The sequence below is a fragment of the Streptomyces sp. NPDC006339 genome, assembly GCF_040612775.1.
GTDB lineage: Bacteria > Actinomycetota > Actinomycetes > Streptomycetales > Streptomycetaceae > Streptomyces.
Window position 1 is genome coordinate 1 of the sequence record NZ_JBEXQW010000039.1, and the last position, 55481, is coordinate 55481.

Below are 55481 nucleotides of genomic sequence, written 5' to 3' on the forward strand. Positions count from 1 at the left end.
GTCATCGAGACCGTCCGCCGCGCCTGGGGCGTCACCATCCGGGACGGCTTCGGCCAGACCGAGACCGCTCACCGGCGGGGCCCGCGCCTCCGTGCTGATCCGAGCGGCTAGGCGAGGGCGAGGACGCCGACGATCTGGTCGCCGGCGAGCTCACCGGTCTCGCGGAAGCCCAGCCCCCGATAGAAGCCGCCCGGCCCGTGCTCGCCGTCGTGCCAGGACACGTACAGCTCGGTCGTCCCGCGCCGCCGCAGCTCCTCGCGCACGGCGTCGACGGCGAACCGCCCGTAGCCCTTGCCCTGGTGCTCGGCCCCGATGTTCAGCCGCCACAGACCGCTGCGCCGGTCGGCCGGATCCTTCTCCGGGTTCCACGGGATGTCGACGAAGGCCATCAGGAAGCCGACCAGCTCCTCCCCGTCGACGATCAGCCGCGGCCAGGCGGCCTCCCCGTACGCGTACGCCTCGGCGAGCGAACGGACGACGGGGGCGACGTTGTCCCTCTGATGCGGGTGGACGCTCAGGCCGAGGGCGGCGTCGATGTTGGCCGGGGTGACCGGTTCCAGATGCGGTGCCATGGCGCGCACGCTAGACGATCTCCGTCATGACCGCGCGCGCATAAACGCGCGCATCACGGGTCCAGGAGTCGCCGGACCGTCACCCGTCCGGTCCCGGGGCGGCGAAAAGCCCCCTCCCGGTGGCGAAACCGCAGGTGAGGGGGCTTGTTCGGGTGGGTGGGGCTACTTCTTCTTGCCCTGGTTCTTCACGGCCTCGATGGCCGCCGCCGCGGCCTCCGGGTCGAGGTAGGTGCCGCCGGGGTTCAGCGGCTTGAAGTTCTCGTCGAGCTCGTAGGCGAGGGGGATGCCGGTCGGGATGTTGAGGCCCGCGATGTCGGCGTCCGAGATGCCGTCGAGGTGCTTGACCAGGGCGCGCAGGCTGTTGCCGTGGGCGGCGATCAGGACCGTGCGGCCGGCGAGGAGGTCGGGGACGATGCCGTCGTACCAGTAGGGGAGCATCCGCTCGACGACGTCCTTGAGGCACTCGGTCTGCGGGCGCAGCTCCGGCGGGATCGTCGCGTAGCGGGCGTCGTGGGCCTGGGAGAACTCGCTGTCGTCGGCGAGGGCCGGCGGCGGCGTGTCGTACGAGCGGCGCCAGAGCATGAACTGCTCCTCGCCGAACTCGGCCAGGGTCTGCGCCTTGTCCTTGCCCTGCAGCGCGCCGTAGTGGCGCTCGTTCAGGCGCCAGGAGCGGTGGACCGGGATCCAGTGGCGGTCGGCGGCCTCCAGCGCGAGCTGCGCCGTGCGGATGGCGCGCTTCTGGAGGGAGGTGTGGACCACGTCGGGGAGCAGACCGGCGTCCGTCAGCAGCTCACCGCCGCGCGCCGCCTCCTTCTCGCCCTTCGGGGTGAGGTTGACGTCCACCCAGCCGGTGAACAGGTTCTTCTCGTTCCACTCGCTCTCGCCGTGGCGGAGGAGGATCAGCTTGTACGGTGCGTCGGCCATGCGTCCGAGCCTAGACGACGGTCGACGATTGACGCGCACCGTCAATTCGCTGGCGTCCGGCGTATGAGATGCGTAAGTTACGAGCGCCGCATGAGGGACTTACACGCACCAGGGGGCCGGCCACACATGTCCATCGACTCGCTCAGGCGATCCGCACGCGCGACGGTCTCCGGCCTTCCGGGCGGCTTCTGGTGGCTGTGGCTGTCGACGCTGGTCAACCGCACCGGCGCCTTCGTCCTGACGTTCCTGTCCCTCTACCTCACCCAGGAGCTCGGCCACTCCGCCTGGTTCGCCGGGCTCGTCGTCGCCCTCCACGGCCTCGGCGGTGTGGCGGGGTCGCCGCTCGGCGGCATGCTCACCGACCGCTGGGGCCGCCGCCCCACCATGGTCACCATGCACCTGGCGGCCGCCACCTGCGCCCTGCTGCTCGCCGTCGTCACCAGCGCCTGGGGCGTCGCCCTCGTCGTCCTCCTCATGGGCGTCGCCATGCAGGGCGTCCGGCCCTCCATCAACGCCACCATCGCCGACCTCGTCCCCGCCCACGAGGTGCGCCGGGCCTACGCCCTCAACTACTGGGCCCTCAACCTCGGCTTCGCCATCGCCGCCATCGGCGGCGGCGCCGCGATCTTCCTCGGCTACCGCACCCTCTTCGTCGTCGACGCCGCCGCCACCGCGCTGTGCGCCCTGATCGTCTTCCTCCGCCTGCCCGAGACCCGGCCGGCGTCCAAGGTCGACGAGGAGACCGGCAAGGCCGTCGCCGAGGAGAAGGTCAGCGTCCTCACTGTCCTGCGCGACGCGCCCTTCCGCACCCTGGTGACGCTCAACCTGCTCGTCTGCCTGGTCTTCACCGCGCCCTGGATCGGCCTGCCGCTCACCATGACGTCGGAAGGGCTCGCCCCCTCCGCGTACGGCATGGTCATCGCCGTCAACGGTGTCGTGATCGTCGGCTTCCAGCTCCTCGTCAACAAGATCACCGACAAGCGTTCCCCGGTGATGCTGCTGACCGTCTCCTCCCTCCTCTTCGCCGTCGGCACCGGCGCCACCGCGCTGGCCGGCAGCTCCCTCGCCTTCGCCGCGACCGTCGTCGTCTGGACGATCGGCGAGATGGTCCACGTCCCCACCAACGCCGCCGCCACCGCCCGGCTCGCCCCCGAGCACGCCCGCGGCCGCTACTCGGGCGTGATGGGCATGTCCTGGGCGGTGGCCGGTTTCGTCGCCCCCATCCTGGCGGGCTGGGTCGTCGACGGGCCCGGGCCCGACGTCCTGTGGACCGCCTGCGCGGTGATCGGCGCCGTCGCCGCCCTCGGCTACCAGACCCGGCTGCGGTCCGCCCTCGCCCACGCCGAGGAGGACGTCCCGGTGCCGGACGCCCCGCTGCCGGCACCGCCGGCCCCCGACCCGGCCCCCGAACCGGTCCCGGCCCCGGCCCCCGTCGCCAAGACCGGGACCACGGCTCCCGCCACCGACGCCGTCAGCTCCTCCTGAACCGGCGCTGCGCCTCGTAGAGATTCCGGGGACGTACGGCGCCGGGCGCGCCGTACGCCTCCAGGCGGGCGTGGAGCTCGCCCGGGAAGTCCGGCACGTCGGTCTGGTCGAACTCCCGCACCTCGCTGATGCCCACGGTCGCGCTGTACGGGGCGACCGTGTCCAGCTTCACCAGGCCCGCCCGGCCGTTGGTCACCGTCACGTTCCAGTGGGCGAACCGGGCCCCGTAGAGCGGGCCCGCCGAGGCGTCGCCGCCGTGGCGGCCGTTGTTCTCGACCGTGATCTCGGTGCGGACGTTGGCGAAGGGCATGCCCCGATGGGTGTCGAAGGTGCCCATCTCCATCACCCCGCGCGACCAGACGTTGTGGCTGGACAGGCCCTCCACGTTGATGCCGTGGAGCTGTGTGCCGGACGGCGCGGGGACGGTACGGGCCGCGACGCGGAAGTCCTCGACGAGGTTGTCGTGCGCGCCCTCCCGGCAGAAGTACGGGTGGTGGGAGCCGCGCCCCTCGACGCGGGTGCGGCGCAGCGTGCAGGCGGAGGCGGCGACGAGCCCGAAGCCGTTGTCGACGTGGCGGACCACCACGTCCTCGGCCCAGCAGTCGTACGCGCACTGGAAGGTGACGCCGTTGTAGCCGCGGTCGAGCAGGTGCGGGGCCTGCGGGAGCGGAGGTGCCTCCAGGGTGAGGCCGACGACCCCCGAGCCGGTCAGCGGGGTGACCCCCGAGACGAGTCGGGGGTCCCACTCGGGGCGGACGTCGAGGGGCAGCGGGCGTTCGAGGTGGACACGGCGGCCCTCGACCCGGGTGATCCGTACGGGCCACTCGTAGGGGACGTACGAGGTCAGCTTGGTCTTGTCGTCCCAGGTGTACGCCTCGGGGCCGGGGCCGCCGCCCGCCATGTGCTCCAGGAGGGTGTGCCCGGCGTCGTCGGCGAGCCGGAGCAGCACGAGCCGGCCGCGGCGCAGGCCGGCGGGGTCGTCGACGGTGACGGTGCGGTCGCCGCGGCGGGCCGGGCGGACGGTGGTGAGGGTGGTCCACTCGTCGCGCCGGTTGCCGGTCCAGCCCTCGAAGGGCCAGGCCCGCTCCCGTATGGCGGCCAGGAGGGAGGCGTGGCGGGCGCGCGGCGAGAGCCAGATCAGGCCGCCGGCCCAGGACCAGGCCGACTTGTCGCCGCCGTACCGGGACCCGTAGGGGCCGATCAGCTCGGTCAGGCTGCGGCCGGCGACCAGGGTGGTCCGGCCGGAGCCCGCGCCGCGCAGGACGACGCCGCTGTCCCCGATGCGGAGGTAGTCGTCGATGCGGTACGTGCCGGGCGGCAGCAGCACCGTGCCCCCGCCCCGCTCCCCCGCCGCCGCGAGGGCGCGGTTGACGGCGGGGGCGGAGTCCGCCGCGCCGTCGGGGTCGGCCCCGTAGGAGAGGGCGTTCGCGACGACGGGCGGCCGCGGGAGCCGGGCGGCGCCGCCGTGGGCGCCGGCGGAGCCCACGTAGGGGATCTGGGGGTGGGTGTAGGGGGCGTCCAGGTACTCCGCCCAGAGGGAGGGGTACGGCGGGCGGGGCGGGGCCGGGGCCGTGAATCCGGTGGCGGTGGTGGCGGTGGCGGTGGTTGCGGTGGTTGCGGTGGTTGCGGCCGCGGTGACGGCCGCCGCCGCCCCGCCGACGAGCTGCCTTCTGCTGAGTGCCATGAACCTGAGCCCTTCACATACATGAATGGTGTTCAGATGCCAGATGCGCGTCGGGCGTGAGCATGGCACCCCGCGTCCCGTACGGGAAGGGGGTGGGCAGGTCGAACAGGGGCCGGCCGACCGTCAGTCGGTGCTGGGCTTCTGGGTCAGGTTCCTGAACGCGTCGAGGTTCCTCGTCGACTCGCCCCGCGAGACCCGCCACGCGTACTCCCGGCGGATCGCCGTCGCGAAGCCCAGTTCGAGCAGCGTGTTGAAGTCGCCGTCCGCCGCCTCCAGGACGGACCCGAGGAGCCGGTCCAGCTCCTCCGGCGTGACGGCCGCCAGCGGCAGCTTGCCGGCCAGGTAGATGTCGCCGAGCTGGTCGATCGCGTAACTCACCCCGTACAGCTTGAGGTTGCGCTCCAGCAGCCAGCGGTGGACGCCCGCCTCGTTCTCGTCCGGGTGACGGACGACGAAGGCGTTGAGGGAGAGGGAGTGGCGGCCCACGCGCAGGGAGAGCGTCGTGAAGAGCTTGCGCGTGCCCGGCAGCTTCACCACGTAGGAGCCGGGTTCGGGGGACTCCCACTCCAGCTCGGCGTCCTTGAAGGTGTCTTCGACGATCCGCCGTACGTCCTCAGCCATGGTGCGAGCGTACGCGACGGCGGTGCTCGTGCGGCCGGTGGTCGCGCAGCCGGTGGTCGTGCACGGCGGCGGTGTAGACGTCCGCCGTGCCCGACGCCGCCGTGTCCCAGCCGAAGGAGGCCGCGTGCCGGGCGGCGGCGGCGCCCATCCGGTCGGACAGCCGCGGGTCGTCGACGAAGCGCCCGAGGGCGCGGGCGTAGTCCGCCGGGTCGTGGCCCTGGACGAGGAAGCCGGTGACGTCGTCGCGCACGGCCACCGGCAGCCCGCCCACCGCGGCCGCGACGACCGGGGTGCCGGCCGCCTGGGCCTCGATGGCGACCAGGCCGAAGGACTCGCTGTACGAGGGCACGACGAGCACGCTGGCCGCCCGGAACCAGTCGGCGAGCCGGTCCTGGCCGACCGGCGGGTGGAAGCGGACGAGGTCGGAGATGCCCAGCTTCGCCGCCAGCTTCTGCAGCCCCTCCGGCTTGGCGAGGCCGCTGCCGCTGGGGCCGCCGACCACCGGCACCACCATGCGCGAGCGCAGCGAGGGGTCGCGCTCCAGGAGCAGGGCGGCGGCCCGCAGCAGGATGTCCGGGGCCTTGAGCGGCTGGATGCGGCCGGCGAAGGCGGGGATGAAGGCGTCCCGGGGCAGTCCGAGCCGGGCCCGGGCGGCGGCGCGGCCGTCGGCGGGCCGGAAGTGGTCCAGGTTCACGCCCGGGTGGACCACGGCGATCTTGGCGGGATCGGCCTCGTAGAACCGCGCGAGCTCGTCGGCCTCCTCGTCCGTGTTGGCGATGAGCCGGTCGGCCGCCGCGACGATCTGGGTCTCGCCGATCACGCGGGCGGCGGGCTCGGGCGTGTCGCCCTCCGCGAGCGAGGCGTTCTTGACCTTGGCCATGGTGTGCATGGTGTGGACGAGCGGGACGCCCCAGCGCTCGGCGGCGAGCCAGCCGACGTGGCCGGACAGCCAGTAGTGGGAGTGGACCAGGTCGTAGTGGCCGGACCGGTGGCCCGCCCAGGCCCGCATCACGCCGTGCGTGAAGGCGCAGAGCTGGGCCGGCAGCTCCTCCTTGGCCAGCCCCTCGTACGGCCCCGCGTCCACGTGCCGCACGAGCACGCCGGGCGCGAGCTCGACGACCGGGGCGAGGCCGCCGGTGGTGGCCCGGGTGAAGATCTCCACCTCGATGTTGATCGCGGCGAGCCGCTTGGCCAGCTCCACGATGTAGACGTTCATGCCGCCGGCGTCGCCGGTGCCCGGCTGGTGCAGCGGGGAGGTGTGGACGCTGAGCATGGCGACACGGCGCGGGGTGCGCGGCCGGCCGGGAAGCCGGAGCCGCGGCGCCGCCCCCAGAGTGCCGGCGAACCGGGACACGTACTGGCTCACGTCGGCGGTCCTTCCGCTGTCGGGCATGACCCTCTCGGGACCCTGGGGCATGGCAGGGGGAGGGCGTACCGGCGTCCTCCACGCGCGACAACACCGGAATGCACCCTTTCATTTCCACCGCCGGGCGCGTTTTGCCAACTCATTACCGACGAATCCGGCGCGTCGCCCGCCCCCTGCACGGGCCGGGGGCCCCGCCGGCGCGGGCCGGGGCGCCCTTCGGTGCGGGCCGGGGCGCGCTTCGGTGCCCCTTACGCTCGTTCCATGGCCCCCCGCACCACCCCCCGTCCCCTGGGCACCGTCACCCGTGGGACGACCAACCCGAACCGGCTGCGCCGTCAGGACCGCTGGATCGCCGCCGTGCACGGACCGGCGCTGCGCCGGTCCGCCCAGCCGCCGGTCGCCGTCGACCTCGGCTACGGGGCGGCGCCCTGGACCGCCGTGGAACTCCTGGCCCGGCTGCGCGCCGCCGAGCCCCGCACCCTCCTCTACGGCATCGAGATCGAGCCGGCCCGGGTCGCCGCGGCGCGGCCGTACGAGCACGAGGGGCTGGCCTTCCGGCACGGCGGCTTCGAGGTGCCGGTGCCCGGCGAGGTCTCCCTGATCCGGGCGGCGAACGTGCTGCGGCAGTACGACGAGGAGCAGGTCGCCGCCGTGTGGCAGCGGCTGTGCGCGCGGCTCGGGCCCGAGGGGCTGCTGGTGGAGGGGACCTGCGACGAGATCGGGCGGCGGCACGTGTGGGTGGCGCTGGACCGGTCGGGGCCGCGGACGGTGACCTTCGCGACCCGGCTCGGTTCGCTCGACCGGCCCTCGGACCTCGCGGAGCGGCTGCCGAAGGCGCTGATCCACCGGAACGTCCCGGGCGAGCCGGTGCACGCCTTCCTGCGCGATTTCGACCGGGCGTGGGCGGCGGCGGCCCCGTTCGCCTCGCTGGGCGCCCGGCAGCGCTGGATCCGCACCGCGCGGGACCTGGCGGCGGACTGGCCGCTGACGGACGGGCCGCGACGGTGGCGGCAGGGCGAGCTGACGGTGCGGTGGGAGGCGCTGGCTCCGCGCGCCTGAGGGGCGCGACGCCCGGGTGGCGCGCACGCAAGCGGACCCCCTGCCCCCGACCGCCCGGCCTCCCGACTGCCGAACTTCCCCTGAATTTCCGCCGCATGGGGAACGCGAGCGGCGCAACGCTCGTCCCCCGTGGGGGGATGTGACCCGGCAGGACCCGCTTTCCCCTGTCGTTTTGCCGTCCCGCATGGCACTATCACCAAGGTCATAGCCAAGTTACTGACGGTAAATCAGATATGGGTCACTTGAGGGGGAGCCTGTGAACCGACGCCGCCATGCCATCGCCGCCGCGATCGCCGTGGTCTGCGCCCTGACGGTGCTCGTCTCGCCCGCCCTCACCCTCCCGGCCTCCGCCGCCCCGCTCCCCCCGCCTCCGCCGCAGCAGCCGAAGAAGAGCCTCGAAGAGGTCCGCAAGGAGATCGACGGCCTCTACCGCCAGGCCGCGGCGGCCACCGACGCCTACAACCTCGCGGAGGAGAAGGCCGAGGCGCAGTCCGAGGAGATCGTGAAGCTGGCCCGGATGATCGTGGCCGGCCGGGAGCGGATCGAGGACCTCAAGGCGCGGGCCGGCGCCGCGGCCCGCGCGCAGTACCGCAACGGCGGACTGCCCGACGGCGCCCAGTTCGTCCTCACCGACGACCCCCAGCTCTTCCTCGACAACGCGGGCCGGCTCAAGGAGGGCCACAAGGCCACCAAGGACCTGCTCGGCGAGATGAACCGCACCCAGGCCGAGTTGACCACGTACGCGAACGAGGCGAGCGTCAACTGGACGAAGCTGGAGGCGAACCGGGTCCGGCAGGCCCGGGCGAAGAAGGAGATCAACGCCAAGATCGAGGCGGCGAAGAAGCTGGAGTCCGAGCTCGCCGCCGAGGAGCGGGCCCGGCTGCTGCGCATGGAGGAGCAGGAACGCTCCCGGGCGCAGAACGCCTGGCTCGGCACCGGCGTCCTCAAGGGTGGGAGCGCGAACGCGACCGCGGCGGGCAAGCGGGCCGTGGAGTTCGCGACGGCGCAGATCGGCAAGCCGTACGTGTGGGGGGCCGAGGGCCCGGGCTCGTACGACTGCTCGGGACTCACCCAGACCGCGTGGGCCGACGCCGGCCGGCGCATCCCGCGCACCTCGCAGGAGCAGTGGCGGCTGCTGCCGCGCGTGGACGTCGAGGACATGCGGCCCGGCGACCTGATCGTCTACTACAAGGACGCCAGCCACATCGGGATGTACGTCGGCAACGGCATGATGGTCCACGCGCCGCGCCCCGGACGGAACGTCACCCTCGCGGGAGCCGGCTCGATGGAGATCCTGGGCGTGGTCCGGCCGGACTAGGTGCGGCCGGAGTGACGTTCCTCATCCTCCCGACGGCGGTCCGGAGGGCGTCCGGAGGCTCCTCGGACGCCGTCCGCGGGGCGGCTACCTCCCCATCCGTGGCATATGCCATACCGCCGTGGCGGTTCACAGGGTGATCGCCATTCCAAAGCGGTGCGCGGTACCGCTATGGTCGGTCCCCGGCCCTCGGGGGGAGGGAAGGAAGACCAGACCGATGTCCGTACCCGTCCCGCGACAGAGAATCGATCCTGCCGCGCAGTCCAGCACGTCCGGCACACCCGGCACGTCCGGCACCGCGACCGATCTCACTCTGCTCGTGGTCGAGGACGACCCGGCCGGCGCCCTCGCCGTACCCGAGCTGCTCGACGCGGCCGGTACGCGGGTCCGCATCCGGACCGCCCGCAACCTCACCGAGGCCGAGCGGCTCCTCACCGACGACGTGCACTGCGTCCTCGTCGACCTCGCCCTGCCCGCACCGCGCTCGGCCGAGGACGACCCGCTCGCACCGCTCCGGCACATCCTGCGGCTCGCGCCGCGGCACGCCGTCCTCGCGCTCGCCGCGTCCGCCGACGCCGAGCTCGCCGCCGAGGCGGTACGCGTCGGGGCGCAGGACCACCTCTTCCGGGAGGAGCTCGACGGGCGGCTGCTCAGCCGCGCGATCCGGTACGCGGTCGAGCGCAAGCGCGCCGACGCCGTACAGGTGAAGCTCGCCGAGTCCCGGCTGCGCGCGCAGGAGAACGCCCGCCTGGAGCGCGGGCTGCTGCCCACACCGCTCCTGGAGGGCTCCGACCTGCGCTTTGCCGCCCGCTACCGGCCCGGCCGGTCCCGGGCGCTGCTCGGCGGCGACTTCTACGACACCGTCCGCACGCCCGACGGCACGGTCCACGCCATGATCGGCGACGTCTGCGGCCACGGCCCCGACGAGGCCGCGCTCGGCGTGGAGCTGCGGATCGCCTGGCGCGCGCTGACCTTCGCGGGACTGTGCGGGGACGAGCTGCTCTCCACCCTCCAGCAGGTCCTGGAGCACGAGCGGGAGAGCGACGAGATCTTCGCGACCCTGTGCACGGTCGACATCGCGCCCGACGGCCGCCGGGCCGGGCTGTGCCTGGCCGGCCACCCCTCGCCGCTGATCGCCCGGCACGGGCGGGCGGCGCAGTTGCTGCCGTACGAGGACAGCGGGCCGGCCCTCGGCCTGCTGCCGCGCGCCCGCTGGCCGCGCCGACAGGTGGAGCTGGGCGCGACCTGGAGCCTGCTGATGTACACCGACGGCCTGATCGAGGGCCGCTCGGCGGGTCCGGGCTCGCCGCGGCTCGGGCAGGAGGGGATGGTCGAGATGATCAACCGGCAGCTCACGCAGGGACTGCGGGGCGAGGAGCTCCTGGACGCGGCCGTGACGGAGGTCCGCTCGCTGAACGGCGGAGAGCTGACGGACGACGTGGCCGTCCTGGCCCTGGAACGGGACAGGGCCCGGGGATAACCCCCGGGCCCCGCCCACGCGGTCTCGTCCGTCCGTCCGTCACCGGCCGCCGTTGTACGGGCCGTACGGGCCGTCGCTGCTGGAACCGCCGCCGCGCCGTCCGCCGCCACCGCCCGTGACCTCCCGCAGGGCGGGCCGCACGTCCACCATGAAGACGATGGCCGCGATCAGTCCGGCGATCTGCAGGAACAGCATCGGCAGCAGCAGGTTGAGCAGCAGATTGACGCCGAGCAGGATCAGCCAGAACTTCTTCGTCTGCTTGTCGGCGGCGCGGTAGGCGTCCTCGCGCGCCGTGGCGGCGAAGGCGAACGCGGCGATGGCGAAGCCGGTGAAGACCAGGAAGGTCACCAGGGACAGGATCGAGTCGAAGCCGTTCGCCAGCATGCTGAGCACCGCCTAGGTGAGTGAGTGTTGCGCCTCGCGGCCAAGGTACCCGTTACAACGCTCCGGACACCGGGTTTGGTGCCCGGACCCGCCTACTTCTCGGCGCCTTCGGCAGCGGCCGCCTTCTTGGCGGGCGTCTTGCGGGTGGTGGTCCGGCGCGTCGCGGCCTTCGCCTCGGACTCCTCGGCGTCCGTCCCGGTCTCCGCCGTGGCCTCGGTCTTGGGCTCGGTCGCGACCTTCGGCTCCGGGTCGGGCTCGACGGCGATGGCGATCTCGGTGATCTCCTCGGCGGCCTCGCCGCGCCATGCCCTGACGGCCTCCTCGCCGTGCGCGGCGAGCTCCTCGTACTTCTCGCGGGCCTTGACCGCGTACTCGGCGGCGACGCCGACCCCGCGCAGGGCCAGGTCCTGGGCCTGCTCGCCCAGCTTCTTCAGATCCGTGTCGAGGCCGCCCACCAGCTCGGCGAACTTCGCCTGCGCCTTCTCCTGCACCGCCTTCGGGTCCGTCTTCTTGACGGCCTCGATCCGCGCGGGCGCCTCGGCGGCGATCTGCTCGATCAGGCCGGGGACCTTCTTGGCCTGCTGCACGGCGAGGTCGGCGGTGCCGGCGGCGAAGTAGAGGGGGGTACGCAGTTCGTCGATGATGGCCATGGTCGTGGTCCTCCTAAGTATCGGTGGGCTGGGCCTGCTGGGCCTGCTCGGCAGCGTTCTCGGCGGCGTTCTCCTTGCGGAAGGAGTCGTAGATCTGGAGCAGCACCTGCTTCTGCCGCTCGTTGATCGAGGGATCGGCCAGGATGACGGCCCGCGTCTCCAGCTCCTCCCGCTCCTGCTCGTCGAGGATCCCGGCCCGCACGTACAGCGTCTCGGCGGAGATCCGCAGGGCCTTCGCGACCTGCTGCAGCACCTCGGCACTGGGCTTGCGCAGCCCCCGCTCGATCTGACTCAGATACGGATTCGACACCCCCGCGGCCTCGGCGAGCTGCCGCAGGGACAACTGCGCGGTGCGCCGCTGCTCGCGGAGATAGTCGCCGAGATTGCCGACGTTGAGTGAAGCCATGCCTCGACCATGCCAGCCGGTGCTAACTATTGCAAGCAGGCGCTTGCAATAGTTCTGTTACGTGTCCCGGTCACCGGCGAGCAGCGCGCTCGGCGGGCCGCTTCAGGTGAGGTCCTCGCCCGAAGAAGCCGGACAACGCATCACGGACGCCTTCGAAGGGGGCAGCGAGACGAGTGAGATCACTAGGCTCCCTCCCATGGCCAACGATCTCGGATTCACCTCCGAACCCACCGACCACCCGCTCGCTGTCGAACAGCGCGTCGGCATCACCATGGACCGCGTGCGTGAGATCGGCGAGGCCCTCTTGCACGGCGCCAGCGGCGAATCCGGATGACGATCAAGGCAGCCCTGGCCTAGCGTTCCGCGCATGACATCCCCAGGAGGCCACCTCGATGACCAGCCCAGCGTGACCGTCCGCTGCCAGGACAACTCATCCGTGAGCGTGACGTTCTGCGACAGGTTCAGCTTCGACCAGGACTCCGTCCACTACGCCGTCGAAACCCGTGCGCCTGGCCTGACCGCACGTGTCGACGAGGTGGTCGCCTGGGCCTGGGACAGCGACCTCACCACGTTCCTGGACGAGCTCGTGGCCGACTACAGGGGATGGGACGGCGAGCGGAGCTGGCACACCATGGACCGCGACCTCGCCGTCTCGGCCGTCTTCCGCTCCGGCGGCTACGTCGGCCTGACCTGGACCCTCCGCCCCTGGGGGAGCGCGGCGGGCGACTGGAGCACCTCGGTGACCACGTGGCTGGAGGCCGGCGAGCAGATGTCGTCCTTCACATCCGATCTCCGGCACTTCCTCGCCGGGGGTCATGTCCCGCGCTCACCGGGATGAGCCGGAGAGACTCAGCAGACCTGGCGCAGCTCACGGCCCTGTACCGACGGCGCCATGGAAGGGTCTTTCGACGCGGCTCCGGATCTGCGCGGCGGGATACGCGACAGGTGGCGGGCCTGCGACTTCGTCCGTGATTTCGCCCAACGCCTGCGCGCTCCGAGAAGCTGATTCGTGAGCTCCCGAGGTCATTCATGCGCGCCGAACTCCCCGAAGCCGACGAACTTCCCTTCTAGGTGAGCGGCCGGAGGGGAAACATCGCGCTCAGTCTCGGCAGCCTGCGTGCTGCCTCGTCCTCGCATCGCACGTCCCACCGCTCACCGAGCGGCTCGAAGCTTCCCGCTCCGTCGCCCTGCTCAGCGTCCACGGCTTCGTAGAACGCTTCGCCGCACTCGTCGTCGGCACCGGTCAGGGTCCCATACGCTTCCATGGCGACGTAGTCGAGCGACTCCCAATCCGGCCAGTCGTCGTTCCACATCTCCCGCGGACGGCCCACCAGGTCCTGGACCTCCGGGGTGTCGGCCAGGACATCGGGGTTCGCCACCGCTTGGAAGAACGCTTCCCGGCCGAGACTCACCATCCACAGGCCGAAATAGCAGAACCCGTCGTCCGAACACCAGCCGCCGAAGATCCGGTCCGCGGCTGCCCACAGGTCCCACGTGAACGCTTCCTGCGTCACCTCGTCCAAACGCACCTGGAACTGCACGACCTCTGCCGGCGACCTTCGCGACAGTGCGCCACGCAGCCACACGAGCCGTTCGTCCGGCCCCTGTGCCTGCCGCCGGCACTCCTCGATGAGCTCCCAGAAGGAATCGATGTCCACGGCGGCACTGTCCCAGGCACCTCTGACAACACATGGTCCAGTACGGTCGAGCGGTGGAGGATCCGGAGATCATCATCCAACTCACCCCGGACGAGGCGCTGGTCCTGTCGCACTGGCTGGAGCGAGTGCAGATGACGGAACTCAGCCGGCTCGTCGACGATGCGGCGGTCTGGGCACCCCTTCACCGCATCGCCGGAACGCTCGACAAGTCGCTACCCGGGATCTTCGCAGCGAACTACGCCGAACGTCTGGAAGCAGCCCTCCGCAGGCTTCGTCCGGTCCCGGACGCCGACCCGAATGAGCACAACGGTTCGGACGCATGAAACGTCGGCAAGACGTCCTTCCACATGCTGACCGCGTTCCCGGCCAGGTTCTCCACGTCGCCTTCCCGAACGGCTGGGACGACATCGGGAACCTTCCTGGTCACGGCCTCGCCGTGATTCACCTTCCCTCAGACGAGACAAGCGCGTACACGTACATGTCCCTCCGCTCGCCGCCCACCTCCTGCCAGCTTCGCAGCAGGCCCTCGCGGCGGAAGCCGGCGCGTTCGGCGGTGTGGAGGGAGGGTGTGTTCCAGGGTTCGATGTGGAGTTCGAGGCGGGGGACGCGGAGCTCGTCCAGGGCCCAGGCGGTGACGGCGGTCAGTGCGGAGGCGGCGGCGCCGTGGCCGCGGGCCGAGGCGGCCAGCCAGTAGCCGAGGGAGGCGCGGCCCTGCGGGAGGTCGCGGACCCAGAGGCCGATGGTGCCGAGGGGGCGGCCGGCGGCGGAGACGATGACGAAGGGGTAGCCCGCGCCGGTGGTCGCCCGGGACCACTGGCGCTCCACGAAGGCGACGCCCTCGGCCTCGGAGTACGGCGAGGGGACCGTCGTGATCAGGGGGATGTACGGGTCCTCCGCGGCCTCGGCGACGAGCGGAAGGTCCGTCAGCCGCCAGGGCCGCAGGGCCAGTCCCCCGGGCGCGGGGAGTTCGGGTACGTCAAGCCGCATCCGTCCATCCTGCCCCGCTGACGGTCACCCGCACGTGCGGGGCCAGCGCGCGCAGGAAGTCCGGGGCGTCGAAGAGGGCTCCCGCCGAGCGGACACCACCGCCCGGGGCGCGGGTGCGGCCGGTGAGGAGGCGGGCGACGGCCTCCACCGCCAGGGGAGCCGTCACGGCGTAGATGTCCCGGCCGGTCGCCACCGCGCGGCGCTCCTCGGCACCGGCGCGGACCCGCACGTCCACGAGGAAGGTCTGGTCGGACCGGCCGCTCGCGTCGGCCGGGACCGGCGGCGGGGTGTCGGCGGCCGCCAGGTCGCCGGCCGCCTCCGTCGTCATGTACGTGCGCACCTCGGGGACGGCGAGATGGCTCGGCACGGTCACCACGTCCGCCATCGTGAACTCGCCGATCACCGCCCTGGGCCCCATCGGCGCCGGGAACGCCCACTCCAGCGTCGGCGGGGCGTCGTCCCGGTAGCTCAGGCGGCCGCCCGTGTGGACCGGACGCCGGCCGCCGCGCCGCTCGCGCGAGACCGCCCCCGCCGCGCGGGTCCCCGCCGTCGGGTGCCAGTTGTCCAGGCCGTACGCGACATGGACCTCGTCGGCCTCGGTCCAGTCGCCCATCGCCGCGGTGGCGAGCAGGTCGCCGAGGCCCCCGTAGAAGGCCATCGCCGGGAGCACCGGCACACCCGCGGCGCGGGCCCGCTCCCCGTAGTGCGCGAACGTGTCGGCGTTGGCCTCGATCTCGGCCGCCACGTCCACGTACGGGATCCCCGCCCGCAGGGCCGCCTCGATCAGGGGCCCGGCCGTCGTCGCGAACGGGCCCGCGCAGTTGATCACGGCCGCCGCACCCGCAAGGGCCCGGTCGAGGGCCGCCGGGTCGTCGACCGCCGCCGAGCGCACCTCCAGGCCGTCGGCCGTCTCCTTCAGCTTCCGCTCGTCACGGCCCGAGAGCACCGGGACGAAGCCGCGCTCCCGCAGCTCCGCCACCACGAAACGGCCCGTGTGTCCGTAGGCGCCGTACACCACCACTGTCTGCTCGATCGTCATGCCGTCATCCTCGCGACCGGCGGCCTCGCACCGTGAGTGTCGGAAACGACGTACCCCGTACAGTTTCCGACATGGTCTCCCGGGACGCCCCCACCGCCACGCCCTCCCTCGCCCTCGCCGTCACCGACGGCATGCTCCACTTCGAACTGGCCGTCGCCTCCGAGGTGTTCGGCGGCAGCGAGTACGACCTGACCGTCTGCGGGCCCGGCCCGGTCCGCGCCGGGCGCTTCCTGCTCGCACCCGACCAGGGGCTCGACCGGCTGCCGTACGCCCGTACCGTCGTCGTCCCCGGCTGGGCCGACGTCGACGTCGCCCCGCCCGCCGAACTCGTCGACGCCGTGCGCGCCGCGCACGAGGCCGGCGCCCGCGTCGCCTCGCTGTGCACCGGCGCGTTCGTGCTCGCCGCCGCCGGCCTGCTCGACGGCCGCCGGGCCACCACGCACTGGGCGCACACCCACGTCCTGGCCGCCCGCCACCCCCGGGTGACGGTGGACCCGGACGTGCTCTACGTGGACGAGGGCAGCGTGCTCACCTCCGCCGGCAAGGCCGCCGCCCTCGACCTGTGCCTGCACCTCGTCCGCCTCGACCACGGCTCGGCCGTCGCCAACACGGTGGCCCGCCGGCTCGTCGTGCCGCCGCACCGGGACGGCGGCCAGGCCCAGTTCGTCACCACCCCGGTCCCCGCGCCCGGCAACCACCCGCTCGACGTGCTGTTCCCCTGGGTCATGGAACGGCTCGACCGGCCGCTGACCGTGGAGGACCTGGCCCGCCGGGCCGGGATGAGCTCCCGTCAACTGGCCCGCCACTTCCACGCCGTCACCGGCACCACCCCGCTGCGCTGGCTGCTCGCCCAGCGCGTCCGCCGCGCCCAGGAGCTCCTGGAGGCCACCGACGACGGCGTCGAACGCATCGCGGCGGCCACCGGGATGGGGACCGCCACGACGCTGCGCCGGCACTTCGCCCGTACGGTCGGGGTGCCGCCGGACACGTACCGCCGCACCTTCCGCGTACGGGCGTCCGGCCGGCGTGGGGATCAGGCGCCGACGTAGTCCGCGAGGTGCTCGCCGGTGAGGGTGGAGCGGGCGGCGACCAGGTCGGCCGGGGTGCCCTCGAAGACGATCCGGCCGCCGTCGTGACCGGCGCCCGGGCCCAGGTCGATGATCCAGTCGGCGTGCGCCATGACCGCCTGGTGGTGCTCGACGACGATCACCGACTTGCCGGAGTCCACAAGCCGGTCGAGCAGCCCGAGCAGTTGCTCCACGTCCGCCAGGTGCAGACCGGCGGTCGGCTCGTCGAGCACGTAGATCCCGCCCTTCTCGCCCATGTGCGTGGCCAGCTTCAGCCGCTGCCGCTCGCCGCCGGACAGCGTGGTGAGCGGCTGCCCGAGGGTGAGGTAGCCGAGGCCGACGTCGGCGAGCCGCTCCAGAACGCGGTGGGCGGCGGGCGTGCGGGCCTCCCCCTCGCCGAAGAAACGCTCCGCCTCGCTCACCGGCATGGCGAGCACCTCGGCGATGTTCCGGCCGCCGAAGCGGTATTCGAGCACCGCGGCCTGGAACCGCTTGCCCTCGCACTCCTCGCAGACCGTGGCGACGCCCGCCATCATCGCCAGGTCGGTGTAGACGACCCCGGCGCCGTTGCAGGTGGGGCAGGCGCCCTCCGAATTGGCGCTGAACAGGGCCGGCTTGACCCCGTTGGCCTTGGCGAACGCCTTGCGGATCGGCTCCAGGAGGCCCGTGTACGTCGCCGGGTTGCTGCGCCGCGAACCGCGGATGGGGCCCTGGTCGACCGAGACGACGCCCGCGCCCGCCGGGATCGAGCCGTGCACCAGCGAGCTCTTGCCGGAGCCGGCGACACCGGTGACGACGGTGAGGACGCCGAGCGGGACGTCCACGTCGACGTTCCGCAGGTTGTTCGCCGTCGCCCCGCGGATCTCCAGGACACCGCTCGGCTCGCGCACCGACTTCTTCAGGGAGGCGCGGTCGCCGAAGTGCCGGCCGGTGACGGTGCCGCTCTTGCGCAGCCCGGCGACGGTGCCCTCGAAGCAGACGCTGCCGCCGGCCGTACCGGCGCCCGGGCCGAGGTCGACGACATGGTCGGCGATCGCGATCGTCTCCGGCTTGTGCTCCACCACGAGCACCGTGTTGCCCTTGTCGCGCAGCCGTAGCAGCAGGTCGTTCATCCGCTGGATGTCGTGCGGGTGCAGTCCGGTGGTCGGCTCGTCGAAGACGTACGTGACGTCCGTGAGCGAGGAGCCGAGGTGGCGGATCATCTTGACGCGCTGCGCCTCGCCGCCGGACAGCGTGCCGGACGGCCGGTCGAGCGCGAGATAGCCGAGTCCGATCTCGACGAAGGAGTCCAGGGTCTGCTGGAGCGTGGCGAGCAGCGGCGCGACCGACGGGTCCTCGATGCCCCGGACCCACTCGGCCAGGTCGCTGATCTGCATCGCGCAGGCGTCGGCGATGCTCACCTTGCCGATCTTCGAGGAGCGGGCCCCCTCGTTGAGCCGGGTGCCCTCGCAGTCGGGGCAGGTGGCGAAGGTGACCGCGCGCTCCACGAAGGCGCGGATGTGCGGCTGGAGGGAGTCGATGTCCTTCGACAGCATCGACTTCTGGAGCTTGGGGATCAGACCCTCGTAGGTGAGGTTGATGCCCTCGACCTTGATCTTGGTGGGCTCCCGGTGGAGCAGGTCGTTCAGCTCGCGCTTGGTGTAGCGGCGGATCGGCTTGTCCATGTCGAAGAAGCCGCTGCCGGCGAAGATCCGGCCGTACCAGCCGTCCATGGTGTAGCCGGGGATGGTGAGCGCCCCCTCGGCGAGCGACTTGGAGTCGTCGTACAGCGCGCTCAGGTCGATGTCGGAGACCGAGCCGCGGCCCTCGCAGCGCGGGCACATGCCGCCGGTGATGCTGAAGCTGCGCCGCTCCTTCACGGTCCGGCCGCTCTTCTCGACGGTGACCGCGCCGGCGCCGCTGATGGAGGCGACGTTGAAGGAGAATGCCTTGGGGCCGCCGATGTGCGGCGTGCCGAGCCGGCTGAAGAGGATCCGCAGCATGGCGTTGGCGTCGGTGGCGGTGCCGACGGTGGAGCGCGGGTCGCCGCCCATCCGCTGCTGGTCGACGGTGATCGCGGTCGTCAGACCGTCGAGGACGTCGACGTCGGGGCGGGCGAGGGTGGGCATGAAGCCCTGGACGAAGGCGCTGTACGTCTCGTTGATCAGCCGCTGCGACTCGGCGGCGATCGTGTCGAAGACCAGGGAGCTCTTGCCCGAACCGGACACGCCGGTGAAGACGGTCAGCCGGCGCTTGGGGAGCTCGATGCTGACGTCCTTGAGGTTGTTCTCGCGGGCGCCGTGCACGCGGATCATGTCGTGGCTGTCGGCGGCGTGCGTCCTGCTCATGATTCTCCCTGCTCGTGTCCTGGGAGCCAGGCTAGGCGGGGGCGGGCGGCCGTGCTTCTCGATTCCTGACGGACCCGTGCGCGTCCTGACGGGCCCGTGCGCGTCCTGACGGGCCCGTGCGCGGCGCGCCCGTGCGGGAGCGTGGCAGGGTGGGGGCGTGACAGGGTGGGGGCGTGACGCCGACGCTCGACGACCTGGCCCGGCTGCGACGGGCCCGCGACATAATGGACCGCGACTACGCGGAGCCGCTGGACGTCCCGGCCCTGGCCCGGGCCGCGCTGATGTCCCCGGGGCACTTCTCGCGCAGCTTCCGGGCCGCGTACGGGGAGACCCCGTACGGCTACCTCATGACCCGGCGCATCGAGCGGGCGAAGGTGCTGCTGCGGCGCGGCGACCTGAGCGTGACGGAGGTCTGCTTCGCGGTGGGCTGTACGTCGCTGGGGTCGTTCAGCACGCGGTTCACGGAGCTGGTCGGCGAGAGCCCGAGCGCGTACCGGGCGCGGAACCACGAGGCGGGAGCGGCGATCCCGGGGTGCGTGGCGATGTATCTGACCCGCCCGACGCGGGCGTCGCGGGCGGCGGGGCAGGGTGCCGACGGACCGGTCAGGAACGGAGAAGCGGAAAACCCGGCTGCCTCGTAGCGTCGACGGCATGAACACCAACGCCATCCAGGCCAACACCGACGCCAACGCCACCAACTCCACCAACGCCACCAACTCCACCACGATCAACCTCGCCCAGTGCTTCATCGCCGTCGACGACCACGACAAGGCGCTCGCCTTCTACCGCGACGCGCTGGGCCTGGAGGTCCGCAACGACGTCTCCTTCGAGGGGATGCGCTGGGTGACCGTCGGCTCGCCCACGCAGCCGGACGTCGAGATCGTCCTGGAGCCGCCGCTCGCCGACCCCAACGCCCCCGCCGCCGACCGGCAGGCCGCCGCCGAGCTGCTCGCCAAGGGCATGCTGCGCGGCGTGATCTTCCGTACGGACGACGTGGACGCCACCTTCGAACGGGTCCGGGCGGCGGGCGGCGAGGTGCTGCAGGAGCCCATGGACCAGCCCTACGGCGTGCGCGACTGCGCGTTCCGCGACCCGGCGGGCAACATGCTGCGGTTCAACCAGCCGCGCAAGGGCTGACCGTTCGGGCGGCCGAGCCCCCTACTCGGCCGCCCGGTCCCCCACCCAGGCGGCGACCGCCGCGTAGTCCGCCGCCGTGAGCCCGGTCGCCGGGTCGACGCGGTGGAGGAGGGCGGGGGCGGGGTGGTGGGCGCGGGCCCAGGCGCGGTCGGCGCCGGTGATCTCGTCGTCGAGCCAGACGTACGGACGCCCGGCGGCCCGGCCGGCGAGGGCCCGCGTCTTCCAGTGCAGTCGTGCCGCAGCAGCGTCGCCGGCGTCCTCGTCCTCCTCGTCCTCCTCGTCCTCCTCGTCCGGCCATTCCACGACCGGAAGCGGCGGGAGGCCGAGCCGGGGCGCCAGCACCTCGTTCGCCTCCCGGCCCCAGGTCGTGGCCCACACGAGCTCGCAGCCGAGGCCCGCGAGGCGCCGGCCGTGCGCCGGGTCCACGCGGTGCAGGAGCGGGTGGGCGCCCGGGGACGGCTCGGGGGCGTACGCGCGGTGGGGCGCCGAACCGCCGAAGGGGATCAGGGGCCCGTCGACGTCCAGGAAGAGCAGGGGTCGCATGGGGCCAGGATCCCGCACCGGCGGGGGCGGACGCGGGGGCCCAGCCGGGCCCGCCGGCCCCGGGCCGGACCTGGCGGGCCCGGGCCCAGCGGGGGCGGCCCCTGGCCGGGGCCGACGGGCCCCCGGCCCAGCGGATGCGGGCCCGAGGCGTAGCAAGGGCCGATCGTCCGCAACGGACCTTTTCTCGTTACCCTGGCCGCATGACCGCCATGGCACCCGCCCGCACCGAACCCGACCTCTCCTACCTCCTCGACCACACCAGCCACGTGCTGCGCACGCAGATGGCCGCCCGGCTCGCCGAGATCGGGCTGACCGCGCGTATGCACTGCGTGCTCGTCCACGCCTTGGAGGAGGAGCGGACGCAGGCGCAGCTCGCGGAGATCGGGGACATGGACAAGACCACGATGGTGGTGACCGTGGACGCGCTGGAGAAGGCGGGGCTCGCCGAGCGGCGGCCGTCGAGCACGGACCGGCGGGCGCGGATCATCGCCGTGACCGAGGAGGGCGCGAAGGTCGCCGCGCGCAGCCAGAAGATCGTCGACGAGGTGCACCAGAGCGCGCTCGGTTCGCTGCCGGACGAGGAGCGCGAGGTGCTGTTGCGGGCCCTGAACCGCCTGGTCACCGGCCATCTGGAGACGCCGGTCGAGGGGCCGCGCCCGGCCCGGAGGGCCCGCCAGGCCACGTAATCCCACCGCCCGCGCCCCACACTCAGACCGAGATAGATGGTCTGCAACAAAACTATCTGCTAGCGTCCTTCCTGTCGCCCACCGACAGGAGAAACCGCTGTGCGCACCTCCCGCTGGACCGCCCTCGCCGTCCTCGCCAGTTCCCTGCTCATGACGATCCTCGACGGCAGCATCGTCACCGTGGCCATGCCCGCCATCCAGGCGGACCTCGGCTTCACCCCGGCCGGACTGAGCTGGGTCGTCAACGCCTACCTCATCGCCTTCGGGGCCCTGCTCCTCCTCTCCGGCCGCCTCGGCGACCTCCTCGGCCGCAAGCGGATGTTCCTCGCCGGCACCGGCGTCTTCACCGCCGCCTCGGTGCTCGCCGGTTTCGCCGCCTCGCCCGGAGTCCTGATCGCCGCCCGCTTCCTCCAGGGCGTCGGCAGCGCGATGGCCTCCGCCGTCGGCCTCGGCATCCTCGTCACCCTCTTCACCGAACCCCGCGAACGCGCCAAGGCCATCGCCGTGTTCAGCTTCACCGGCGCCGTCGGCGCCTCCCTCGGCCAGGTCCTCGGCGGTCTCCTCACCGACGCCCTCACCTGGCACTGGATCTTCTTCATCAACCTGCCGATCGGCGCCGCCGCCCTGCTCGTCGCCCTGCCCGCCCTTCCCGCCGACCGCCCGGCCGCAGCCCAAGGCGGCGCGGACGTCCTCGGCGCCCTGCTCGTCACGAGCGGCCTGACGACCGGCATCTACGCCGTCGTCAAGATCGAGGAGTACGGGGCCTCCTCGGCCCACACCCTGGGCCTCGGCGCCCTCGCGCTCGCCCTGCTCGCCGGCTTCCTCGTCCGCCAGGCCACCGCCGCGCACCCCCTGATGCCGCTGCGCGTACTGCGCTCCCGGGCGGTCGCCGGCGCCAACCTCGTCCAGATGCTGATGGTCGCCGCGCTGTTCTCCTTCCAGATCCTCGTCGCCCTCTACCTCCAGAAGGTCCGGGGCTACGGCGCCGCCGAGACCGGCCTCGCGATGCTGCCCGCCGCGGCCGTCATCGGCGCGGTCTCCCTCGGCCTGTCCACCCGCCTCATCGCCCGCTTCGGCGAGCGGAACGTCCTGCTCACCGGACTCGTCCTGCTCGTGGGCGTGCTCGGGCTGCTCACCCGCCTCCCGGTCCACGCCTCCTACGCCGTCGACCTGCTGCCGGTGATGCTGCTGGCCGCCGGCTTCGGGCTCGCGCTGCCCGCCCTGACCGCGCTCGGCATGTCCGGCGCGAAGGAGGAGGACGCGGGCCTGGCCTCCGGCCTGTTCAACACCACCCAGCAGATCGGCATGGCCGTCGGCATCGCGGTCCTGTCCACCCTGGCCGCCGCCCGCACCGAGTCCCTCACCGCCGCCGGCCGGCCCGTCGCCGAGGCCCTCACCCGCGGCTACCACCTCGCCTTCGCCGTCGGCGCCGGCCTCCTCGTCGCCGCCTTCGCCGTCGCCTTCACCCTGCTCCGTACGCCGAAGCCGGCCCGCCGGGAACGGCCGGAGGCCGCGGAGGTCACCATGGCGGCATGAGAGCCGACCGTCTCGTCGCCGCCCTGCTCTTCCTCCAGACCAGGGACGTCGTCACCGCCGCCGAACTCGCCGCCGAACTGGAGGTGTCGGAGCGCACCGCCCGCCGTGACCTCGAAGCGCTGGCCGCCGCCGGAATCCCCGTCTACTCGCAGGCGGGGAAGGGCGGCGGCTGGCGTCTCGTCGGCGGCGCCCGGACCGACCTCAGCGGCCTCACCGCCCCCGAGATCCGCGCCCTGTTCCTCCTCGCGGGAAGCCTCACCGGCACCGGCACCGGCACCGGCACCGGCACCGCCGCCAACACCGGGACCGGCGCCGATCCGGACGACGGCCTCGGCACCCGCACCGCCCTGCGCAAACTCGTCCGCGCCCTGCCCGCCCCTCTGCGCCCCGGCGCCGAGGCCGCCGCCCGGGCCGGGGTCACCGACACCACCGACTGGTCCGGCGCACCCGGGGCCGAACCCGCCTTCCTCGCCGCCCTCCGCCGCGCCGTCGTCGACGGCACCCAGGTCCGCATCGGCTACGCCCGCCCCGGCCGCGCCCCGGCGGAACGGCTCGTCCACCCGCTCGGCATCGCCGCCAAGGCCGGCCTGCCCTACCTCGTGGCGGACACCGAGGACGGCCTGCGCACCTTCCGCATCGGCCGGGTCACCTCCGTCACCGAGACCGGCGAACCCGTCGTACGGCCCCCGGACTTCGACCTCGCCACCACCTGGCGCGCCCTCGCCGCCCGCATGGAGGGCCGGATGGTCGCGGCGACCGTACGGGGCCGGGCCGCACCCGGCACCGAGGGCCTCCTGGACGGCCTGTTCGGCGGGCGGATCCGGTACGGGGCGCGGGAGCCGGACAGCGGATGGAGCGCCGTCGAGATCGACGGGCCCTCCCCCGAGGCCGTCGCCGCCCGGATCGCCGGTCTCGGCGCCCGGATCGAGCTCCTCGACCCGCCCGAGGCCCGCGCCGCCCTGGCCCGCGTCGGCGCCGAACTCACCCGGATATACGGCCCCCGGGCGCCGGACTCGCATCCGACGGCGGGACGGGACGCGGAACAGGAAGCGGGCCGGGAGGCGCCGCGGGAGGCTGGTCCGACGGCGGGGCGGTCAGCGGTCCCGGCAGCGGCCGGCGGTGCACCAGGTCCAGGCGCGACACCGCCCGCGTGAGCACCACGTACAGCCGGTGGAGCCCGCGCGGCTCGGCCGCGACGATCTCGGCGGGCTCGGCGACGACGACGTGGTCGTACTCCAGGCCCTTGGCGAGCGACGCCGGGACGACCGAGACCCGCTCCCCGAACCCGTACGCCGCCAGCCCGGCGACCGTCGCGTCCGCCGCGATCACGCCCACCGAACCCTCCTCCTTCAGCGCCGCCCGGACCGCCTCGGCCACCCCTTCGGCCACGTCCGCCACCCGCCGTACGGTCACCTCGCCGCCCGCGCGCAGCGAGCGGCCGGCCCAGGCCGCCGCTCCGAGCTCCGGCAGCAGCCGGTTGGCGAGGTCGACGACCGCGGCCGGCACCCGGTAACCCGTGGTCAGCGGCACGATCTCGGCGTCCGGCCGGCCCAGATGGGCCAGTTGCTCCCGCCAGTCGCGGGCCGCCCACGGGGTCGTCCCCTGCGCCAGGTCACCGAGCACGGTCAGGGAACCGAATCCGGCGCGCCGGGCGATGGCCCGGCACTGCATGGGCGAGAGGTCCTGGGCCTCGTCGACGACCACATGGGCGTATCCCTCGGGGCGCTCGATCAGCCCGGCCAGCTCGTCGAGCAGCACGAGGTCGGCGGCGCTCCAGCGGGCGCTGCGGTACGAGCGCGGGGGCTTCGCCCAGCGGATCGAGGCCCGCTCCTCCTCCGTCAGCAGCCCCTCGGCCGAAGCGGCCGGACCGCCCGGCCCGGCCGGCTCGGTCGACCCGCCCGGCCCAGTCGCCTCGCTCGGACCGCTCGGCTCGGCCGGACCGCCCGGCTCGGTCGGGTCGGCCAGGAAGGCGGCGAGCACCTCCTCCGGGGTGACCTTCGGCCAGCAGGCGTCCACGAACTCCTTGACCGGCCGGGCCCGTTCCACCGCGCGCACCCAGGCGTTGCCCAGCGGGCCGGCCCGCCGCTCGGCCCGCTCCCGCAGCGCCCGCACGACCCGGGCGCGCACCCGTTCGCGGCCGACCGCGTAGGGCGGGGCCTCCTCCCGTACGGACGCGACGATCGCGGCGAGCTCGTGCGCGGGCACGCGCCAGCGGTAGGAGCCGTCCGGCACGGTCAGGTCCGCGGCGGGTGCCGGGTCGACCCGCGCGTACAGCACCCGGCGCAGCACCTCGGCCATCCGGGCGTCGTGCTTGACCCGGGCCGCCGCCTCGCCGTCCACCGCCCGCACCTCGTGGACGGCGAGCTCGTCCTCGACCGTGGACTGGCGCACTCCGGTCTCGCCGAGCGCGGGCAGCACCTCGGAGATGTAGGAGAGGAAGGTGCGGTTGGGGCCGAGGACCAGGAGTCCGGAGCGCTGGAAGCGCTGCGGGTGGGTGTAGAGGAGGTACGCGGCGCGGTGCAGGCCCACGGCGGTCTTGCCGGTGCCCGGCGCGCCCTGCACGCAGATCGACTGGGCGGGCCCGGAGCGCACGAGGTCGTCCTGCTCGGGCTGGAGGGTCGCGGCGATGTCCCGCATGGGTCCGACGCGGGGACGCTCGATCTCGCCCGCGAGGATCGCGCTCGCCGGCCCCCCACCGGCGCCGGCGCCGATGCCCGCAGGACCGTCTGCCGGGCGCCCGTCCCCCAGGCGCGCGCCCTCCCCTCGCTCGTCCCCCGGGCGCTCGTCCCCCAGATGCTCGTCCTCCAGGGCGGTCAGGTCCTCCGAGGCGCCGAGGCTGCCCGGCGCCCAGCCGAAGCGGCGGCGCCGGACCACGCCCTGCGGGTCCTGCGGTCCGGCCTGGTAGTAGGCGCGGGAGACGGGCGCCCGCCAGTCCACGACGAGCGGCGGAGCCGCCGGGTGCTCGGCGATCCGGCGGCGGCCGATGTGGTGGACCTGACCGTCCTCGCGGTCGAGGCGGCCGAAGAAGAGAGGGCCCGGCGGCATCTCCCGGAAGACCTTGGCACGGCTGCGCAGGTGGTGGCCGAGGACTTCCGCGTCGGCTCCGGAGGCCGCGGTGTCCTCACCCCTGACGACCTGCTCCTCGACGTCCTCGGTCATCCGGGCGAGGGCGGCGCGGCAGGCGTCGTGATGGGCTCGTTCCTGGTCGAGGTCATGGTGGAGCGGCGGCTTCATGCGTCCAGGATAGACGAGGAGCGTTACTCGGTCACATTTTTTATTCGGTTACATGGCGGGCGGGACGGCGAGCCCCTCCGCGAGCCGCCGGAACGCCAGCCGGGTCGCCGCCACGGCCCCCGGCAGCACGTCCTCGACCCGCTCCCCCGCCGAGATCCGCCGCGCGTTGTCCTCCGCGAGCACCCGCAGCACCGCGACGACCTGGGCCGCCGCGAGCCGCGCCGCCAGCGGGTCGCCGCCGCCCAGCGCGTCGCCGCCGCCCAGCGCGTCGCCCAGCGCGTCCGCGAGGAGCTCCTCGGAACGCCGCTGGTACGCGTGCATGCGCGCGACCAGCGCCGGCGTGCCGTACAGCAGGCGCAGGAAGGCCAGCACCGCCGGCGCGTCGTTGAGGCCCGTCACCGGATCGCGCCGCTCCAGACCCGCGAGGACGTGGTCGCGCAGCGCGTCGAGCGGCGGCACTCCGGCCTCCCGCGCGGCGGCCACCACCCGCGCCGGCTCGTCCTCGTGGTCCGCGAACCGGTGGAGGACCAGGTCCTCCTTGGCCGGGAAATAGCGGAACAGGGTCGGCTTGGACACCTCGGCCGCCGCCGCGATCTCCGCGACCGACACCGCGTCGAAGCCCTTCTCCAGGAAGAGCTCCACCGCGGTCTCGGACAGGACCTGCCGCGTCCGCTCCTTCTTCAGCTCCCGCAGCCCGCCCACGACACCCTCCACGCGCTCTCGCTCACTCGACCGCTCACGCGACCGCCCGCCGGCCCGGTCACCCGACCGCCCGACCTCCCGATCGCTCGGATCGCTCGGATCGCTCGGATCGCTCGATCAGAAGATGTCCATACTCCACGGCCGCAGCGAGGTCCGCAGCAGCAGGTCCGCCCGCGCCGCCGCCCCGGCCGCCGCCTCCTCGATCCGGCCGAGCGCCACGAGCCGCACCACCGACTCGTCGCCGAACGCGAGCGGCGCCAGGTCCGCCACGTCCAGGACCAGATCCGCCGGCGCGGCCGTCGCCGTCACGGACGCCCCTTCCGGGCCGGCCTCCAGCAGATACCGTCCGCCCGCGAACCCGGCCGCGTCCCGCACGTCGAGGACGAGCGCGCCCTCGGTCGCGTACGTCCGCGGCTCGAAGACCTTCGCCACGTCCAGGACCCGCAGCCACAGCATGTCGGCGTGCGTCAGGACCTGCGCCGCGCGCGGGTCGGGCAGCAGCAGCGGCAGCATGTCGTCCGGCGCGCGGTTGCCGGACTTCACCCGCTGGATCCAGTCGATCGAGCACACGTACCGCCACAGCGCACGCTCGGCGGCCGGGGTGACCGCGAGCAGGTCCCGCACGCTGGCCGTGTTGACCGGCTGCTTGGCGTCGCTCCACTTGTCGTCCGCCGTGTACGCGACGAAGCCCTCGGCCTCGCCCGACTCCGACCGGTAGACGGCGTAGAAGGGCTCGGTCCACGGATCGGGGGTGTACGCGTTGCCGGTGCCGATGTCCCAGCCGCGCGCCGTACGGTCGGTCACCCCGGCCCGCCGCGCCGCCACGCGGCGGTGCAGGTCCGGGCCCAACTTGCGGATCTCGGCGCCGTCCGACAGGTCGATCCGGCCGCCCTCGTCCCCCGCACCCGCTCCCGGTCCGGGCCGGTGGCGGTCGAATCCGGCCCTCGTCACGTCGACGGCCCACACGGTGGTCCAGCTCGCCACCCCGAAGCCGAACCGCCCGTAGATCGGATACTCGGCGGCGATCAGCGTCGCGCACGCGTCGCCCCGCTCCTTCGCCGCCGCCAGGTCGGCCTCCATCATCCGGCCGAGCAGCCCGCGCCTGCGGTGGGTCGGGGAGACCGTGACCCCGGTGACGGCGTCCGCCGCGAGGTCCGCGCCGCCGACCGTGCTCACCCGCTGCCCGTACGACTGGAAGGTGGCGACGACCCGGCCCCGGTCGAAGACGCCGAAGGTGCGGGAGAGATCGGTGTGCGGCAGCCGGTCCGCGATCTCCTCGTCCGGCACCACCGGCGGCCGGAGGAAACCCACCCGCCTGGCCCGCTGCCAGTCCCCGAACTCCGCCTCGCTGATCGTGCGCACCTCAAAGCTCATCCTTCGAGGCTATGCGGGCGGTCAGGGCCCCCGCACCCGACTTTTCCGCGAGCCCCGGAGCGGCCGCGAGGCGCCCGGCGCGGAACGGACCGGCGCGACTCGGCTGCGACCCCGCGCGGCTCAGGCCAGCAGGTCGTCGACCTGCGCCTCCCCCTCCCGGTAGCGGCGGGCGATCTCCGCGCTGCAGTCGTCCGCGGTGCGCTGGAGCTGCTGCCGGCGCCGCGACACCTGCTGCTCGTAGCCCGCGAGCCGCCCCATCGCCGTGTGCAGTTCCTCGTCCGTACGCGCCGTCAGGTCCGACAGCTCGACCTCCGACAGCATCTCGGACGCCAGCCGCCGGTACTCCTCGCTGCGCGGCGTCGACAGCGTCACGTGCCGCGCCGAACGCGCCACCGCCCCCGGCCGCGACGGCGTGTCCGCGAGGATCTCCGACAGCCGGTCGAGCACCGGCGCCTCCGGATCGCTGCGCCGCGCCAGCTCGGCCCGCAGGATGTCGATCCGCCCCTGCAGCATCCGCCGCACATAGCTCAGATCGGCCTCGTCGCCCTGGGCCTCGCGGCGCAGCGCCCGCAGCTCGGGCAGCCGCAGCGCGGCCAGGTCCGGCTGCGGCCGGTCCGGCAGGTCCCGCTCGGCGGTCCGCTGCGTGGGCGGCCGCCCGACGGAGCCACCGGCACGGGTCAGCGGTACGGGACCGGACGGCGTGTGCCCGGCGCCTGATGCACTCATGTGAATCGTCCCCTCGACCGGTGCGGAACCGCACCGCCTGACAGGCATGGTGCCACTCCCGCACCGGCCGACGCAGGCGGTCTGCACCCGTTCGGCCCTCCCCGTGTCGGTCCGTGGGTGGCTCGGTAGGTTGGTCCGCATGCGAGCAGTGGTGCAGAGGGTCGACGGCGCGAGCGTCGTCGTCGCAGGGGAGACCGTCGGCGAGATCGTCGGCGAAGGGCTGTGCGTCCTGGTCGGGGTGACCCATGACGACACCCCGGAGAAGGCGGCGCAATTGGCCAGAAAGCTCTGGTCCGTCCGGGTACTGGACGGCGAGAAGTCCTGCTCCGACGTGAACGCGCCGCTGCTGGTGATCTCCCAGTTCACCCTCTACGGAGACGCCCGCAAGGGCCGCCGCCCCACCTGGAACGCGGCCGCGCCCGGACCGGTTGCCGAGCCTCTCGTCGACGAGGTCGTCGCCCGACTGCGGGAGCTCGGCGCGCGCGTGGAGACGGGCCGGTTCGGAGCGGACATGCGCGTGTCGCTCACGAACCACGGCCCGTTCACGGTGCTGATCGAGGTCTAGACGCCCCTGGAGAGGGCTCAGGGCTCGACGACGGTCTCCTGCGCGGCGGCCGTCGACCCCGCGACCAGGTCGGCGTCCACCGGCACGTTCCGCTTCACCAGCGCGAGCGCGATCGGCCCCAGCTCGTGGTGGCGCACCGCCGTCGTCACGAAGCCCAACTGGCGGCCCTCGGGGCCGTCCGCGGCCAGCCGCAGCGGCGTGCCGGGCGCGGGCAGGTGGACCTCGCTGCCGTCCAGGTGCAGGAAGACGAGCCGGCGCGGCGGCTTGCCCAGGTTCTGCACCCGGGCCACGGTCTCCTGGCCGCGGTAGCAGCCCTTCTGGAGGTGCACGGCGCTGCCGATCAGCCCGATCTCGTGCGGGATGGTCCGGTGGTCGGTCTCGAAACCGAGGCGGGGCCGGTGCCCCTCCACCCGCAGCGCCTCGTACGCGAGGATGCCGGCGGCCGGGCCGTGCGTGCCCGCGAACGCCTCCAGGTCCTCCCGCGGCAGGAACAGGTCGCGGCCGTACGCCGTCTCCCGTACGACCACGCCGTCCGGCACCGGCGCGATGGACCCGGCCGGCAGGTGGACGACCGCGAAGTCCTCGGTACGGTCGGCGACCTCGACCCGGTAGAAGAACTTCATCGACTCCAGATACGCGATCAGCTCGGCCTGCGTGCCCGGCTCCACGTGCGCCCAGACCGTCTCGCCGTCGTCGACGAGGTACAGCGCGTGCTCGATGTGCCCGTTCGCGGACAGGATCAGCGCCTCGGTGGCCCGGCCGGCCGGAAGGTCGCTGACGTGCTGGGTGAGCAGCAGGTGCAGCCAGCTCAGCCGGTCGGCGCCGGAGACGGTGACGACCCCGCGGTGCGAGAGGTCGACGAAACCGGCGCCGTCGGCGAGGGTCCGCTGCTCGCGGAACAGATCGCCGTAGTGGGCGGCGACGCCTTCGTCACGACCTTCGGCGGGGACGGCGCCGGGCAGGGACAGCAGAGGGCTCTTCATGGGAAAAGCCTACGACTCGTCGGCGGTGTCCTTGCGGGAACAGTCACCGCACCGGCCGAAGATCGCGAAGTGCTTCATGTCGGTCTCGAAACCGAAGGTCTCGCGCAGCTTCCCGGTGAACTCGGCGGCCACCTCCACGTCCGCCTCGATGACCTCCGAGCAGTCCCGGCACACCAGGTGCAGATGGTGGTGCCGGTCGGCCAGGTGATAGGTCGGCGCCCCGTGCCCCAGATGCGCGTGGCTGACCAGGCCGAGCTCCTCCAGGAGCTCCAGCGTCCGGTACACCGTGGAGATGTTGATCCCGGCGGCGGTCTTGCGCACCTCCCCCAGGATGTCGTCCGGGGTCGCGTGCTCCAGCGCGTCCACGGCCTCCAGGACAAGCTGACGCTGAGGCGTCAGCCGGTAGCCGCGCTGCCTCAGATCGCTCTTCCAGTCGGTGCTCACCACGCCCCCAGTGTAGGAGGGCGCGGTGGCCCGAACCGTTCCTAGCGGAAGAAGGCGATGCCGTCGTCCGGCGGCGCGGCGCCGGAGGTCAGCAGATCGGCCATGGTCTCCCGCAGCGCACGGGTCGCCCGCGCCACCTCCTCGTGCGCGCGTGCCTTGTCGTCGAGGGCGGCCAGCGTGCGGCCTATGTGGTGCTGTTCGGCGAGCGGGGGCAGCGGAACGGGCAGCTCGCCGAGCATCTTCAGGGAGACATGCTGGACGGCCGAGCCGGTCGCGACCCGCCGCAGCCAGCCTTGCGCCGAGGACGCCGAGAGATACGCGGCCAGGTACTCCGGGGCGAGCACGGGGTGGGCCCGCACGCGAAGGCGAATGAGGTGGGGGCCGTTGAGCCAGCCCGCTTCGGCCTCGGTGACGAGCGCGATCCTGCCGACGGTTCCCGAGCGGGTGAGGAGGACGTCACCCGCCTCCAGCGTGTACCGGGCCCAGTCCGGCCGTTCGTCGAGGGCGACGTGACGCCGGGGTGCTCCGGTGAGGCGGTGTCCGACGATGTCGGCGGCCCGCACGACGGGGACGCCGGTGTCACGGAAGTCGCGCGGCCCCGTGACGAGGCCGATCTGCGCGTCGCACAGCTCGGCGATCGGCAGACTCTCCCAGCCCCGCTCGTGATCGTGGTCGTTCATCGTCTCTCTCTCCACGTGCGGAGGGACCGGGCCGCCCGTTCGTCCGCGAGGCGTGCCGCCCCGTCCAGGGCGTCCAGTTCCGCGATCAGCCGGTCGACCGTTTCCCGACCGGCCGGCCCGTGCCGCGGCGTGACGTCCCAGGGAACGTACAGGGCCGGTGTCAGCACATGGCCGTGGCGGGCGATCTCCGCGACCGGCACCGAGACGCTGAACCCTTTCCGCCCCGGGAAGGGTTCCCCCGCGGCGCGTGCCGCCCGCCACCGGTCGCATGTGTCGATCAGGGTGTCGACATCGTCCCGGGAGAGCTCCCGGCGTACCCGGCTCTTCATGGTCCCCAGGGACTCGGCGTCGACGAACAGCACCTCGTCCCCCCGGCCCGTCGGTGCCGTCAGCAGCCACAGCATCGCCCGCACACCGGTCGCCCGGCCGAAGAGCTGGGCGGGCAGGGCGATCAGCGCTTCGACGGCGCCGTCCTCGATCATGTGCCGGCGGATCTCCCGCTCGGCGGGACTCGTCGACTGCGCCGCGATGTCCGGCATGAGGACGGCCGCCCGTCCCTCGGGGGCGAGGGTGGACAAGATCGCCTGCAGCCACACGAAGTTGCCGTTGTTCGCCGGCGGGACCCCGTAGCGGAGGGCACGCGGGTCCCAGCCCCGGGATCCGGCCTTCCGGTTGAACGGAGGGTTGGTCGCCACCCGCGCGAACCGGCGTTCTCCGGGCGAGCCGGAGGGCAGGGGCAGCGCCCCCCACTCGCGGAGTTCCGGGTCGACGCCCCGGACGCGCAGGCGCATCCGGGCGAGAGCGGCGGTGTCCTCGTCCTCGCTCACTCCGAGCACCTCGGTACCGGTCGTGTCCGCGCCTCCGCCCTCTTCACCGTCCCGGCCCCGGTCGGCCACGACGCATGCCTCCAGGAGTTCGCCGGTCCGGCAGTACGGGTCGAGGACGGGCCCGGCCCCGGGGAGGAGTCCGGCCATGAGGCGCCGCAACGAGGGCGGGGTGAGAATGCCGCCGGCGCGCTCCTCCACCTCCATGCGCAACTCCACCAGGTGGTCGAACGCCTCCGCTGCCGACTCCCGGTCCCACGACGCCTCGCCCAGCACGGGCACGGTGGCCCGCAGCACCTGCTCGATCCGCTGGGTGCTGGTGACGTCGCCGCGGCCGTCGAGCTGCCGGGGCGGCCAGACCCCGTCGTGGACGAGCAGATCGCGAAGCCGGGACCAGTTCTGGGTCACCCACGGGCGCTCCCGTGGATCGAAGTCGGCCGCACCGCCACCGTAGAGATAGACGAGCGCGATGAGCAGGTCCAGATGGTCGTGTCGCCTCAGACCACCCCGCTCTTCGAGGAGCCGGCTCACGACGGTCATCGGCGAGGGGCGGTGGGTGTGGTCGAGGGCGGCCAGGAAACGGTCGCCGTAGGTGGTGCCGGGCAGCTCACCGTCCCGCAGAGCGGGCGCGGGAATCCTCCGCTTGCGCAGCCAGGCCGCGATCTCGTCGGCGCGGAAGAGGTCGGCCTTGCCGGTCGCCGTCGTCCGGCTGTCCACAGCCTGGGGGAAGTCCGGGTAGCGGGCGGCCCAGTTGGTCACGGCCGGCCGGTGGACTCCGGCCAGCTCGGCGATCCGGGACCGGGTGACGAGTGCGTCGTCGTGTTTCCGCATGACAGGCGTTCCTCTCAGAAGCGCGGCGGGCGCCGCCCGCGCAGCGCGTCGCCCCTGGCCGCGAGCACCTTGGGGAAGCGGTCCATCAGCCGGGCCTCCTTCGCGAGCACCTCGTTCACGTATCCCATGATCCGGTAGAGCTTCGCGTGATCCGCCCGGAGGTCCCGGTGGTGCACGGGTTCGTGGTGCATGATCCGGTTGCGGAGCAGCACCAGGGACCAGACCTCGTCGTACAGCCCCTTCCTGCGCCCGCGGTAGCCCGGGAACGCCTTGTGCACGGCCGGCACCCAGAGGTCGCGGTCGTAGCGCTTGGTCAGCAGGGAAGCCCAGAAGCCGAAGGAGAGCTCGGCCACCACGTCGTCCGGCGTGCCCGCGGAGCCGTTCCGCAGGCACTGCCCGCGCGCCTGGTCCACCTTGCGCACGCTCTCCGCCGTCAGAGGCGCGACCCGCCACCAGTCGGGGCGGGCGTACCGGGCGGCCAGTTCGCGGTGGACCGCGTTGCGCAGGGCCACCTCGAGGCAGTGGAACGGCCCGAACAGCGCTGCGGACACCTCGACGTTCCACCAGTAGAGCCGGGTGGCGCGGAGGGGGTCTCCCCCCGCGGCGCGCAGATATCCGCCCAGCCGGGGGTCCGACAGGGCACCGGTCATCCATTCGGGCAGCTCGCCCACTCTTCCCCCTGGCTGTTCGTCACGACTGGTCGGACCCCAGGGCTGTGGCATGAGGCCGGTGCGAGCGGTAAGCTCTCGTCTCGAAAGCTTCAGGATCGCCTCTGCATGTCATGCCACCTGGAGCACGGCTTGTGAAACCCCCGGCCACGCCACATGCGGCCGGGGGTTTCGCGCATCCCCCGTGAGCGAACCCGCGAGCAACGTAGCGCACCCGTCCGCGATGATCAAGTGCATGGCAGTCATGAGGATTCTGTTAACCCCTACCCACGGGGCGATCAGGTCGGCCGGGTACGCCGAAGGGCCCGCCGACCATGGTCGACGGGCCCTCGGGAGAACCGTTCCTAGCGGAAGAAGGCGATGCCGTCGTCCGGCATGTCGGGGAGGTTGCGCGCCATCTCGGCGACCGCCTCCGGGGTGACGACCTTCTTCAGGTGCGCCGACATGTAGGGGCGCAGCGGGACCTCCGGGGTGGACTTCTCGCCCACCCACATCAGGTCGCTCTTTACGTAGCCGTAGAGCCGCTTGCCTCCGCTGTACGGGCCGGAGGCGGCGGTGCGGGCGACGGCGTCCGTCGCCAGGTCGATCTGCGGCTTCTGGTCGGCGAGCTCGCCGTACCAGACCTCGACGATGCCCTGGTCGCGGACCATGACGACCTCGACCTTGCGGTCCTTGTCGATGCGCCAGTAGCCGCTCTCGCTCTCCAGCGGGCGGACCTGGTTGCCGTCGGCGTCCAGGACCCAGGAGTGCGAGTGGTACTCGATGAAGTCGCGGCCGTCGTGGCTGAAGGTCACGGACTGGCCGAAGTTGCACTTCTCGGCGCCGGGGAAGTCGGAGACGCCCGCGCCCTCCCACGTGCCGAGCAGGAACGCGAGGGGGACGAGGTCCGGATTGAGGTCGGACGGGATCTCGATCATGAGCAGCTCAGACGATCTGTGTAGGTCTGGGGACGTGGGGGGTCAGCGCTGGCCCTGGTACAGCTTCTTCACGGTCAGACCGGCGAAGGCGAGGACCGCGACGCAGACGAGCGCCAGCAGGACTTCGAAAAAGACGATCACGTGGTGCTCCTCGGTGAGCGGTGAAGGCGGAACGGGCCGGACCCCAGCTTAGTGGGCGGGGGCCCGGCCCTCGCGGTGAGGTGGGTCTCGCGGCGCGGGGCGGCGGCTCCCGCCCGGGCGCTCAGCCGAGCAACTGGTTCTGCAGGGTCACCGTCTGCTGGAAGGGGACCTGGAGGGCCTCGCCCTTGCGGGACTGGACGACCAGGGCGAGCGTGTCACCCGCCTGGATGTAGGCCCAGCGGGTCTGCTCGGGGCCGTAGGGCTTCTTCTCGGCCGTCGCGTACTGCACCGTGTTCGGCACTTGGGCGTCGTTCCCGAGCGCTTCGGTCCCGACGGACTGCATTCCTTCCAGGAGCGCGGTGGCGGTGGTGCCGGCGTTCACCGCATCGTCTTTGAAGTTCTCCGAGAAGCCGACGGACTTGAAGCGCAGCAGATAGACGGCGCTCTTGGTGCCGTCCGGCATGGTCCAGGTCCGGGCGGTGATGTGCCGCAGCGCCGAGTCGTCGATCGCCTGCTTCAACTCGGGGCGCTCGTCCTTGGCGTAGAGGGAAAGGTACTGGTCGACGCTCACCCACGCGCCGTCGAGCTTCGGGTCGACGGTGGCCCCGGCCGGCGCGGGCAGCAGCAGCCGACGCAGGTCCGCGTGGTGGACCTCGCCCTCGTTGCCGGCGGTGAAGGGGCGCGGGGAGCCCTCCGGCAGCGCCGGCAGGCTCAGCGTCGGGTACGTCCAGCGGCCGTCGCTCTCGGTCGCGAGACCGGGCACGTCGGTGCGCTCCATGGAGGTGATCCCGGCGGCGGTGCCGGCACCGAGTCCCGCGAAGACGACGACGGCCGCGGTCCAGCGGGCGACGGCGGCCAGCACCCGGCGGGACCGCACGGGCGGCGCGGCGGGCGCGGCGGGCTCCGGCGCGGCGAACGGGTTCGGCTCGGCGGAGAGGTTCGGCTCGGGTACGGGCACGGGCTCGGGTACGGGCGCCGGTGCGGGCGTGGTCGCGGTCGCGGCCGTCGCCTCCGGCGCGGCCTCCGGGGGCGTCTGCTGCTCGGTCATACGTACTCCCCCGGGGTCTTGATGTGGTCGAGCTGCTTCTTCACGAGGTCCGCCACCTCGCCCTTGTCGAAGGGCGCGGAGCCCGCCGCCGAGACCGAGACCAGCAGCTCGGAGTCGTACGCGGAGCAGCTCATGCCGCTCAGCGCCGAGTCCTTCTCGTCCTCGTCGTCGTCCTCGGCGCGGAAGTCCGGCATGAGGAAGCAGGACGCGTTCCGGTGGTCCGGGATCCTGGGCCCCTTGGGGAACTTCAGGATCTCGGCCACCTCCCGCTTGACCTCGTAGAGGTCGTGGATCCGCTTCTTGTTCTTCATGCGGATGATCTGGACCTCGACGACCAGACCGTTGTCGTACGACGCGAAGGACCGCACGGCGATGCCCTGGACGCCCAGTTTGTCGATGCGCTTCTCGTAGTCGCGGCGCTTCTTGCCGGCGAGCCCGCGAGCGTCGTTCTTCAGCAGGGCGACGGCCTCCTTCTCGTCGAGTTCGCCGTCGTTGCCGTAGGAGTCGACGTCCGGGCCGAGCCGGAAGCCCTCGGGCACGGGCAGCAGCAGCCTGCTCATCGGCGTGGAGGCGCGGCCCTTCTCGGCCGTGCGGGCGGCGGGGTCCTTCCCGGCCGCCTCGGGGTCCGGGGCCTCCCAGCCGACGGTCTCGGCCGTGCGGTCGGCGTTCGCCACGGTGACGGCGGTGTAGGTGACACCGCCGCCGGCGGCCACGAGGACGAGGGCAGCGGGCAGCACGGCGGCCAGGAGCCTGCGCCCCCGGCCCCGGCCCCGCTCCTCGCTCCGCACGGCCGGGGCGACCGGGGCGGTCGCGGCGGCCGGGTCTGCCTGGGCGGGCGCCTCGGGAGTCGGGTGCTCGGTCACAGGCGCTCCAACTGCTTCTCGGCCAGCGTGCGGATGTCGTTCTTGCTGATCTTCTTGGTGTCGAAGATGTGGATGTCGACCATCACGTCGCCGCGCTGGAAGATCGCCCGTGCCGTGTAGAGGTCCAGGTATCCGGCCTGCCGCTCCACCGGGTAGAGGTAGTAGCGGCCGTCGCCGCTGCCCTTGAGGGCGTCGCCGCCGTTGCCGGCGTGCTCCTCCCCGTCCATGTAGCTCATCTGGTCCTCGGCGTGGTCGGCCGCGCCGCGCAGGTCGCTCGGACGGAACTGGACGAGCTGGACCGTGGTGGTCCGGTTCTCGCCCGAATCCCAACTGCGGACGGCGATCCGGCGGACGGCGCTCTCGTTGAGGAATTCGAGCATCCAGCTCTCGTCCTTGAAGCCCGCCGCGTACGAGGCGAGGTCCTGCCAGCCGTCGCGCTGCGCGAACTCCGCCTCCCGCGCCCCGGCCGGGCGGGGCACCAGCAGCCTGCGCAGGTCCCCCTCCGTCTTCAGAGCGCGGTCCTCCGCCGCCGACAGCGGCGTCGGCTGCTGCCCCTTGGGCAGGGGCTTCGCCGGGTACGCCAGGGCCGGCTGGTTGAGCGGCGGGAGCGGCGTGGGCTCGCGGTCGGCCTGGACGCCGTAGCCGACGGCCGTGCCGGCGACGATGCCGAGGACCGCGGCGGCGGCGATCAGCGCGACCGTACGGCCGGCCCGGCGGCGGCGCGGCGTCTGGACCCCTGCCGTGCCTGCCTCCGCGGCACCCGCCTGCGCCTCCGCCTCCGCCGCCGGCTCGGAAACCGGCACGGGTGCGGGTACCGGGGCCGGGTCCGGCGTGGGCGCCGGGGCGTTCTGAGCGGTTTCCACCGCTTCTGTCGCTTCCAAAAGAGTCCCCCCACGAGACGTGAAGCGCGGATTCCGATATCCGCGCACCCACCTGACCCGCGAGGGGTGCGGGGGGTTGCCTCGGACCGCATTACAGTTCGGTATATGGCGAAGAAGCTCGTGATCAAGGTGACCGCTGGGGCGGACGCCCCCGAACGCTGCTCCCAGGCCTTCACGGTGGCCGCCGTCGCCGTCGCGAGCGGTGTCGAGGTCTCGCTGTGGCTGACCGGCGAGTCCTCGTGGTTCGCCCTGCCGGGCCGCGCGGCCGAGTTCGAACTCCCGCACGCCGCGCCGCTGCCCGACCTGATCGACTCGATCCTGGCCGCGGGCCGCCTCACCCTGTGCACCCAGTGCGCCGCCCGCCGCGAGATCACCGAGGCCGACGTCCTGAAGGGCGTCCGCATCGCCGGCGCGCAGGTCTTCGTCCAGGAGGCGATGGCCGACGACACCCAAGCGCTCGTCTACTGACGAGGGTCCCGGTCTCCTGGCGAGGGTTCTCCGGGGTCCCTCAGGGGTCCCGGCGCCGCTTCCCGTCCAGCTCGTCCCACCACTCGTCCGACTGCCGGTCCCCGGAGGGATCGTCCCACCAGCGGTCGTCGGGGCCCCGGCGGTTCGCGAGCACCGCGGCGACGGGCGGGATGACCATGGCGACCAGGCACATGGCGACGGCGGCCGGCACCGACCACAGGCGCACGACGGCCCAGGCGCCCACGAAGAGGACCAGGCAGACGCCCATCAGCCGGAAGTAGACGCGCCGACGCCGTGCGTACACGACTTCAGCGTACGACCGGGCCGCCGCGCGCGGACAGACCGGAGGGCCGTGCCTCGAGTCCTGGTGTGGCGTCCAACCCCCCAGGAGGCACGGCCCTCCGGCCGTTCGGTGCGCGGGTGTCACACCGCGATCGCGACCTCCGCGAGGCCGCCGTGCTGAGCCACGACCTGGCGGTCGGCGGTCCCGCCGGGCACCAGGGCGCGGACGGTCCACGTGCCCTCGGCCGCGTAGAAGCGGAACTGGCCGGTGGCGGAGGTCGGGACCTCGGCCGTGAACTCGCCGGTCGAGTCCAGGAGGCGGACGTAACCGGTGACGGGCTGGCCGTCCTTGGTCACGTAGCCCTGGATGGTGGTCTCACCGGGCTTGATCGTCGAGGCGTCGGGGCCGCCGGGCTGCGCTCCACACATGGTTGAGAATCCTTACGGTCGAGGGGTCCGGAGAAGGGGAGGTCCGGGGCTTACTTGTTCGCGCCGAGCTCGATCGGCACGCCGACGAGGGAGCCGTACTCGGTCCACGAGCCGTCGTAGTTCTTGACGTTCTCGACGCCGAGCAGCTCGTGCAGCACGAACCAGGTGAGCGCGGAGCGCTCGCCGATGCGGCAGTAGGCGATGGTGTCCTTCGCCAGGTCGACCTGCTCGGCCTCGTAGAGGGCCTTGAGCTCGTCGTCCGACTTGAAGGTGCCGTCGTCGTTGGCGTTCTTCGACCACGGGATGTTGCGGGCGCTCGGCACGTGGCCGGGGCGCTGCGACTGCTCCTGCGGGAGGTGCGCGGGGGCGAGCAGCTTGCCGGAGAACTCGTCGGGCGAGCGGACGTCGACCAGGTTCTGGGCGTTGATGGCGGCCACGACGTCGTCGCGGAAGGCGCGGATCGAGGTGTCCTGCGGCTTGGCCTTGTACTCGGTCGCCGGGCGGTTCGGGACCTCGGAGCCGTCGACCAGGTCGCGGGAGTCGAGCTCCCACTTCTTGCGGCCGCCGTCGAGGAGCTTGACGTCCTGGTGGCCGTAGAGCTTGAAGTACCAGTAGGCGTAGGACGCGAACCAGTTGTTGTTGCCGCCGTAGAGGACGACCGTGGTGTCGTTGGCGATGCCCTTCGCCGAGAGGAGCTTCTCGAAGCCCTCCTGGTCGATGAAGTCACGGCGGACCGGGTCCTGGAGGTCCTTCGTCCAGTCGATCCGGATGGCGTTCTTGATGTGGTTCTTGTCGTACGCCGAGGTGTCCTCGTCGACCTCGACGATGGCGACCTGCGGGTTGTCGAGGTTGGCCTCGACCCAATCGGCGTCGACCAGGACGTCGCTGCGAGCCATGCTTCTTCTCCTCCGGGGCAGTGTGCGGCGGTGTCGTGCGGGGTGGTGCGGGTACGCCTCGGCCCGGGGGGTCGACGGCGTACGGCTGCGCGAGGGCGGCCCCGACATCACGTCGTAGGGCCGGGGAATCCGAGGAATACGGGCGCTGTGGACGGCGTCCCGCTCAGACGGAGCGACACAGCATGGCGGCGACGCGGCACAGGTCTACTGCCCGCCGCTTCGTGAGTTCCGCCTGTCGCTTCATGCGGACGATCGTAGGGACGGACAGGCGGCCGTGTCACCGGTGTGTCGTATTTTGAGACGCGATCGTCCAGGATGCGGGATGCGAGACGGATGCGGCTCGTCGCGGCCGGGTCCCCGACCCGCCGGGGCATGCCGCGCATCTACGGATCGGACGAGGGCGTCTCAGAATGTGATCAGGCCCGTGACAAGGGCCGGTTGGGGCCGGTCAGCCCGCGGACAGGACGACGTCCCGGCCGGTCACCGTCACGGCGAGACCGTCCTCGCGGGCCTCGACCTTCGTCAGGCGCATGCCCTGCGGCAGGCCCTCGATCCGCCGGTCGAAGTCGGTGCGGGCCCGCACCATGTCCTCCAGGCCCGGGATGCCCTCGCCGGGCACCTCGTCGGCCCGGACCCTGAGGGTGTTCCCGTCCACCAGGGTCACCGTGGACAGCACGCTGCGGGTCAGCGTGCGGCCGAGGATGCGCACCCCGCCGGTGACCTTCAGCTTGCCGTCGCCCCCGTACGCGACGCGGGCGTCCCGGCCCGAGGCGGCGGCCAGGTCCGCGTAGGAGATCAGCGCGAGGCCGTCGGCGCTGCCCGCCCGCTCGATCGCGTAGCCGTCGCCCAGGGTGACGTCGCGGAGGTCGGCGGTCAGCTCGCCGATGCGCACCGGACGGCCGCCGGCGGTCGCCCGGAAGCCGGTCAGCCGCACCTCGACCTCGTCGAGGCGCTTGTCCATGACCTGGGTGAGGAACGGGAAGCCCTTGATGTCCACCTCGGTGGACTCCGCCTTCGCGGTGCCGAGCCGCACCCCGGCGGCCGCCTCCGACTCCGCGTACGCGAGGGTCAGCCGGTCCGCGCCGACGAGGAGCCCACCGAGCACGACGGCCACGATCAGCACCATCCGCAGTGCTCGCATGCGCTTGGCCCCCCTGAGACGAGTCCGGCCGACGCATCGGCCCTCCGACATCAAGATCGACGTGTCGGAGGGCCGGTCGGTTCCCGGGGGTGCCGGGGCGGGCGTTACGCGAGCGCCCTGCCCAGCAGGTGGACGGCCGGGACGGCGGCGGTCAGCGGCAGCGCGACACCGGCCGTCATGTGGACGAACCGCGACGGGTAGTCGTAGGCGGCCACCCGCAGCCCGACCAGGGCGCACACTCCGGCGCCGAGGCCGAGCAGCGCCCCGCCCGTGCCCAGGTCGGTGAACCCGCCGGCGGCGATGCCCGCGCCGGCGGCGGCGAACAGGGCGACGACCACGGAGACCGGTCCGGGCAGCGGGAGGGCCCGGGCGAGGGCCGTCGCGGCGACCGCGACCGCGCCGACGACCACCGCGTCGGGCTCGGCGCCGAGGTGACCGGCGGCCAGGACCGCGAGGGCCGCCGAGACGACGGTCGCCGTCAGGCCGTACATGCGCTCGTCGGGGTCGGCGTGGCTGCGCAACTGGAGGACCAGGGCGAGCAGCACCCAGACGCCGAGCGTGCCGAGGATCGCGGCGGGGGCGTGCTCGCGTCCGGCGGCCAGCAGCGCCGCGTCGGCGGTGACGCCGCCGAGGAAGGCGAGCGCGATGCCCTGCCGGGCGGGCCACATGCCGTTGAGCCGGAACCAGCCGGCGGCGGTGACGGCCTGCAGCAGGACCAGCGGCACCAGCAGCGCGTAGGGGCCGACCGCCGCGCCCCCCGCGAGCAGCAGGCCGAGGACGGCCGTCAGCGCGGCCGGCTGCATCCCGGGATCGATGATCGGCGACCGGCCCTCGGCACGGGCCCGCTGCGCGTCGGTGAGCCGGGTGTGGCCGGAGGTGGTCGGCGAGGAGTACGCGGGCCCCGCGGCGGCGGGGGCGGGGGCCTGCTCCGGCGTCCGTTCCGGCGTCTCGTACGTGACCGGTGCCGGTGCCGGTGCCGGCGCCGCCGTCCCGTACGCCGGCGGGTACGCCGTCTCCGCCGGCAGCGGACGGCCGCCCGTGGTGACGAACCCGGCGTCGCCGGTCCCGGTCCCGGTCCCGGTTCCGGTCCCGTCGGCATGCCCGTACGCGTACGGCTGCCCCTGCGGGTGTCCCTGCGCCTGCTCCTGGGTCTGCCCCTGCGGGGGCAGGTACGCCGTGTCGTACGAGACGGCCGCCTGCGGCCGCACCGTCGGCTGGTACTGGGTGTCCCAGGTCTGCCCCTCCCACGTCTGGGTGACGTTCGGGTCGTACGGCTGACCGCCGGGCGGGCCGGCCTGCGGATCGTACGGGTACTGCTGGTCACTGCTCATGGTGTGCGGTTCACCCTCCTGCGAACGGGGGGAGCACCTCGACCGTGCCGCCCTCCGCCAGCCGTACCGTCTCATGCGCGCGCGTGCCGACGGGATCGCCGTCGATCAGGAACGAGCAGCGCTGGAGGACCCGTGCCAGCTCGCCGGGATGCCGCTCGCGGGCCGCGTCCAGCGCCTCCGCGAGGGTCTCGGCGGCGTACGGCTCCTCGGCGACTCCGGCGGCGGCCTTCGCCGCGGCCCAGTAGCGGATGGTTCCCGCTGCCATAGCGGCACTCCCTTCGTTCGTGTGCGCGCCGCCCCCCATGATGGGCCATGGCCGTTCTAGGGCCGGACGAGCCAGGCCCCGAGGCGGTCGAGCAGCCCGTCGTCCGCCGCGTTCTCGGCGTGGCCCATGCCGCGCTCGAGCCACAGCTCGGCGGCGCCCTCGGGGGCCGCCGCGACGAGGCCGAGCGGGTGGTCGACGGGGAAGTACGGATCGCGGTCGCCGTGCACGACCAGCAGCGGGGTCGGCGCGATCAGCGGCACCGCCTCGACCGGGGAGAGCGGCACGGGGTCCCAGTCGCGGTGGTGGATCCGGGTGCCGAGGCCGTACCGGCCGACCAGACGGCCCATCGGCCGGGTGATCACCCAGTGGACGCGCCGCATCGACGGCGTCCCCCGGTAGTACCAGCGGGCCGGGGCCGACACGGCGGCGACCGCGTCGGTGCGGGCGTCCTCGCCGCGCTCCAGGGCGGCGTGCCGCAGGACGACCGAGCCGCCCATGGAGAAGCCGACCGTCGCCACGCGCGCGTGGCCGAGCTCCCGGGCCCAGCGGACCGCCGCCGCCAGGTCGAGGACCTCCCGGTCGCCGACGGTCGAGCGCCCGCCGGAGCGGCCGTGGCCGCGGAAGGAGAAAGTGACGACGTCCGCGTGGCGGCGCAACACCCGGGCGGCGCGCCGCAGCGCGGGCCGGTCGACCGAACCGGTGAATCCATGCGCCACGACGATCGCCGTACCCAGCGCCGTTCCGGCCGTCGCGTCCCGCGCCGTATCGGTGACACTGGCCGTACGCGGTTCGAAGAACGCCTCGATCCGGACATCGTCGTCGGTACGGAGGACGGCGCGGCGGGGTACGGAAGTGAGCCAGGAAACATCCACCATGTGAAATCGACCCTCGGCCGCGGAAGTCATGTGGGCTATTCTGCTGTCAGAGGATCCGGGCACCGCAGCCCCCGGGTCCTTTTGTGTTTTCCGACCGTTGTTACGACCGGATGAACAAAAGCTCTCAGGGCGCGAGAGTGACACGCAGACGTCCTCGCAGGGACCGAGGAGGAACCGACGTCATGGACGACGAGCGAACGACGCACGACCGCAGGACACACGACCGGGCGACGAGCCGATCGACGACGACGAGCCGCTCGACGACCCGGGCGGGTGGGGCGCGATGAGTTCGCTGCTGCTCCTCACCAACGCCCTGCAGCCCTCGACCGAGGTGCTTCCCGCCCTCGGCCTGCTGCTCCACAACGTGCGCGTGGCGCCCGCCGAGGGTCCGGCCCTCGTGGACACCCCGGGCGCCGACGTGATCCTGATCGACGGCCGGCGCGATCTGCCGCAGGTGCGCTCGCTGTGCCAGCTTCTGCGCTCCACGGGGCCGGGCTGTCCGCTGATCCTCGTCGTGACGGAGGGCGGTCTCGCGGCCGTCACCGCCGACTGGGGCATCGACGACGTGCTGCTCGACACCGCGGGACCGGCCGAGGTGGAGGCGCGGCTGCGCCTGGCCATGGGCCGTCAGCAGATCACCGCCGACGACTCCCCCATGGAGATCCGCAACGGCGACCTGTCGGTGGACGAGGCGACGTACAGCGCCAAGCTGAAGGGCCGGGTCCTGGACCTGACCTTCAAGGAGTTCGAGCTCCTCAAGTACCTGGCCCAGCACCCGGGCCGGGTCTTCACCCGCGCCCAGCTCCTCCAGGAGGTGTGGGGCTACGACTACTTCGGCGGCACCCGGACGGTCGACGTCCACGTACGGCGGCTGCGGGCGAAGCTCGGCCCCGAGCACGAGTCGCTGATCGGCACCGTACGGAACGTGGGCTACCGCTTCGTCACCCCGGAGAAGGTGGAGCGGGCGGCGGAGGAGGCACGGGCGAAGGAGGCGCGTGCGAAGGAGGGGGCGCGCGTCAAGGACGCCACGCGGGAACTCACTCCGGTGGAGGACCGCTGACGTGGCGTATGCCACAGTCCGACCTGCCGGTAGGTAGGTCCCCCCGCGTAGACTTCCGCGCGTGGCCAAGGTGACGCGGGATGACGTAGCTCGACTGGCGGGTACTTCGACCGCGGTCGTGAGTTACGTCATCAACAACGGACCCCGGCCGGTCGCCCCGGCCACGCGCGAGCGTGTCCTCGCCGCCATCAAGGAGCTCGGCTACCGGCCCGACCGGGTGGCCCAGGCGATGGCCTCGCGCCGCACCGACCTCATAGGCATGGTCGTGCCGGACGCCCGTCAGCCCTTCTTCGCGGAGATGGCGCACGCGGTCGAGCAGGCCGCCGCCGAGCGCGGGAAGATGGTGCTGGTCGGCAACTCCGACTACCGGACCGAGCGCGAGATCCACTATCTGCGCGCCTTCCTCGGCATGCGGGTGTCCGGGCTGATCCTGGTCAGCCAGGGCATGAGCGAGCAGGCCGCGAGCGAGATCGAGGCGTGGGACGCGCGGGTCGTGCTGCTGCACGAGCGGCCCGAGGCGATCGACGACGTGGCCGTCGTGACCGACGACATCGGCGGCGCCCAGCTCGCCACCCGGCACCTCCTGGAGCACGGCCACCCGTACGTGGCGTGCATGGGCGGCATCCCGAACACCCCGGCGGTGGGCGACCCGGTCGCCGACCACGAGGAGGGCTGGCGCCGGGCCATGCTGGAGGCGGGCCTGTCGATCGAGGGCCGGCTCTTCCAGGCCCCGTACAACCGCTACGACGCCTACAAGGTCGCGCTCGACGTGCTGTCCGGCCCGGACCGGCCGCCGGCCATCTTCTGCTCGACGGACGACCAGGCCCTGGGCGTGCTGCGGGCCGCCCGCGAGCTGCGGATCGACGTGCCGACGGAGCTGGCGGTGGCGGGCTTCGACGACGTCAAGGAGGCGGCGCTCGCCGACCCGCCGCTGACCACGGTCTACTCCGACCGGCCGGCGATGGCCCGGGCGGCGGTGGACCTGGTGCTCGACGACTCGCTGCGGGTGGCGGGCTCGCGCCGGGAGCGGGTCAAGCAGTTCCCGTCGGCGCTGATCGTGCGCCGCTCCTGCGGCTGCGGCTGACCGTCCACGGCCCGGCCCCACCGGGGCCCGGCTTTATTTCGGGCATACGGGCTTCTGCCGGACTTCTCAGCCCGTCCTCAGACGGTTCTCATGGACGGCTCCGAGAGTCGTGGTCATGACGGACCACACGCAGCCCCAGCCGCAGCAGCAGCCGTACTACCCGCCGAGGCCCCCGTACGACCCGGCGCGGCCGATCATCACGGAGCCGGGCACCACGATCTGGCCCTCGGGCGGGCACGGCGGGCACGGCGGCCACGTCCCGCCTTCGGCGCCGCCGGCCGCTCCCGCCCCGGCCCCGGCTCCGGCCCCGCACCGCAGGGCCCGGCGCGGCGTCGGGCTCCTGGCGGCCGTGGCGATCGCCGCGGCCGCGGTCGGCGGCGGCACCGCGACCCTGGTGGAGCGGTGGACGGCCGACGGCACCACGGCCGCTTCGGGCGCCGTGAGCGGCACCAATGTGTCGGCGAGCAGCAAGGGCACGGTCGCCGGGGTGGCCCAGGCGGTGTCCCCGTCCATCGTGGAGATCTCCGCGAGCTCCGCCTCGGGCCGGTCCACCGGCTCGGGCGTGATCCTCACCTCCGACGGCGAGATCGTCACCAACAACCACGTCGTCTCCGGCGCCTCCACGATCACCGTGCGGACCTCCGACGGCAAGAGCCACCAGGCGAAGATCGTCGGCACGGACCCCGACAAGGACCTGGCGCTGATCAAGCTGGAGGGCGCCTCCGGGCTGAAGGCGGCCACCCTGGGCGACTCCTCCAAGGTGCGGGTCGGCGACGCGGTCGTGGCGATCGGCTCCCCGGAGGGCCTGACCGGCACGGTCACCAGCGGCATCGTCTCCGCCCTCGACCGCGAGGTGACCGTCGCCAAGGACGACGGGCAGGGTCAGGGACAGGGGCAGGGTCAGGGGTACGACCCGCGTGAGGGCTGGCCGTTCGAATTCGGCGGGCAGCGGTTCAACGGCGACACGGGATCGTCGAAGACCACCTACAAGGCGATCCAGACCGACGCCTCCCTCAATCCCGGTAATTCCGGCGGCGCGCTGATCAATATGAACGGCGAGATCATCGGAATCAATTCGGCGATGTACGCCCCCGGTTCTTCGAACGGTTCCGGTTCCACGGCCGGAAGCGTCGGTCTCGGATTCGCGATCCCGGTGAACACCCTCAAGGCCGACCTGGACGGCCTCCGCTCCGGCGGCGACCGCTGAACACGTGCGAGGCTGGCCCCATGACTGGCCCGGTGAACGAAGGCGACCGCATCCTCATCGTCGACGACGAGCCCGCCGTACGGGAGGCGCTGCGGCGCAGTCTCGCCTTCGAGGGGTACGGGACCGAGGAGGCCGTCGACGGCGTCGACGCCCTCGCCCGGATGACCTCGTACGCCCCCGATCTCGTGGTCCTCGACATCCAGATGCCCCGGATGGACGGCCTGACGGCGGCCCGCCGGATCAGGGCCTCGGGCTCGACCGTGCCGATCCTCATGCTGACCGCCCGTGACACGGTCGGCGACCGGGTCACCGGACTCGACGCGGGCGCCGACGACTACCTGGTGAAGCCCTTCGAGCTGGACGAGCTCTTCGCCCGGATCCGCGCGCTGCTGCGGCGCAGCTCGTACGCGTCGGCCGCCGGGCCGCGGCCCGAGAGCGACGTGCTCTCCTTCGAGGACCTGCGGATGGACCTGGCCACCCGCGAGGTGACCCGGGCCGGGCGGCCGGTGGAGCTGACCCGTACCGAGTTCACGCTCCTGGAGATGTTCCTGGCCCATCCGCGGCAGGTGCTCACCCGCGAGCAGATCCTCAAGGCCGTGTGGGGCTTCGACTTCGAGCCGAGCTCGAACTCGCTGGACGTGTACGTGATGTACCTGCGGCGCAAGACGGAGGCGGGCGGCGAGCCGCGCCTGGTGCACACCGTCCGCGGGGTCGGATACGTGCTGCGCGGCGGAGGCGCGGAGTGACCGGTCCCGTCTCCTGGTTCCGCTCCCGCCCGCTGCGCTCCCGGCTCGCGCTGCTCACCGCGCTCGCGGTGGCGGTCGCGGTGGCGGCGGTGTCGCTGGCCTGCTGGTTCGTGACGCGGGCGCAACTGGAGAGCGAACTGGACGCGGGCTTGCGCGGCAGCAAGGTGGACAACGCTTATCTGAACCTGGTGCTCGGCGGCTGCCGGTCCGACCGCCAGGCGCCCCCGCTGCCCCCGTACACGGTGCAGGTGACCCTCGTCGACGGCACGATCTGCACGTCCGGCCAGGCGCCGATCCCGGCGCAGAACTCGGACGTGGCGGTGGCCCGCGGGCTGCTCGACGACGCGCTGCACACGACGAGGGACGACGACGGCCGGGAGATGCGGGTCTACACGTACGCCGACCCGAACCGGCCCGGGATGGCGGTCTCGCTCGCCCGGCCGCTGACCGAGGTCGACAACGCGATGTCCACCCTCGGCTGGGTGCTGCTGCTGGTCTCCGGGATCGGTGTCGTCGGCGCCGGAGCGGCCGGGCTGTGGGTGGCGCGGACGGGCCTGGCGCCGGTGGACCGGCTGACCGGGGCGGTGGAGCACGTGGCGGCGACCGAGGACCTGACGGTCCGCATCCCGGTGGAGGGCGAGGACGAGATCGCCCGCCTCTCGCGGTCGTTCAACGCGATGACGGCCGCGCTCGCGACCTCCCGGGACCGGCAGGCGCAGCTCATCGCGGACGCCGGGCACGAGCTGCGCACGCCGCTGACCTCGCTGCGGACGAACGTCGAACTGCTCGCGCGCAGCGAGGAGACGGGCCGTGCGCTGCCGCCGGAGGACCGGCGGGCCCTGATGGCCTCGGTGAAGGCGCAGATGGCGGAGCTGGCGGCGCTGATCGGCGACCTCCAGGAGCTGTCCCGGCCGGAGGCGGCCGCCCCGGGCCCGCTGGAGGTGGTGCCGCTGCACACGATCCTGCGGTCGGCCCTCGACCGGGCGCGGCTGCGGGGCCCGGAGCTGACCTTCGAGACGGATCTCGCGCCCTGGTACGTACGGGCGGAGCCGGCGGCCCTGGAGCGGGCGCTGGTGAACGTGCTGGACAACGCGGTGAAGTTCTCGCCGCCGCGCGGGACGGTGGAGGTGACGCTGATGCGGGGCGAGCTGACGGTACGGGACCACGGGCCGGGCATCGCTGCGGACGAGCTGCCGCATGTCTTCGAGCGGTTCTGGCGCTCGCCGTCGGCGCGCAGTCTGCCGGGGTCGGGCCTGGGTCTGTCGATCGTGGCCCGGACGGTCGGCCGGGCGGGCGGCACGGTCGCGCTGGCGCCGGCGGCCGACGGCGGGGGCGGGACGGTGGCGACGGTGCGGCTGCCGGGGGCGCCGACACCGCCGCCCGGTGCGGCCGGAGGCGGGGCGGGGTCAGTTGTGGCGGATGAGGGACTCGACCAGTCCTGAGCGGGTGTTGGGGTAGTCCATGGGGACGATCCCGAGGCCCTTCCAGCCGGCGCCCTCGCCGTCGAGGAGGGAGTGGACCTGGGGGTTGAGCCGGTCGGCGTTCCAGCGGGGCGGGAGGCCGGCGGCGGTGGAGACGAAGTTGACGTAGAAGGGCCCGGGCCGGCCGGCGGCCTCGCGGAACTGGTCGCGGATCCTGGTCCACTTGGCGAAGGGCTCGGCCTGGTAGTCGTCCTGCACGTCGAAGTACGCGCCGTCGGCCCACCGCAGCCCGGGCAGGCCGCCGTTGTCGGCGAGGAGGACGACCCTGCCGCGGGCCTCGCCGAGGGTGGGGACACCGGTTCCGATCCGGAAGAGGGGCCGCCAGCCCCGGTTGTCGAGGTAGTCGTCGAAGATCGCGCGGAAGGTGGCGTCGGACTCCGCGGAGTACTCCTGCTTGACCCGCATCAGGACGGTCTCGCTGGGGTGCGCGGCGAGGAAGTTCCGGCAGGCGACGAGGACGTCGCCGAACATCATGTTCTGGTAGAAGGCCCCGTGGTGGATCGCGAAGGAGCCGCCGGTCACCCGGCACCGGATGTCCAGGAACCGGATGCCGCTGTCCAGTTGCCGGTCGATGGTCGTGTTCTGGCATTCGGTCCAGAGCCCGCCGTAGCACGCGCCGGAGTCGTGGGTGCCGGGGATCGTGAGCCTCTGGAGCGGGGTGGGGTCGCCGTGGGCAGCCATCCAGTCCCAGGTGCCCGTGACGGTGGCCGCCCGGGCGGAGGGGGCGCCCGCGAGCAGCGCGGCACCGGCTGCGGCGGCGCCCGCGAGAAAGCGTCGTCGGTCCATGGGCCGCACTATGACAGGACTTGACGTGCCCCTGCCAGACCCGTGTTACCACCGGGTACGACCGGATACCACCGGGTACGGAGAACGCGAGAGGGGCGGCACCCGTCACACGGGCGCCGCCCCTCAAGGGCGTTCAGCTCGGCGGGCTCGATCGGCTCACCGGGCTCGGTCGGCTCACTTGGTGTAGTAGCCGAAGGCGTCCACGATCACGTGGACCGAACCGAAGCGGTTGAAGAAGTCGACCGTTCCCTCGTGGGACACCCCGACCACGACCTGGTTCGCCACCGTCGTGCCCGGCACCAGGTTGAGGTTGGAGATGGTCGGCTGCTGCTCCAGCCACGGGTGGACCGCGATCCACGTCGGGGCCGTCGCGCCGGTGCCCGTCACGTTGAACACCACGGTGGACACACCGGTCTCCGGAATGCCCCCGTACCCGAGGATGCCCAGGGTGCCGATGGTCTCCGCGGGCAGCGGGCCCTCACCCTCCCACCGGCTGTCGTACAGCCGCTCCGGAGCCAGCGGCACGAAGCGGTCGCCCTGTCCGGCCGCGTTGGTGAAGTAGCCGGCCACGTCACCGATCAGGTCGATCGTGCCGCCGTGGTTGTACAGGGTCACCTTGCCGTCCTTGACCGGCACGGTCACCAGGTTGGCGACCGTCTGGCCCGCGACCACGTTCAGGTTCGAGGAGGTCGGCCTCGGGGTCCCGTACGGGTACACCGAGACGTAGCTCGACGCGGTCGGACGGGTCGCGGTCACGTTCATGACCACCGCCGTCACACCGGTCGACGGCACGCCGCCGCGGCCCGCGATCTGCACGGACACGGTCTTGCCCGCGCCCACCTTGGCCTTCGGGACACCGGTCCCCGCCACGGTGCTCAGGACCCGGGCCGGCGTCACCGCCTTGAACCGGTTGCCGTCACCGGCGAGCGTGTAGTAACCCGACACGTCCGCGAGCAGATCGACCGTACCGGCGTGGTTGTACAGGGTGACCTTGCCGTCCTTGCCGACCGGCACCGTCACGTGGTTCGGGACGTTGCGACCCGCCGCCACGTTCAGGTTCGAGGAGTCCGGCCGGACCGTCCCCGCCGGGTACACCGACACGTACGTCCCGGACGACGCGTTCGTCGCCGTCACGTTGAGGACCACCGCGGACACGCCGCTCGGGGCCACTCCGCCACGACCGGTGACCTGGAAGGTCACCGTGCCGCGCGGACCGACCTTGGCCTTCGGCGCGCCGACGCCGGACACGGTGCTGAGGAGACGGGCCGGCGGAACCGGCTTGAAGGTGGAGATGCCGCCGCGGGTCACGAAGACCGTGCCGCCGGTGCTCAGCGCCGCGCCGGCGCCGTCGGCGGCCGGGGCGCTGAGCTCCCAGGTGTAGCGGCCGTCGGCGACCGGAGAGCCGTTCGCGCCGTTGCCGTCCCAGGCCGCCTTGACCAGACCGCGGGTCTGGTGGCCGTCGAAGGTACGGACGACCTGGCCCGCCGGGTTCTTGACGGTCAGCGTCCAGGACGCGACCGGCCGGGACAGCCACCACTGGCCGGACCACGCGTCGCCGCCCTCGACGTCGAGGATGTCGGAGGAGACGGTCGAGTCGACGACGGACACGGGCGAGGCGGGGACGCCGCTCGGGACGACGTGGATCTGCTGCTGGGCGTCGGCGAAGACGGTGTGACCGCCGAAGCGGTCGACGCTCCAGCCGTGCTCCGGCAGCACGTCGGCCGGGCGGCCGAGCTCACGGGTCTGGCCCGTGCCGCGCAGCGGCGTCTGGGACAGCACGCCGTCCTTCTCGTGCGTGACGTAACCGTCGCCGAGCCGCCCCGTGCGGTGCGCGGGCAGGGTGGTGTTCACCTTCGTCGCGGTGTTGTACACACCGGCCTTCGCGTCGCACCTCCAGTACAGGTCGGCACCGACGGACTGCACGTCCTTGATGACGCAGTCGGCGGCGGTGACCGTACGGGTGGTGGCGCCGGTGCGGACGTCGATCGCGGCGACCGCGCCGGCGGTGCCGGTCGTGGTCCACAGGGTGGAGCCGCCCAGCGCGGTCGGGCCCGTGCCGAGGTTGCGGGTGAGGACGGCCTGCTTGGCGTCCAGGTCGAAGACCCGGCGCTCACCGCTCGTCAGGCGGTACGAGGCGTAGCGGCCGGATGCCTCCAGGTCGCCCGCCACGGAGCCCGCCGCCAGGGCGGTCCCGGGCACCGACGCGCCGTCGGCGAGGACGGAAAGGCCCGAACCGGTCTGACGGACCACCCGGCCGTCGCCGGTGGGCACCTCCCAGGAGGTGTCGAAGCGGGTGTCCGTGCCGTGGTCGACGCGGTCTCCGGCGACGAGCGGCCCGCCGGCCTTCATCTCGATGGAGCGCAGCCGGTACTCGCCCGAGGGCATGTGGTCGACGGTGCGCACGACGCCCTGCGCGGCGGAGATCCGCACGAGCTGGGCGCTCTCGCCCATGACAGTGGCGACCTTCGTGGCCGCGAACTCGCCGTCGGAGCCGGCCGACACGCGGTAGACCGGGCGGTCGGCGTTGTCGGTGCGCTGCGCCACGAGCAGGTCGGACGCGGCGGCCAGGGGAGCCTCGACGAGCCCGTCGAGCACCACCTTCTGCTCACCGCCGGCGAAGGCGCGGGAGTGCAGCGTCCGCGTGCCGTCCTCCGTGGCGGCGGTCACGCTCAGGATCCGGTCGCCGTGGAGGGCGACGGGCGTGTCGGTGCCGGTCCAGTCGGTCTCGCGGACCGGGGCGGTCCAGTCGCCCTTGAGGTCCCACACCCGCAGCTTGCCACCGGAGGTGACGTGCAGCAGGTGGTCGCCGTGGCGCACCGTGCTCTTGCGGTCGGCCAGCTCGGGCAGCGGCTTCAGCGCGGCGCCCGCCAGGTCGACCCAGCCGTAGGACCGGGCGCCGTCCACCTCGTAGGAGGCGAGGAAGCCGTACGCGGTGCGTCCGGAGAGCTTGATGCCGGTGGCACCGGCCGGCAGGCCGGTGACCGTCCGCTCCACGGCGGACCCGTTGTCGAGGGCGATGACGTGGAGGGTGCTGCCGGAGCTGCCGCCGACGGCGATGACGGTGCGTCCGGCCATGCCGATGACGGTCCGGTTCGCGCCGAGGGCGATCGTCTCCTGGGAGCCGCCGCCGCCGTCCTGGAGGACGACCTTGCTCTGGGAGCTGTACCAGCGGGCGACGGTGTCCGTGTCGGTCGCGAAGAGGACCGCTCCGGCGTCGTCGAACGGGACGGACGTGCCGTCGGCGTACGAGTACCAGGCGTAGTCGCCGTTCCGTCCGCCCTGCAGGAATCCCGTCATGCCGGGCCGCACGGCCCACGCGTACGGATCGGCCTTGGCATCGGCCGGGATCACCAGCTCCGCCGGTACGTCGCCCTCGGCCGCGTACGCCATGCCGACGCCCACCGGCGTCAGCGAGATCAGGGCCGCGGTCGCCGCGGCCAGTGAGAGGGCGCTTCGGCGCCTCGTCCCCCACCCATTTTTCACGTGTCGAACCCCTCCCCAGGCGTTCCAAGTCGAACGACTGTAACAGCCGTTCGAACCCGTTCAGAACGAGAAAAGGGGTGGTGCCCGCCGAAGCGGACACCACCCCTCACCCGGTGGGTGTTACTTCACGACCGTGATCCGGTCGGCGGCCGGCACCCGCAGCGGCGCCGACGCCGAGGAGTGGGCCGCCAGGTAGGCGTTGAAGACGTCCAGGTCGGAGGCGCCGACCAGCTTGTTCGTGCCCGTCGCCAGGGCCGGGAAGCCGTCGCCGCCGCCCGAGAGGAACTCGTTCATCGCGACCCGGTAGGTCTTGGCCGGGTCGATCGGCTCGCCGTTCAGCTTGATCGTGCCCTCGACGACGCGGTCCGCGCCCGTCTTGGTCATGTCGAGCGTGTAGGTGAGGCCCCTGGAGATCTGGAGGATCTTCGGCGAGCTCAGGTTGGAGCCGCTGACCTGCTGCTTCAGCGCCGTGATCAGGTTCGCGCCGGTCAGGTCGACCACGTGCATCATGTTGGTGAACGGCTGCACGGTGAACGCCTCGCCGTAGGTCACCACACCGTCGCCCTCGGAGCCCGATGCCTTGTACACCAGGTCGGCGCGGATGCCGCCCGGGTTCATCAGGGCGATCTGGGCGCCGCCCTTGTCGGCCGGGGCGAGACCCTCCAACTGGGCGTCGGCGATCAGGTCGCCGAGCGGCTTCTCGTACGCCGTGGAGCCGCGGCCGTTGATGTCGGCGGCGATCCAGCCCTGCGGACGGTTCGCGACCGGGTCGGCGAGCACCTTCCAGTCGGCGATCAGCTTGCTCATGTCCTCGGCCTTGGGCACGTCACGGGTGACGACGTGGTTGGCCGAGCCGACCGCGGTGCGGACGATGTCCTTGGTGCGGCGGTCGTAGGTCAGCGTGGTGTCGGTGTAGAGCTTGCCGAACGCGGACGCCGAGGTCACCAGGCGCGGCTTGCCGGACGGGTCCGGCACGGTGCACACGTACGCCTGGTGGGTGTGGCCGGTGATCATGGCGTCGACCTGCGGCGAGACGTTCTTCGCGATGTCGACGATCGGGCCGGAGATGCCGTCGCCCGGGCCGGGGCTGTCGCAGTCGTAGTTGTACGCGGGGGACGCCGGGGCACCGCCCTCGTGGACCAGGGCGACGATGGACTTGACGCCCTTGCGCTCCAGGATCTTCGTGTACTTGTTGATCGTCTCGACCTCGTCGCCGAACTTCAGGCCCTTGACGCCCTCGGCGGTGACGATGTTCGGGGTGCCCTCCAGGGTCACGCCGATGAAGCCGATCCGGACGCCGTCCTTCTCCCAGATGAAGGTCGGGTCGAGCAGCGGCTTGCCGGTCTTCTCGTGCGTCACGTTGGCCGCGAGGTACGGGAAGTCCGCGCCGCCGAACGGCTCGAAGCCCTTGTCGGTGCCGAAGCAGCCCTCCTTCGGGTGGCAGCCGCCGTTCTGCATGCGGGCCAGCTCGACCGCGCCCTCGTCGAACTCGTGGTTGCCCACCGAGGTGACGTCAAGGTCCAGCTTGTTGAGCGCGTGGACGGTCGGCTCGTCGTGGAAGAGACCGGAGAGCAGCGGCGAGCCGCCGATCAGGTCACCGGCCGCGGCCGTGATGGAGTAACGATTCCCCTCACGGGCCTTGCGCAGGTGCGTGGCGAGGTACTCGACACCGCCGGCGTCGATCTTGGTCGTGGTGCCGTCCTCGTGGACGTGCGTGACCTGGCCGGAGGAGCCGGCCGGCGGCTCCAGGTTGCCGTGGAGGTCGTTGAAGGAGAGCAGTTGGACGTCCACCATCCGGCCCCAGCCCTTGCCGTTGGTGCCGTACGCGGCGGTCTCGGCACCGTCCTGCGACGCGCCGGCCGGCATCGCGGCGACGAGCGCGCCCAGCGTCGCGAGTCCCGCTCCCGCGGCGAGGATCCGGCGCCCCGCCTTGCTGTTCTTCCGTGTCGCTGCCATCTCTCCCCTTGATCCTGCCCCTGCGGCGGCATCGGTCATGCTTCCCCGTCTGCCGGTGCAGCCTAGAGTCAACGCGCGTAGCGCAACAGGGGGTGGCTGATTACGAGCTGGTTGCCTTTGTCCGACACCCGCCCCTCCCGGGGCCCACCCCCGCCCTTCCGGCGGTCGACCGGGGGCCGCCGTG

55 protein-coding genes and 2 pseudogenes are annotated in these 55481 nt (G+C 72.9%); 20 read left to right on the forward strand and 37 right to left on the reverse strand.

Annotated features, from left to right (window positions below; all coding sequences use genetic code 11):
• Window positions 1–107: 107 nt before the first annotated feature.
• Both ABZ135_RS27630 and ABZ135_RS27635 read right to left on the reverse strand, forming a co-directional pair.
• The gene (locus ABZ135_RS27630) at window positions 108–572 is read right to left on the reverse strand and encodes a GNAT family N-acetyltransferase (RefSeq protein ID WP_356699199.1); all 465 of its coding nucleotides are present in this window, start codon (window positions 570–572) and stop codon (window positions 108–110) included.
• Window positions 573–734: 162 nt separating this feature from the next.
• Window positions 735–1496 carry a phosphoglyceromutase gene (locus ABZ135_RS27635; protein WP_356699201.1) on the reverse strand — a complete coding sequence of 254 codons (762 nt, stop codon included), beginning with the start codon at window positions 1494–1496 and terminating at the stop codon, window positions 735–737.
• Window positions 1497–1622: 126 nt separating this feature from the next.
• On the opposite strand from ABZ135_RS27635, the gene ABZ135_RS27640 reads away from it, so the two are divergent.
• Complete coding sequence (locus ABZ135_RS27640) at window positions 1623–2981, forward strand: MFS transporter (RefSeq protein WP_356699202.1); 1359 nt, start codon at window positions 1623–1625, stop codon at window positions 2979–2981.
• Here ABZ135_RS27640 and ABZ135_RS27645 read toward each other — a convergent pair.
• The 3 genes from ABZ135_RS27645 to mshA form a co-directional block, all read right to left on the reverse strand.
• The gene (locus ABZ135_RS27645; RefSeq protein WP_356699204.1) at window positions 2968–4665 is read right to left on the reverse strand and encodes a glycosyl hydrolase family 28-related protein; all 1698 of its coding nucleotides are present in this window, start codon (window positions 4663–4665) and stop codon (window positions 2968–2970) included. The genes ABZ135_RS27640 and ABZ135_RS27645 overlap by 14 nt on opposite strands.
• 123 nt (window positions 4666–4788) lie before the next feature.
• On the reverse strand, window positions 4789–5286 hold the full coding sequence (locus ABZ135_RS27650) for a YbjN domain-containing protein (protein ID WP_356699206.1): 498 nt from the start codon (window positions 5284–5286) through the stop codon (window positions 4789–4791).
• Window positions 5279–6652 (reverse strand): D-inositol-3-phosphate glycosyltransferase, encoded by a 1374-nt coding sequence (mshA, locus tag ABZ135_RS27655; RefSeq protein ID WP_356699207.1) that lies wholly within the window; start codon window positions 6650–6652, stop codon window positions 5279–5281. Before mshA ends, ABZ135_RS27650 begins: the two co-directional genes overlap by 8 nt.
• Window positions 6653–6913: 261 nt before the next feature.
• Between mshA and ABZ135_RS27660 the strand changes: the two genes are divergently transcribed.
• From ABZ135_RS27660 to ABZ135_RS27670, 3 genes are all read left to right on the forward strand, one after another.
• Window positions 6914–7711, forward strand: coding sequence for a class I SAM-dependent methyltransferase (locus tag ABZ135_RS27660; protein WP_356699209.1), 798 nt, complete (start codon window positions 6914–6916; stop codon window positions 7709–7711).
• Window positions 7712–7967: 256 nt separating this feature from the next.
• On the forward strand, window positions 7968–9029 hold the full coding sequence (locus tag ABZ135_RS27665) for an NlpC/P60 family protein (protein WP_356699211.1): 1062 nt from the start codon (window positions 7968–7970) through the stop codon (window positions 9027–9029).
• Between the two features lie 214 nt (window positions 9030–9243).
• Window positions 9244–10506: a SpoIIE family protein phosphatase gene (locus ABZ135_RS27670; RefSeq protein ID WP_356699212.1), complete on the forward strand. Its 1263-nt coding sequence runs from the start codon at window positions 9244–9246 to the stop codon at window positions 10504–10506.
• 39 nt (window positions 10507–10545) lie between these two features.
• Here ABZ135_RS27670 and ABZ135_RS27675 read toward each other — a convergent pair whose 3' ends face one another.
• From ABZ135_RS27675 to ABZ135_RS27685, 3 genes are all read right to left on the reverse strand, one after another.
• Window positions 10546–10890, reverse strand: coding sequence for a DUF2516 family protein (locus ABZ135_RS27675; RefSeq protein ID WP_356699214.1), 345 nt, complete (start codon window positions 10888–10890; stop codon window positions 10546–10548).
• Window positions 10891–10982: 92 nt separating this feature from the next.
• The gene (locus ABZ135_RS27680; protein ID WP_356699215.1) at window positions 10983–11540 is read right to left on the reverse strand and encodes a hypothetical protein; all 558 of its coding nucleotides are present in this window, start codon (window positions 11538–11540) and stop codon (window positions 10983–10985) included.
• A gap of 13 nt (window positions 11541–11553) precedes the next feature.
• Window positions 11554–11946, reverse strand: coding sequence for a helix-turn-helix transcriptional regulator (locus ABZ135_RS27685; RefSeq protein WP_356699217.1), 393 nt, complete (start codon window positions 11944–11946; stop codon window positions 11554–11556).
• 223 nt (window positions 11947–12169) lie between these two features.
• Here ABZ135_RS27685 and ABZ135_RS27690 point away from each other — a divergent pair.
• Both ABZ135_RS27690 and ABZ135_RS27695 read left to right on the forward strand, forming a co-directional pair.
• Window positions 12170–12280: pseudogene (locus ABZ135_RS27690) on the forward strand (DUF2199 domain-containing protein); the annotation flags it as partial.
• 33 nt (window positions 12281–12313) lie between these two features.
• Entirely contained in the window at window positions 12314–12784 is a 471-nt protein-coding gene (locus ABZ135_RS27695) for a DUF6228 family protein (protein ID WP_356699219.1), read from the forward strand.
• A 229-nt stretch (window positions 12785–13013) separates the two neighbouring features.
• On the opposite strand, the gene ABZ135_RS27700 is transcribed toward ABZ135_RS27695, so the two are convergent.
• Window positions 13014–13604: a DUF4240 domain-containing protein gene (locus tag ABZ135_RS27700; protein ID WP_356699221.1), complete on the reverse strand. Its 591-nt coding sequence runs from the start codon at window positions 13602–13604 to the stop codon at window positions 13014–13016.
• A 53-nt stretch (window positions 13605–13657) separates the two neighbouring features.
• Between ABZ135_RS27700 and ABZ135_RS27705 the strand changes: the two genes are divergently transcribed.
• Window positions 13658–13927 (forward strand): hypothetical protein, encoded by a 270-nt coding sequence (locus ABZ135_RS27705; protein ID WP_356699222.1) that lies wholly within the window; start codon window positions 13658–13660, stop codon window positions 13925–13927.
• Window positions 13928–14045: 118 nt separating this feature from the next.
• Here the strand turns inward: ABZ135_RS27705 and ABZ135_RS27710 are convergent, their stop codons facing one another.
• On the reverse strand, window positions 14046–14591 hold the full coding sequence (locus ABZ135_RS27710) for a GNAT family N-acetyltransferase (RefSeq protein ID WP_356699224.1): 546 nt from the start codon (window positions 14589–14591) through the stop codon (window positions 14046–14048).
• On the reverse strand, window positions 14581–15630 hold the full coding sequence (locus ABZ135_RS27715; protein ID WP_356699226.1) for a saccharopine dehydrogenase NADP-binding domain-containing protein: 1050 nt from the start codon (window positions 15628–15630) through the stop codon (window positions 14581–14583). Before ABZ135_RS27715 ends, ABZ135_RS27710 begins: the two co-directional genes overlap by 11 nt.
• A gap of 71 nt (window positions 15631–15701) precedes the next feature.
• Here ABZ135_RS27715 and ABZ135_RS27720 point away from each other — a divergent pair, with 71 nt between their 5' ends.
• A complete protein-coding gene (locus ABZ135_RS27720; RefSeq protein ID WP_356699228.1) occupies window positions 15702–16679 on the forward strand; it encodes a helix-turn-helix domain-containing protein in 978 nt (325 codons plus the stop codon).
• Here ABZ135_RS27720 and ABZ135_RS27725 read toward each other — a convergent pair.
• The gene (locus tag ABZ135_RS27725; RefSeq protein WP_356699229.1) at window positions 16664–19024 is read right to left on the reverse strand and encodes an excinuclease ABC subunit UvrA; all 2361 of its coding nucleotides are present in this window, start codon (window positions 19022–19024) and stop codon (window positions 16664–16666) included. The genes ABZ135_RS27720 and ABZ135_RS27725 overlap by 16 nt on opposite strands.
• 224 nt (window positions 19025–19248) lie before the next feature.
• On the opposite strand from ABZ135_RS27725, the gene ABZ135_RS27730 reads away from it, so the two are divergent.
• Window positions 19249–19665 carry a helix-turn-helix transcriptional regulator gene (locus ABZ135_RS27730; protein ID WP_356699335.1) on the forward strand — a complete coding sequence of 139 codons (417 nt, stop codon included), beginning with the start codon at window positions 19249–19251 and terminating at the stop codon, window positions 19663–19665.
• A gap of 10 nt (window positions 19666–19675) precedes the next feature.
• Window positions 19676–20161 carry a VOC family protein gene (locus tag ABZ135_RS27735; protein ID WP_356699230.1) on the forward strand — a complete coding sequence of 162 codons (486 nt, stop codon included), beginning with the start codon at window positions 19676–19678 and terminating at the stop codon, window positions 20159–20161.
• Window positions 20162–20182: 21 nt separating this feature from the next.
• Here the strand turns inward: ABZ135_RS27735 and ABZ135_RS27740 are convergent, their stop codons facing one another.
• Window positions 20183–20704, reverse strand: a complete 522-nt coding sequence (locus ABZ135_RS27740) for an HAD domain-containing protein (RefSeq protein ID WP_356699232.1) — start codon at window positions 20702–20704, stop codon at window positions 20183–20185.
• Window positions 20705–20904: 200 nt separating this feature from the next.
• Between ABZ135_RS27740 and ABZ135_RS27745 the strand changes: the two genes are divergently transcribed.
• The 3 genes and pseudogenes from ABZ135_RS27745 to ABZ135_RS27755 form a co-directional block, all read left to right on the forward strand.
• The gene (locus ABZ135_RS27745) at window positions 20905–21390 is read left to right on the forward strand and encodes a MarR family winged helix-turn-helix transcriptional regulator (RefSeq protein ID WP_356699234.1); all 486 of its coding nucleotides are present in this window, start codon (window positions 20905–20907) and stop codon (window positions 21388–21390) included.
• Window positions 21391–21489: 99 nt separating this feature from the next.
• On the forward strand, window positions 21490–22926 hold the full coding sequence (locus ABZ135_RS27750) for an MFS transporter (RefSeq protein WP_356699235.1): 1437 nt from the start codon (window positions 21490–21492) through the stop codon (window positions 22924–22926).
• Window positions 22923–23891, forward strand: a pseudogene (locus ABZ135_RS27755) (WYL domain-containing protein); the annotation flags it as partial. The gene ABZ135_RS27750 and the pseudogene ABZ135_RS27755, both read left to right, overlap by 4 nt.
• Window positions 23892–23907: 16 nt before the next feature.
• On the opposite strand, the gene ABZ135_RS27760 reads toward ABZ135_RS27755, so the two are convergent.
• The 4 genes from ABZ135_RS27760 to ABZ135_RS27775 form a co-directional block, all read right to left on the reverse strand.
• The gene (locus ABZ135_RS27760; RefSeq protein WP_356699237.1) at window positions 23908–26160 is read right to left on the reverse strand and encodes an AAA family ATPase; all 2253 of its coding nucleotides are present in this window, start codon (window positions 26158–26160) and stop codon (window positions 23908–23910) included.
• Between the two features lie 48 nt (window positions 26161–26208).
• Window positions 26209–26874, reverse strand: a complete 666-nt coding sequence (locus ABZ135_RS27765; RefSeq protein WP_356699238.1) for a TetR family transcriptional regulator — start codon at window positions 26872–26874, stop codon at window positions 26209–26211.
• A 105-nt stretch (window positions 26875–26979) separates the two neighbouring features.
• Window positions 26980–28236 (reverse strand): GNAT family N-acetyltransferase, encoded by a 1257-nt coding sequence (locus ABZ135_RS27770; RefSeq protein ID WP_356699240.1) that lies wholly within the window; start codon window positions 28234–28236, stop codon window positions 26980–26982.
• Window positions 28237–28356: 120 nt separating this feature from the next.
• On the reverse strand, window positions 28357–28962 hold the full coding sequence (locus tag ABZ135_RS27775) for an ABC transporter substrate-binding protein (protein ID WP_356699241.1): 606 nt from the start codon (window positions 28960–28962) through the stop codon (window positions 28357–28359).
• 139 nt (window positions 28963–29101) lie between these two features.
• On the opposite strand from ABZ135_RS27775, the gene dtd reads away from it, so the two are divergent.
• Window positions 29102–29527 (forward strand): D-aminoacyl-tRNA deacylase, encoded by a 426-nt coding sequence (dtd, locus tag ABZ135_RS27780; RefSeq protein ID WP_352075203.1) that lies wholly within the window; start codon window positions 29102–29104, stop codon window positions 29525–29527.
• Between the two features lie 17 nt (window positions 29528–29544).
• Here dtd and ABZ135_RS27785 read toward each other — a convergent pair whose 3' ends face one another.
• From ABZ135_RS27785 to ABZ135_RS27825, 9 genes are all read right to left on the reverse strand, one after another.
• Complete coding sequence (locus tag ABZ135_RS27785) at window positions 29545–30510, reverse strand: folate-binding protein (RefSeq protein WP_356699243.1); 966 nt, start codon at window positions 30508–30510, stop codon at window positions 29545–29547.
• Between the two features lie 9 nt (window positions 30511–30519).
• Window positions 30520–30957 carry a Fur family transcriptional regulator gene (locus ABZ135_RS27790; RefSeq protein WP_356699244.1) on the reverse strand — a complete coding sequence of 146 codons (438 nt, stop codon included), beginning with the start codon at window positions 30955–30957 and terminating at the stop codon, window positions 30520–30522.
• A gap of 38 nt (window positions 30958–30995) precedes the next feature.
• Window positions 30996–31634, reverse strand: coding sequence for a restriction endonuclease subunit S (locus tag ABZ135_RS27795; RefSeq protein WP_356699246.1), 639 nt, complete (start codon window positions 31632–31634; stop codon window positions 30996–30998).
• The gene (locus tag ABZ135_RS27800) at window positions 31631–33289 is read right to left on the reverse strand and encodes an N-6 DNA methylase (RefSeq protein WP_356699248.1); all 1659 of its coding nucleotides are present in this window, start codon (window positions 33287–33289) and stop codon (window positions 31631–31633) included. Before ABZ135_RS27800 ends, ABZ135_RS27795 begins: the two co-directional genes overlap by 4 nt.
• A gap of 14 nt (window positions 33290–33303) precedes the next feature.
• Complete coding sequence (locus ABZ135_RS27805) at window positions 33304–33960, reverse strand: hypothetical protein (protein ID WP_356699249.1); 657 nt, start codon at window positions 33958–33960, stop codon at window positions 33304–33306.
• Window positions 33961–34301: 341 nt separating this feature from the next.
• On the reverse strand, window positions 34302–34874 hold the full coding sequence (locus ABZ135_RS27810; protein ID WP_356699251.1) for an FABP family protein: 573 nt from the start codon (window positions 34872–34874) through the stop codon (window positions 34302–34304).
• Window positions 34875–35136: 262 nt separating this feature from the next.
• Window positions 35137–36063, reverse strand: coding sequence for a hypothetical protein (locus ABZ135_RS27815; RefSeq protein WP_356699252.1), 927 nt, complete (start codon window positions 36061–36063; stop codon window positions 35137–35139).
• Entirely contained in the window at window positions 36060–36926 is an 867-nt protein-coding gene (locus ABZ135_RS27820) for a hypothetical protein (RefSeq protein WP_356699254.1), read from the reverse strand. The genes ABZ135_RS27815 and ABZ135_RS27820 overlap by 4 nt, the downstream gene beginning before the upstream one ends.
• Window positions 36923–37729, reverse strand: a complete 807-nt coding sequence (locus ABZ135_RS27825; RefSeq protein ID WP_356699255.1) for a hypothetical protein — start codon at window positions 37727–37729, stop codon at window positions 36923–36925. Before ABZ135_RS27825 ends, ABZ135_RS27820 begins: the two co-directional genes overlap by 4 nt.
• A 183-nt stretch (window positions 37730–37912) precedes the next feature.
• On the opposite strand from ABZ135_RS27825, the gene ABZ135_RS27830 reads away from it, so the two are divergent.
• Window positions 37913–38275: a DsrE family protein gene (locus ABZ135_RS27830; protein ID WP_356699257.1), complete on the forward strand. Its 363-nt coding sequence runs from the start codon at window positions 37913–37915 to the stop codon at window positions 38273–38275.
• 40 nt (window positions 38276–38315) lie between these two features.
• Here ABZ135_RS27830 and ABZ135_RS27835 read toward each other — a convergent pair whose 3' ends face one another.
• The 8 genes from ABZ135_RS27835 to ABZ135_RS27870 form a co-directional block, all read right to left on the reverse strand.
• On the reverse strand, window positions 38316–38579 hold the full coding sequence (locus ABZ135_RS27835; RefSeq protein WP_356699258.1) for a DUF3099 domain-containing protein: 264 nt from the start codon (window positions 38577–38579) through the stop codon (window positions 38316–38318).
• Between the two features lie 119 nt (window positions 38580–38698).
• On the reverse strand, window positions 38699–38986 hold the full coding sequence (locus ABZ135_RS27840; protein WP_265867432.1) for a DUF1416 domain-containing protein: 288 nt from the start codon (window positions 38984–38986) through the stop codon (window positions 38699–38701).
• A 50-nt stretch (window positions 38987–39036) separates the two neighbouring features.
• Window positions 39037–39882, reverse strand: a complete 846-nt coding sequence (locus tag ABZ135_RS27845) for a sulfurtransferase (RefSeq protein ID WP_356699260.1) — start codon at window positions 39880–39882, stop codon at window positions 39037–39039.
• 163 nt (window positions 39883–40045) lie between these two features.
• Window positions 40046–40126 carry an Ms5788A family Cys-rich leader peptide gene (locus ABZ135_RS27850; protein ID WP_352021666.1) on the reverse strand — a complete coding sequence of 27 codons (81 nt, stop codon included), beginning with the start codon at window positions 40124–40126 and terminating at the stop codon, window positions 40046–40048.
• Window positions 40127–40330: 204 nt separating this feature from the next.
• Window positions 40331–41023: a DUF2993 domain-containing protein gene (locus ABZ135_RS27855; RefSeq protein WP_356699262.1), complete on the reverse strand. Its 693-nt coding sequence runs from the start codon at window positions 41021–41023 to the stop codon at window positions 40331–40333.
• A 104-nt stretch (window positions 41024–41127) separates the two neighbouring features.
• Window positions 41128–42354, reverse strand: a complete 1227-nt coding sequence (locus ABZ135_RS27860; protein WP_356699264.1) for a hypothetical protein — start codon at window positions 42352–42354, stop codon at window positions 41128–41130.
• A 10-nt stretch (window positions 42355–42364) separates the two neighbouring features.
• Window positions 42365–42619: a MoaD/ThiS family protein gene (locus tag ABZ135_RS27865; protein WP_356699266.1), complete on the reverse strand. Its 255-nt coding sequence runs from the start codon at window positions 42617–42619 to the stop codon at window positions 42365–42367.
• Window positions 42620–42675: 56 nt separating this feature from the next.
• Entirely contained in the window at window positions 42676–43524 is an 849-nt protein-coding gene (locus ABZ135_RS27870) for an alpha/beta fold hydrolase (protein WP_356699268.1), read from the reverse strand.
• A 253-nt stretch (window positions 43525–43777) separates the two neighbouring features.
• Here ABZ135_RS27870 and ABZ135_RS27875 point away from each other — a divergent pair, with 253 nt between their 5' ends.
• The 5 genes from ABZ135_RS27875 (at window position 43778) to ABZ135_RS27895 (ending at window position 49033) form a co-directional block, all read left to right on the forward strand.
• A complete protein-coding gene (locus ABZ135_RS27875; RefSeq protein WP_356699269.1) occupies window positions 43778–44554 on the forward strand; it encodes a response regulator transcription factor in 777 nt (258 codons plus the stop codon).
• 61 nt (window positions 44555–44615) lie between these two features.
• Complete coding sequence (locus ABZ135_RS27880; RefSeq protein WP_356699271.1) at window positions 44616–45638, forward strand: LacI family DNA-binding transcriptional regulator; 1023 nt, start codon at window positions 44616–44618, stop codon at window positions 45636–45638.
• Window positions 45639–45753: 115 nt separating this feature from the next.
• A complete protein-coding gene (locus ABZ135_RS27885) occupies window positions 45754–46845 on the forward strand; it encodes a trypsin-like peptidase domain-containing protein (RefSeq protein WP_356699273.1) in 1092 nt (363 codons plus the stop codon).
• A 20-nt stretch (window positions 46846–46865) separates the two neighbouring features.
• Window positions 46866–47591: a response regulator transcription factor gene (locus tag ABZ135_RS27890; RefSeq protein ID WP_356699275.1), complete on the forward strand. Its 726-nt coding sequence runs from the start codon at window positions 46866–46868 to the stop codon at window positions 47589–47591.
• Window positions 47588–49033: a HAMP domain-containing sensor histidine kinase gene (locus tag ABZ135_RS27895; protein ID WP_356699277.1), complete on the forward strand. Its 1446-nt coding sequence runs from the start codon at window positions 47588–47590 to the stop codon at window positions 49031–49033. The genes ABZ135_RS27890 and ABZ135_RS27895 overlap by 4 nt, the downstream gene beginning before the upstream one ends.
• Here the strand turns inward: ABZ135_RS27895 and ABZ135_RS27900 are convergent.
• From ABZ135_RS27900 to ABZ135_RS27910, 3 genes are all read right to left on the reverse strand, one after another.
• Window positions 48998–49858 (reverse strand): phosphatidylinositol-specific phospholipase C, encoded by an 861-nt coding sequence (locus ABZ135_RS27900; RefSeq protein ID WP_356699281.1) that lies wholly within the window; start codon window positions 49856–49858, stop codon window positions 48998–49000. The genes ABZ135_RS27895 and ABZ135_RS27900 overlap by 36 nt on opposite strands.
• A 174-nt stretch (window positions 49859–50032) precedes the next feature.
• A complete protein-coding gene (locus ABZ135_RS27905) occupies window positions 50033–53260 on the reverse strand; it encodes a FlgD immunoglobulin-like domain containing protein (RefSeq protein ID WP_356699283.1) in 3228 nt (1075 codons plus the stop codon).
• A gap of 201 nt (window positions 53261–53461) precedes the next feature.
• Window positions 53462–55297, reverse strand: a complete 1836-nt coding sequence (locus tag ABZ135_RS27910) for a bifunctional metallophosphatase/5'-nucleotidase (RefSeq protein ID WP_356699284.1) — start codon at window positions 55295–55297, stop codon at window positions 53462–53464.
• Window positions 55298–55481 lie beyond the last annotated feature (184 nt).

Coding starts and splice junctions, on each gene's coding strand:
- ABZ135_RS27675 (WP_356699214.1), bottom strand. CDS start 10,890: ATGCTGGCGAACGGCTTCGACTCGATCCTGTCCCTGGTGACCTTCCTG.
- ABZ135_RS27760 (WP_356699237.1), bottom strand. CDS start 26,160: ATGAAGCCGCCGCTCCACCATGACCTCGACCAGGAACGAGCCCATCAC.
- ABZ135_RS27910 (WP_356699284.1), bottom strand. CDS start 55,297: ATGGCAGCGACACGGAAGAACAGCAAGGCGGGGCGCCGGATCCTCGCC.
- ABZ135_RS27735 (WP_356699230.1), top strand. CDS start 19,676: ATGAACACCAACGCCATCCAGGCCAACACCGACGCCAACGCCACCAAC.
- ABZ135_RS27670 (WP_356699212.1), top strand. CDS start 9,244: ATGTCCGTACCCGTCCCGCGACAGAGAATCGATCCTGCCGCGCAGTCC.
- ABZ135_RS27685 (WP_356699217.1), bottom strand. CDS start 11,946: ATGGCTTCACTCAACGTCGGCAATCTCGGCGACTATCTCCGCGAGCAG.
- ABZ135_RS27745 (WP_356699234.1), top strand. CDS start 20,905: ATGACCGCCATGGCACCCGCCCGCACCGAACCCGACCTCTCCTACCTC.
- ABZ135_RS27845 (WP_356699260.1), bottom strand. CDS start 39,882: ATGGCTCGCAGCGACGTCCTGGTCGACGCCGATTGGGTCGAGGCCAAC.
- ABZ135_RS27815 (WP_356699252.1), bottom strand. CDS start 36,063: ATGACCGAGCAGCAGACGCCCCCGGAGGCCGCGCCGGAGGCGACGGCC.
- ABZ135_RS27900 (WP_356699281.1), bottom strand. CDS start 49,858: ATGGACCGACGACGCTTTCTCGCGGGCGCCGCCGCAGCCGGTGCCGCG.
- ABZ135_RS27660 (WP_356699209.1), top strand. CDS start 6,914: ATGGCCCCCCGCACCACCCCCCGTCCCCTGGGCACCGTCACCCGTGGG.
- ABZ135_RS27680 (WP_356699215.1), bottom strand. CDS start 11,540: ATGGCCATCATCGACGAACTGCGTACCCCCCTCTACTTCGCCGCCGGC.
- ABZ135_RS27800 (WP_356699248.1), bottom strand. CDS start 33,289: ATGCGGAAACACGACGACGCACTCGTCACCCGGTCCCGGATCGCCGAG.
- ABZ135_RS27770 (WP_356699240.1), bottom strand. CDS start 28,236: ATGAGCTTTGAGGTGCGCACGATCAGCGAGGCGGAGTTCGGGGACTGG.
- ABZ135_RS27865 (WP_356699266.1), bottom strand. CDS start 42,619: ATGGCAGCGGGAACCATCCGCTACTGGGCCGCGGCGAAGGCCGCCGCC.
- ABZ135_RS27640 (WP_356699202.1), top strand. CDS start 1,623: ATGTCCATCGACTCGCTCAGGCGATCCGCACGCGCGACGGTCTCCGGC.
- dtd (WP_352075203.1), top strand. CDS start 29,102: ATGCGAGCAGTGGTGCAGAGGGTCGACGGCGCGAGCGTCGTCGTCGCA.
- ABZ135_RS27860 (WP_356699264.1), bottom strand. CDS start 42,354: ATGAGCAGTGACCAGCAGTACCCGTACGATCCGCAGGCCGGCCCGCCC.
- ABZ135_RS27875 (WP_356699269.1), top strand. CDS start 43,778: ATGAGTTCGCTGCTGCTCCTCACCAACGCCCTGCAGCCCTCGACCGAG.
- ABZ135_RS27870 (WP_356699268.1), bottom strand. CDS start 43,524: ATGACTTCCGCGGCCGAGGGTCGATTTCACATGGTGGATGTTTCCTGG.
- ABZ135_RS27810 (WP_356699251.1), bottom strand. CDS start 34,874: ATGATCGAGATCCCGTCCGACCTCAATCCGGACCTCGTCCCCCTCGCG.
- ABZ135_RS27775 (WP_356699241.1), bottom strand. CDS start 28,962: ATGAGTGCATCAGGCGCCGGGCACACGCCGTCCGGTCCCGTACCGCTG.
- ABZ135_RS27710 (WP_356699224.1), bottom strand. CDS start 14,591: ATGCGGCTTGACGTACCCGAACTCCCCGCGCCCGGGGGACTGGCCCTG.
- ABZ135_RS27740 (WP_356699232.1), bottom strand. CDS start 20,704: ATGCGACCCCTGCTCTTCCTGGACGTCGACGGGCCCCTGATCCCCTTC.
- ABZ135_RS27850 (WP_352021666.1), bottom strand. CDS start 40,126: ATGAAGCGACAGGCGGAACTCACGAAGCGGCGGGCAGTAGACCTGTGC.
- ABZ135_RS27720 (WP_356699228.1), top strand. CDS start 15,702: ATGGTCTCCCGGGACGCCCCCACCGCCACGCCCTCCCTCGCCCTCGCC.
- ABZ135_RS27645 (WP_356699204.1), bottom strand. CDS start 4,665: ATGGCACTCAGCAGAAGGCAGCTCGTCGGCGGGGCGGCGGCGGCCGTC.
- ABZ135_RS27840 (WP_265867432.1), bottom strand. CDS start 38,986: ATGTGTGGAGCGCAGCCCGGCGGCCCCGACGCCTCGACGATCAAGCCC.
- ABZ135_RS27890 (WP_356699275.1), top strand. CDS start 46,866: ATGACTGGCCCGGTGAACGAAGGCGACCGCATCCTCATCGTCGACGAC.
- ABZ135_RS27695 (WP_356699219.1), top strand. CDS start 12,314: ATGACATCCCCAGGAGGCCACCTCGATGACCAGCCCAGCGTGACCGTC.
- ABZ135_RS27715 (WP_356699226.1), bottom strand. CDS start 15,630: ATGACGATCGAGCAGACAGTGGTGGTGTACGGCGCCTACGGACACACG.
- ABZ135_RS27635 (WP_356699201.1), bottom strand. CDS start 1,496: ATGGCCGACGCACCGTACAAGCTGATCCTCCTCCGCCACGGCGAGAGC.
- ABZ135_RS27830 (WP_356699257.1), top strand. CDS start 37,913: ATGGCGAAGAAGCTCGTGATCAAGGTGACCGCTGGGGCGGACGCCCCC.
- ABZ135_RS27730 (WP_356699335.1), top strand. CDS start 19,249: ATGGACCGCGACTACGCGGAGCCGCTGGACGTCCCGGCCCTGGCCCGG.
- ABZ135_RS27795 (WP_356699246.1), bottom strand. CDS start 31,634: ATGAACGACCACGATCACGAGCGGGGCTGGGAGAGTCTGCCGATCGCC.
- ABZ135_RS27650 (WP_356699206.1), bottom strand. CDS start 5,286: ATGGCTGAGGACGTACGGCGGATCGTCGAAGACACCTTCAAGGACGCC.
- ABZ135_RS27785 (WP_356699243.1), bottom strand. CDS start 30,510: ATGAAGAGCCCTCTGCTGTCCCTGCCCGGCGCCGTCCCCGCCGAAGGT.
- ABZ135_RS27630 (WP_356699199.1), bottom strand. CDS start 572: ATGGCACCGCATCTGGAACCGGTCACCCCGGCCAACATCGACGCCGCC.
- ABZ135_RS27725 (WP_356699229.1), bottom strand. CDS start 19,024: ATGAGCAGGACGCACGCCGCCGACAGCCACGACATGATCCGCGTGCAC.
- ABZ135_RS27855 (WP_356699262.1), bottom strand. CDS start 41,023: ATGCGAGCACTGCGGATGGTGCTGATCGTGGCCGTCGTGCTCGGTGGG.
- ABZ135_RS27885 (WP_356699273.1), top strand. CDS start 45,754: ATGACGGACCACACGCAGCCCCAGCCGCAGCAGCAGCCGTACTACCCG.